This window comes from Xanthomonas hortorum, from assembly GCF_040279205.1.
GTDB lineage: Bacteria > Pseudomonadota > Gammaproteobacteria > Xanthomonadales > Xanthomonadaceae > Xanthomonas > Xanthomonas hortorum_F.
On record NZ_JBEOLS010000012.1, the window covers coordinates 57,672 to 104,303 of the forward strand.

The 46,632-nt window shown below is 63.1% G+C and carries 39 protein-coding genes, 1 other RNA gene and 3 pseudogenes (1 of these 43 cut by a window edge); 28 read left to right on the plus strand and 15 right to left on the minus strand.

Going from position 1 to position 46,632, the window contains the following annotated elements; genetic code table 11:
• Both ABS769_RS07460 and ABS769_RS07465 read left to right on the plus strand, forming a co-directional pair.
• Positions 1 to 305, plus strand: partial view of a TerC family protein gene (locus ABS769_RS07460; protein WP_074056205.1) — the final stretch only. Its footprint begins 652 nt before the window's first position; only the last 305 of its 957 coding nucleotides appear in the window; the start codon falls outside the window, past its left edge; its stop codon occupies positions 303 to 305.
• Positions 306 to 644: 339 nt separating this feature from the next.
• Entirely contained in the window at positions 645 to 1,433 is a 789-nt protein-coding gene (locus ABS769_RS07465) for a rhomboid family intramembrane serine protease (RefSeq protein ID WP_317060465.1), read from the plus strand.
• A gap of 89 nt (positions 1,434 to 1,522) precedes the next feature.
• Here the strand turns inward: ABS769_RS07465 and ABS769_RS07470 are convergent, their stop codons facing one another.
• Positions 1,523 to 2,617 carry a glycerophosphodiester phosphodiesterase gene (locus ABS769_RS07470; RefSeq protein ID WP_317060466.1) on the minus strand — a complete coding sequence of 365 codons (1,095 nt, stop codon included), beginning with the start codon at positions 2,615 to 2,617 and terminating at the stop codon, positions 1,523 to 1,525.
• 77 nt (positions 2,618 to 2,694) lie between these two features.
• Between ABS769_RS07470 and ABS769_RS07475 the strand changes: the two genes are divergently transcribed.
• Positions 2,695 to 2,770, plus strand: a non-coding RNA gene (locus ABS769_RS07475) — sX9 sRNA.
• A gap of 97 nt (positions 2,771 to 2,867) precedes the next feature.
• Here the strand turns inward: ABS769_RS07475 and ABS769_RS07480 are convergent.
• Positions 2,868 to 5,168 (minus strand): TonB-dependent receptor, encoded by a 2,301-nt coding sequence (locus ABS769_RS07480; protein ID WP_317060515.1) that lies wholly within the window; start codon positions 5,166 to 5,168, stop codon positions 2,868 to 2,870.
• Between the two features lie 194 nt (positions 5,169 to 5,362).
• On the opposite strand from ABS769_RS07480, the gene ABS769_RS07485 reads away from it, so the two are divergent.
• The gene (locus tag ABS769_RS07485) at positions 5,363 to 6,223 is read left to right on the plus strand and encodes an acid phosphatase (protein WP_317060467.1); all 861 of its coding nucleotides are present in this window, start codon (positions 5,363 to 5,365) and stop codon (positions 6,221 to 6,223) included.
• A gap of 1,081 nt (positions 6,224 to 7,304) precedes the next feature.
• On the opposite strand, the gene ABS769_RS07490 is transcribed toward ABS769_RS07485, so the two are convergent.
• Positions 7,305 to 7,670, minus strand: a complete 366-nt coding sequence (locus ABS769_RS07490; RefSeq protein WP_317060468.1) for a hypothetical protein — start codon at positions 7,668 to 7,670, stop codon at positions 7,305 to 7,307.
• A gap of 656 nt (positions 7,671 to 8,326) precedes the next feature.
• On the opposite strand from ABS769_RS07490, the gene ABS769_RS07495 reads away from it, so the two are divergent.
• From ABS769_RS07495 to ABS769_RS07515, 5 genes are read left to right on the plus strand one after another with little or no spacing between them, the layout of a single operon-like run.
• Entirely contained in the window at positions 8,327 to 9,013 is a 687-nt protein-coding gene (locus tag ABS769_RS07495) for an ABC transporter ATP-binding protein (RefSeq protein ID WP_317060469.1), read from the plus strand.
• Positions 9,000 to 9,962, plus strand: a complete 963-nt coding sequence (locus tag ABS769_RS07500; RefSeq protein WP_166766715.1) for an HlyD family secretion protein — start codon at positions 9,000 to 9,002, stop codon at positions 9,960 to 9,962. The genes ABS769_RS07495 and ABS769_RS07500 overlap by 14 nt, the downstream gene beginning before the upstream one ends.
• Positions 9,959 to 10,924: an HlyD family secretion protein gene (locus tag ABS769_RS07505; RefSeq protein ID WP_317060471.1), complete on the plus strand. Its 966-nt coding sequence runs from the start codon at positions 9,959 to 9,961 to the stop codon at positions 10,922 to 10,924. The genes ABS769_RS07500 and ABS769_RS07505 overlap by 4 nt, the downstream gene beginning before the upstream one ends.
• The gene (locus ABS769_RS07510; RefSeq protein ID WP_317060472.1) at positions 10,921 to 12,150 is read left to right on the plus strand and encodes an efflux RND transporter periplasmic adaptor subunit; all 1,230 of its coding nucleotides are present in this window, start codon (positions 10,921 to 10,923) and stop codon (positions 12,148 to 12,150) included. Before ABS769_RS07505 ends, ABS769_RS07510 begins: the two co-directional genes overlap by 4 nt.
• Positions 12,147 to 13,385, plus strand: coding sequence for an ABC transporter permease (locus ABS769_RS07515; protein WP_317060473.1), 1,239 nt, complete (start codon positions 12,147 to 12,149; stop codon positions 13,383 to 13,385). The genes ABS769_RS07510 and ABS769_RS07515 overlap by 4 nt, the downstream gene beginning before the upstream one ends.
• 577 nt (positions 13,386 to 13,962) lie before the next feature.
• Here the strand turns inward: ABS769_RS07515 and mnmE are convergent.
• The 4 genes from mnmE to rpmH all read right to left on the minus strand — a co-directional run bounded on the left by mnmE (position 13,963) and on the right by rpmH (position 17,750).
• Positions 13,963 to 15,303: a tRNA uridine-5-carboxymethylaminomethyl(34) synthesis GTPase MnmE gene (mnmE, locus tag ABS769_RS07520; protein ID WP_317060474.1), complete on the minus strand. Its 1,341-nt coding sequence runs from the start codon at positions 15,301 to 15,303 to the stop codon at positions 13,963 to 13,965.
• 84 nt (positions 15,304 to 15,387) lie between these two features.
• Positions 15,388 to 17,109: a membrane protein insertase YidC gene (gene yidC, locus ABS769_RS07525; protein ID WP_317060475.1), complete on the minus strand. Its 1,722-nt coding sequence runs from the start codon at positions 17,107 to 17,109 to the stop codon at positions 15,388 to 15,390.
• A gap of 15 nt (positions 17,110 to 17,124) precedes the next feature.
• Entirely contained in the window at positions 17,125 to 17,571 is a 447-nt protein-coding gene (gene rnpA / locus ABS769_RS07530) for a ribonuclease P protein component (protein WP_039512801.1), read from the minus strand.
• Positions 17,572 to 17,609: 38 nt separating this feature from the next.
• A complete protein-coding gene (rpmH, locus tag ABS769_RS07535; RefSeq protein ID WP_002805908.1) occupies positions 17,610 to 17,750 on the minus strand; it encodes a 50S ribosomal protein L34 in 141 nt (46 codons plus the stop codon).
• A gap of 242 nt (positions 17,751 to 17,992) precedes the next feature.
• Here rpmH and dnaA point away from each other — a divergent pair, with 242 nt between their 5' ends.
• The 12 genes and pseudogenes from dnaA to ABS769_RS07595 form a co-directional block, all read left to right on the plus strand.
• Entirely contained in the window at positions 17,993 to 19,321 is a 1,329-nt protein-coding gene (gene dnaA / locus ABS769_RS07540; RefSeq protein WP_006451790.1) for a chromosomal replication initiator protein DnaA, read from the plus strand.
• 277 nt (positions 19,322 to 19,598) lie between these two features.
• The gene (dnaN, locus tag ABS769_RS07545) at positions 19,599 to 20,699 is read left to right on the plus strand and encodes a DNA polymerase III subunit beta (RefSeq protein ID WP_317060476.1); all 1,101 of its coding nucleotides are present in this window, start codon (positions 19,599 to 19,601) and stop codon (positions 20,697 to 20,699) included.
• A 725-nt stretch (positions 20,700 to 21,424) separates the two neighbouring features.
• Complete coding sequence (gene recF, locus ABS769_RS07550; RefSeq protein WP_317060477.1) at positions 21,425 to 22,531, plus strand: DNA replication/repair protein RecF; 1,107 nt, start codon at positions 21,425 to 21,427, stop codon at positions 22,529 to 22,531.
• A 114-nt stretch (positions 22,532 to 22,645) separates the two neighbouring features.
• Positions 22,646 to 25,090: a DNA topoisomerase (ATP-hydrolyzing) subunit B gene (gene gyrB / locus ABS769_RS07555; RefSeq protein WP_006451793.1), complete on the plus strand. Its 2,445-nt coding sequence runs from the start codon at positions 22,646 to 22,648 to the stop codon at positions 25,088 to 25,090.
• 68 nt (positions 25,091 to 25,158) lie between these two features.
• Positions 25,159 to 25,995, plus strand: coding sequence for a CPBP family intramembrane glutamic endopeptidase (locus ABS769_RS07560; RefSeq protein WP_317060480.1), 837 nt, complete (start codon positions 25,159 to 25,161; stop codon positions 25,993 to 25,995).
• Between the two features lie 62 nt (positions 25,996 to 26,057).
• A complete protein-coding gene (locus tag ABS769_RS07565) occupies positions 26,058 to 26,864 on the plus strand; it encodes a M48 family metallopeptidase (protein ID WP_006451795.1) in 807 nt (268 codons plus the stop codon).
• A 152-nt stretch (positions 26,865 to 27,016) separates the two neighbouring features.
• Entirely contained in the window at positions 27,017 to 28,213 is a 1,197-nt protein-coding gene (locus ABS769_RS07570; protein ID WP_023901931.1) for a tetratricopeptide repeat protein, read from the plus strand.
• Between the two features lie 153 nt (positions 28,214 to 28,366).
• Positions 28,367 to 29,038, plus strand: a complete 672-nt coding sequence (locus ABS769_RS07575) for an energy transducer TonB (RefSeq protein ID WP_006451797.1) — start codon at positions 28,367 to 28,369, stop codon at positions 29,036 to 29,038.
• Between the two features lie 84 nt (positions 29,039 to 29,122).
• A complete protein-coding gene (gene exbB / locus ABS769_RS07580; RefSeq protein WP_006451798.1) occupies positions 29,123 to 29,887 on the plus strand; it encodes a TonB-system energizer ExbB in 765 nt (254 codons plus the stop codon).
• 45 nt (positions 29,888 to 29,932) lie between these two features.
• Complete coding sequence (locus ABS769_RS07585) at positions 29,933 to 30,355, plus strand: ExbD/TolR family protein (protein WP_023901932.1); 423 nt, start codon at positions 29,933 to 29,935, stop codon at positions 30,353 to 30,355.
• Positions 30,356 to 30,358: 3 nt separating this feature from the next.
• Entirely contained in the window at positions 30,359 to 30,769 is a 411-nt protein-coding gene (locus tag ABS769_RS07590; RefSeq protein ID WP_023901933.1) for an ExbD/TolR family protein, read from the plus strand.
• A 134-nt stretch (positions 30,770 to 30,903) separates the two neighbouring features.
• Positions 30,904 to 30,993 (plus strand): annotated as a pseudogene (locus ABS769_RS07595) (biopolymer transporter ExbD); the annotation flags it as partial.
• Between the two features lie 272 nt (positions 30,994 to 31,265).
• On the opposite strand, the gene ABS769_RS07600 reads toward ABS769_RS07595, so the two are convergent.
• The 3 genes from ABS769_RS07600 to cls all read right to left on the minus strand — a co-directional run bounded on the left by ABS769_RS07600 (position 31,266) and on the right by cls (position 33,849).
• Positions 31,266 to 32,033 (minus strand): pyridoxine 5'-phosphate synthase, encoded by a 768-nt coding sequence (locus ABS769_RS07600; protein ID WP_317060481.1) that lies wholly within the window; start codon positions 32,031 to 32,033, stop codon positions 31,266 to 31,268.
• Positions 32,034 to 32,043: 10 nt separating this feature from the next.
• Positions 32,044 to 32,313 carry a hypothetical protein gene (locus ABS769_RS07605; protein WP_043888791.1) on the minus strand — a complete coding sequence of 90 codons (270 nt, stop codon included), beginning with the start codon at positions 32,311 to 32,313 and terminating at the stop codon, positions 32,044 to 32,046.
• A gap of 75 nt (positions 32,314 to 32,388) precedes the next feature.
• Positions 32,389 to 33,849, minus strand: coding sequence for a cardiolipin synthase (gene cls / locus ABS769_RS07610; protein WP_317060482.1), 1,461 nt, complete (start codon positions 33,847 to 33,849; stop codon positions 32,389 to 32,391).
• Positions 33,850 to 33,985: 136 nt separating this feature from the next.
• On the opposite strand from cls, the gene ABS769_RS07615 reads away from it, so the two are divergent.
• Positions 33,986 to 35,080 carry a PA0069 family radical SAM protein gene (locus ABS769_RS07615; protein WP_317060483.1) on the plus strand — a complete coding sequence of 365 codons (1,095 nt, stop codon included), beginning with the start codon at positions 33,986 to 33,988 and terminating at the stop codon, positions 35,078 to 35,080.
• A gap of 124 nt (positions 35,081 to 35,204) precedes the next feature.
• On the opposite strand, the pseudogene ABS769_RS07620 reads toward ABS769_RS07615, so the two are convergent.
• Together ABS769_RS07620 and ABS769_RS07625 are read right to left on the minus strand one after the other, a co-directional pair.
• Positions 35,205 to 35,903, minus strand: a pseudogene (locus ABS769_RS07620) (2OG-Fe(II) oxygenase); the annotation flags it as partial.
• 328 nt (positions 35,904 to 36,231) lie between these two features.
• Positions 36,232 to 37,572: an outer membrane protein transport protein gene (locus ABS769_RS07625; protein WP_317060484.1), complete on the minus strand. Its 1,341-nt coding sequence runs from the start codon at positions 37,570 to 37,572 to the stop codon at positions 36,232 to 36,234.
• Between the two features lie 217 nt (positions 37,573 to 37,789).
• Here ABS769_RS07625 and ABS769_RS07630 point away from each other — a divergent pair, with 217 nt between their 5' ends.
• The 3 genes from ABS769_RS07630 (at position 37,790) to ABS769_RS07640 (ending at position 39,900) form a co-directional block, all read left to right on the plus strand.
• On the plus strand, positions 37,790 to 38,482 hold the full coding sequence (locus tag ABS769_RS07630) for a rhomboid family intramembrane serine protease (protein WP_003482177.1): 693 nt from the start codon (positions 37,790 to 37,792) through the stop codon (positions 38,480 to 38,482).
• 111 nt (positions 38,483 to 38,593) lie between these two features.
• Positions 38,594 to 38,914, plus strand: coding sequence for a DUF1820 family protein (locus tag ABS769_RS07635; RefSeq protein WP_180315508.1), 321 nt, complete (start codon positions 38,594 to 38,596; stop codon positions 38,912 to 38,914).
• Positions 38,914 to 39,900, plus strand: a complete 987-nt coding sequence (locus tag ABS769_RS07640) for a D-2-hydroxyacid dehydrogenase family protein (RefSeq protein WP_317060487.1) — start codon at positions 38,914 to 38,916, stop codon at positions 39,898 to 39,900. Before ABS769_RS07635 ends, ABS769_RS07640 begins: the two co-directional genes overlap by 1 nt.
• A gap of 225 nt (positions 39,901 to 40,125) precedes the next feature.
• Here ABS769_RS07640 and ABS769_RS07645 read toward each other — a convergent pair whose 3' ends face one another.
• A complete protein-coding gene (locus ABS769_RS07645) occupies positions 40,126 to 41,640 on the minus strand; it encodes a S41 family peptidase (RefSeq protein ID WP_317060489.1) in 1,515 nt (504 codons plus the stop codon).
• A gap of 328 nt (positions 41,641 to 41,968) precedes the next feature.
• Positions 41,969 to 43,291, minus strand: coding sequence for a murein hydrolase activator EnvC family protein (locus ABS769_RS07650; protein ID WP_317060491.1), 1,323 nt, complete (start codon positions 43,289 to 43,291; stop codon positions 41,969 to 41,971).
• 97 nt (positions 43,292 to 43,388) lie between these two features.
• Between ABS769_RS07650 and ABS769_RS07655 the strand changes: the two genes are divergently transcribed.
• On the plus strand, positions 43,389 to 44,045 hold the full coding sequence (locus ABS769_RS07655; protein WP_317060493.1) for a hypothetical protein: 657 nt from the start codon (positions 43,389 to 43,391) through the stop codon (positions 44,043 to 44,045).
• 58 nt (positions 44,046 to 44,103) lie between these two features.
• A complete protein-coding gene (locus ABS769_RS07660; protein ID WP_430544130.1) occupies positions 44,104 to 45,906 on the plus strand; it encodes a M28 family metallopeptidase in 1,803 nt (600 codons plus the stop codon).
• Positions 45,907 to 46,113: 207 nt separating this feature from the next.
• On the opposite strand, the pseudogene ABS769_RS07665 reads toward ABS769_RS07660, so the two are convergent.
• Positions 46,114 to 46,431: pseudogene (locus tag ABS769_RS07665) on the minus strand (PepSY domain-containing protein); the annotation flags it as partial.
• Between the two features lie 44 nt (positions 46,432 to 46,475).
• On the opposite strand from ABS769_RS07665, the gene ABS769_RS07670 reads away from it, so the two are divergent.
• On the plus strand, positions 46,476 to 46,632 hold a 157-nt coding region (locus ABS769_RS07670; protein WP_233368074.1), incomplete at its 3' end, for a transposase.

Genomic DNA, 46,632 nt, shown 5'->3' on the forward strand with positions numbered 1-46,632 from the left:
TCTTTGCGGTGGACAGCATTCCGGCGATCTTCGCCATCACCACCGACCCGTTCATCGTGCTGACCTCCAACGTGTTCGCAGTGCTGGGCCTGCGCGCGATGTTCTTCCTGCTGGCCGGCATGGCCGACCGCTTCCACCTGCTGCCGTACGGCCTGGCGGTGATCCTGGTGTTCATCGGCACCAAGATGATGATCATCGATCTGTACAAGATCCCGGTGCTGGTCTCGCTGGCCGCGGTAGTGCTGATCCTGATCTTCACCATCGTGCTGAGCCTGCTGCGTCCGCCCAAGCCGGCCCGGCACTGACGGGCCGGGATTGGGGATTGGGGATTCGTGAATGGCAGCGCCGCGTGCACTGCTCCCAACCATACGCACCGACCATCTCCACTGGTCCTTGCCCGCCCACCGTCGCGGGACCTTACGCGGCATGGATGCCGCGTAAGAGCCTACACGGACGTACTTGCGGCGTGTCCCGCGATGGTGGGCGGGCAAGGACCCTGCAGCCAAGCCGCAGATCGTCCGTGATAAGGCGCAGGCCGATCCGCCAACGATCGGCGCCAGGAGTGGATTATCCCGTCGCCGGGCCTGCTTATCCCGCGCCGGATAGGCTTGTAAAAAAACCCGCGCGACGCCATCCGTGAAGGCATGACACAGCATCCTGTTGCCGCCGCCGACGCCACCGCCCAAGACCGCCTGGATCGCTCCCGGGTCTTGCGTGCCTTCAACTTCAGCCTGGCCGCCGTGCTGCTGCTGGTGGCAGTGTTCACCGCCCAGGGCATGTTCGACTGGCGCGCCTGGGCCGTGGCACCGCTACAGGCCGACGGCCTGCTCGGCATTCTCACCGCACCGCTGCTGCATGGCTCGCTCGCGCATCTGGGCGCCAACGCGGCCGCCCTGCTGATCCTGGGCACGCTGGCCGGCAGCGTGTATCCGCGCGCCACCGCCATGGCGCTGCCGTTGTTGTGGCTGGGCTCGGGCCTGGGCGCCTGGCTGCTGGGCGAACCCGGCAGCCGCCACCTGGGCGCCAGCGGCGTCACCCACGGGCTGATGTTTCTGGTGTTCGTGCTCGGCCTGCTGCGCCGCGACCGCCCGGCAATCGCCACCAGCATGATCGCCTTCCTGTTTTACGGCGGCATGCTGCTGACCATCCTGCCGCACGAAGCCGGCGTGTCCTGGCAATCACACCTGGGCGGCGCCGTGGCCGGCCTGATCGCCGCACTGCTGCTGCGCCTGCGCGACCCGCAACAGGCCAAGCCGCGCTATAGCTGGGACGACGAGGACGAAGACGCCGCCTGGGAAGTCAGCACCGCCGAGCGCGACGTGCTGGAACCGCCGCCGCCGCGCCAGGTGCCGGTGCTATGGCAACGCCAGGACGACGGCTCGCACAACGTGGTGCTGCATTTCCCCCCGCGCGAACGACCGCCGGGGACGTAGGAGCGCGCTTGCGCGCGATGGGGCGTTATCGGTAACGCCTCATCGCGCGCAGGCACGCTCCTACAACGGCTGATTGCGAGGACGCGCCGTTACTGACGCGCGTTCAACGCACGCCGCGCCAATCCCGGATCGTCGGCAAAGAACGCATCGATACCGGCATCCAGATACGCCTTCAGCTCGGCCAAAGCGCCCGCCTCGTTACGCTCGGTCACCGCGCCAGCACTGCGATTGTTGATCGCCAGAAAATAATTCTCCGGGCGGAACGTATACGGCTGCACCTGCAATCCGGCCGCATGCGCATCGTGCACCAGGCTGGTCGGCGTGCCCAGCCGTTGCTGCGCATCCAACGGAATGATGCTGCGGATGTCCGGGCCGATCGCATCGGCATAGCTGGCGATCTGCTTCAGCCCTTCGGGCGTGATCATCTGCCCGTAGGTGCGTGGCGCGTTGCCCACACCCGCATCGGGCAGCGCCATCTGCGCGCCACCCAGCAACTGCAATAGACGGATGTTGCTGGTGCGTCCGATCTTGCCGCGCAGGTAGCGCAAATTGCCGGTCTCGAATGACTGGATCACCACCGGCGCCGTCTGCGTGTAGGCATGCGCACGCAAGCTCGCCAGCACCTTGTCTTCCATCGCCAGATGCAGCGCACTGAAATAGCTCGGGTGCTTGATCTCCGGAATCAGCCCGATGGTGCGCCCGGTCGCTGCCGATTCGGCTGCGACAAAATCGATGATCTCGTCGAAGGTCACGACCTGAAACTGCCCATCCCAACGCGTGCCACGCAATTGCGGCAGCCGCTCGCGCGCGCGCAACGTCTTCAATTCGACAAGACTGAAGTCTTCGGTGAACCAGCCTTCCATCGGCTGGCCATCGATGGTCTTGCGGGTCTTGCGCGCGGCGAACTCAGGATGGCTGGCCACATCGGTGGTGCCGCCAATCTCGTTCTCATGGCGTGCCACCAGCACGCCATCCTTGGTCGACACCAGATCCGGCTCGACGAAATCGGCGCCATCGACAATGGCCTTGGCGTAGGAGGCCAACGTGTGTTCCGGGCGCAACGCGCTGGCACCACGGTGCGCAAAGATCTGCACCGTTTTCGCCAACGGCGCTTCTGCCACTGCGGGGCCGCTCATGCCGACCATCATCGCTCCCAACACTAGAACACGGTGGAACTGCATCATGCATTTCTCCAACGAAAAAGCAGCCATCAAAACCAAGGCGTGATCGCCAGGCGAACGCGGCCGATTGGCGGTGCGGCATGTACGACACATACACCCCGCTTTCTCCGCATCGTCCGCACCCGCCTGACAACCACGCGCTACGTCTTGTCAGCCACTCTAAAACTAACAGCGTCCATCAGCATCGGAAATCCGTAAGCAGCAGCAAGACCCGCCGTTACGAATCCCCAATCCCGATTCCCCAATCCCTAACTCAGAACTTCGCATCCAACGTCAAAAACACCTGCCGCGGCGCGCTCGCATGGAACGCCAGCTGACGCCCATTCGGATCGCTGTTGGCGAACGCGGTGAGGTTGGACGCGTAACGCTTGTCGGTGAGGTTGGTGACGTTGAGCGAGAGCTTGAGGCCCTGCAGCACGCCGGCCTGGCCGAAGTCGTAGCCGGCGCCCGCATCGAACGAGGTGTAACCGCCAAAGCCCTGGTCGTTGGTGTAGGTGTAATACCGCTGGCCGGTGTACTTGCCGCGCAGATTGACGTTCCAGTTGGCGTAGTTGAAGGCGATTTCGCTGGCGAACATGCGCTTGGGCGTATCCACCGTGGTCTTGCCGGCAGTGGCAATGGTCACCCCGTTCTGCACGTAGTTGTCGTCGTAGGTCGAACGGTTGATCGAGGCCGAGTTGTACCACTGCAGGTAGCTCGTAGGCTTCCAGATCACGGTCAGTTCGCCGCCGCGGCTGCTCACCGAGCCCACGTTGAAGAAGCGCGTGGTGCACGCCGGCGTGGTGCCCTGCTGGATGCTGGCGCAGGGATTGAGCGAGAGCAAGCGGTTGTCGAAGGTCACGTCGTAACCGACCAGCGAGGCTTCGAAGTGATCGCGTACAAAGCGATAACCGGCTTCCATGGTGCGCGACTTTTCCGGCTCCAGCGCACCAACGCTGGCATCGAACGAGGCCTGCGTCACCAGCAACGGACCGCCGGCGCCGCCGCCCTGGAACGCGGCGATGTTTTCCGCATACGAGGCGAACACTTCCTGCCCTTCGGCCAGGCGATAGCCCAGACCGATCTGCGGCAGCACCGACTCGCTGGCCTTGATCGAGCCGGTCGCCACCGGCGCTTCCACTGCGATGCCCGGTGTCTCGCGTGCGGTCATTTCGGTGCTCGGGCTCTTGATGCCCAGATCCACGCTCAGGCGCTCATCGAAGAACTTGAAATTGCCCTGCACGTAGAACTGCCGGGTGGTGATGACGTAGTTCTGCGAGAACAACCGGCGGTCCGGATCCTGCAGGAACTTGTCGTCGCTGACCGGCCCATCGATCCAGTAGAAATTGCGCTCCACATCGTGGTGGTTGCGCTCGTACCACAGCCCGGCTTCGAGGTGATGCGGGCCCAGGTTCCAACCGAGCGAGGCGATGCCGCCGGTGCGGTTGATCCAGTAATTGGTGCTACGAATCGAAATCGGCAATGCCTGCGGCGTACCTGGATTGGATGCCTGACCCGGCGACCACCAGTGGCCCTGACCCTTGTTTTCGTGGTGATAGACCTGGGTGTGCAGGCTGATCGCATCGTTGGGCTGGAAGTCGCCGGCCACGTAGAACAGATCGTCGTCGCGCAACGCGCGGCTCTGGTAATAGGCATCGTCAACGTTGTCCACGCCGCCACTGAAACCGCAGCGTGCCGCATTCCGCGTGGCCGGTGCGCAATACGCCGCGGCCAATGCGCGGTTCCAGTCCGGCGCGTACAGATTCCAGTCCCAACCCAGGCCACGCGCCATGCCGCTCTTGGACAGATAGGAATAATCCGCCTGCGAGGTGCGCGAGGTATCGGCGAACGCGGTCAACTTGCCGCCGTCGAACTGGTACACACCCTTGGCATTGAACTGCCGCGTGGTGGTCGGCGAATCCGGACGTGCCCACATGTCGGCTTCGGCGTTGATGCCCGACACATATGCCGAAAAGCCGTTGTAGTCACCGGTGTCCACACGCAGGAAGGTGCGGCGGTTGGCATCCGACCCCAGCGTCTGCGACAGCTGCCCGCCGAACACGCTGGACGGATCGGCCGAGTAGTACTGGATGGTGCCGCCGAGGTTGCTGGTGGAGGCGGTGCCCAGCGCACCGATGCCCGAGGCCAGCTCCACGCCGCCGAAGTTCTCGGCGATCAGCGCGCGGCTGATATTGAGGCCGTTGTAGTTACCGTAGGCGTTGTCGCCCAGTGGCAGGCCGTCGAGCGTATAGCCCAGGCGCGTGCCGTTGAAGCCGCGCAGGCTGATCGTCTGCGACTCTTCGTTGGCACCGAAGGCATCGTTGGATTGCACGTTGACGCCCGGCATGCGGTTGAGCAGCTTCTGGATGCTGGTGCCCGGCGGCAACACCGGAATGTCCTGCTGGGTGATGCGCTGCACCTGACGCGTTTCGCCCTGGCCGATCACCGAGACCGCATCGAGCTGCTGCACGGTCGTGCCGGTGTCGGCAGTCACCTCGGAATCGGCGGCATGGGCAGCCGGCGACAACACGAGCGCGGTAAGAACGGCGGCACTTAACAGATGGGTCTTGGGCATGAGCGGCATAGGGGACGAGTCAAAAGATGACGGCAAGCGTGCGACAGCTGTCTTGCGCCGATGCGACCGGGACATGACAGTGCTGCGACAGTCGCTGCGCATCCCGCGCCAGTGCTGCGTTGCGCTGGCATGCACATGTCATCTGCGCGTCGTAATCTGCAAGCTCTTCCATGCGCGTTGTTGAGGGTTGGTCCATGTCGCATCGCAGTGCTCGCTCTTATCCTCGGACGCTGACCGGCATCGCCATCGCCGCGCTGGTCGTCGGCAGCGGCATGCTGAGCGCGCGGGAAAAACCAGCATCGACAGGCCCGGTGATCGCCACCGATGCGCGTGGATATCTTGAAAAAGAACAGTTGCCCGACAGCCTGCGCCTGGTGCCGCCACCGCCGCAGGACGGCAGCGCCGCGCTGGCCAACGACGAAGCCATCGCCAAGGCGATGCTCGCGTTGCGTGGCACACCGCGTTGGAACCTGGCCACACAGGACGCCGCACTGACTTTCCCCGCTGCCGCCAGTCACTTCAGCTGCGCGCTTGGCGTGCAGATCGACCAGACCAGCACCCCACACCTGCTGCGCCTGCTCGAACGCAGCATGCGCGACGCCAGTAGCAGCACCAGCGCGGCCAAGGCACGCTACCAACGCCCGCGACCATTTATGCGCAATGACCAACCGATGTGCACGCCCGCCGACGACGCCGCGCTGCGCAAGAACGGCTCCTACCCCTCCGGGCACACCGCCATCGGCTGGAGCTGGGGCCTGATCCTGGCCGAACTCGCCCCTGCACAACGCGACGCCCTGCTCGCCCGCGGCCGTGCCTTCGGCGACAGCCGCCTGGTCTGCAACGTGCACTGGCAGAGCGATGTCATCCAGGGCCGCATGATGGCCGCCGCCACCGTCGCCGCGTTGCACGACAACCCTGAGTTCCAGAAAGACCTGGCTGGGGCACGCCGCGAAATCGCGCAGGCGCGTGCGAAGCAGTCGGGAGCGCTCGTGGAATCGCCAGCCTGTGCGGCAGAGAACGCTGCACTGCAAACCGTGCTGCCTGGTGTGATGTAGGAAGTAGTGCGGAGATTGCTGCACGCGACACATGACGCAACAACTGATTGTCATCGCATAGGCTAATGTCGCCTAGCGTTGAACCGTTGGCGCTCGCTGGCTGACCCATTCCTAGCGAGCCGGCCCATCGTAAAGCAGAAACTTCCTTGGCACGGACCGTAGCAACTACGGTCAAACAATAAAAATTCACGCTTTACCAAAGAGCAGTTGGCTATGCGCTCAAGCAGTCAAAGTTGGGATGGCTGTCGAAGGAGGGCTACTAGAAAAGGGGCCTCAATGAAGCTGCGTTCTACATATGGCGAAAGAAGTGCAGCAGCCAGAAGCCGTCTGAGTTCAATCGCCTTCCGCTGTTGAAGGAGAAAGCCGCTAGCTCAAATAGCTGGTGGCGTACTGCTTCCGGACAAGGCGATGCTGAAAGAGGTGATCATAAAGAAACTCTGAAGCCTGCCCAGCGTCACCCAGGTAGGACAGCTATGCAAACGCTCTGGCATCAGCCTATGCCGCAGTTGCAGACAGTGTCGATATATTGAAGTCCAGCTGAAGATAAAACATAGAGAAATATAATTGCAGCGTAATGAGCATGCGAGCAAGTGCTCGCCGTTGTGCACGGGAAGACCATCTAAAAATAGTAAAATTCACCACACTTATAAATTTGAAGACCTATATTTAAATGTTCAGTTTTCGTTGCAATCGCAGCACACGGCGACGCCTGCCAATTACGGGCACTAGGCGGACTATTGGCGATCGGCTTGTGTGTGATGCACTGCTTGATGGTTGCGGTTTTCGATCACTGACCGTGGTTGACGTCACCTCATGAGTAGTACCTGGACATTTTCGTAGACAAGCCTTCGAAAATGACGGCGGCGCGAAGGGGGCTAGAGACTCAGCGAAATCGAAGGGTGGCGGCGCTTTTATAACGAGAAGCTACAGCACCATACACTAATGTGAAGAAACCATGAAGATCGAAATGACGAAATAAAAAAGCAAATTCCAGGCATCTTAGAAAGGGCACCGCAGCCGTGGTTGGGGCACGCGAAACAGGCAGGCCTCGTGGACGAAGATCCCGGCTGATATTAGTGTCTCAATGACCGCTGATCGGAGGGCAAGCGGCATCGGCCCAGCAGGGTGTTGGTACCACAGCGCCAGTCTGGCATTTAGGTCCTACAATCTCGGTGAAATAAGGTGCCTCCACTCCATCAAGTACTACCCACCCCTGATCATTATTTGCGTAGATCGGACAGCTGAGCATCCCATGTCCGGCCCATTGTGTTTTAGCGGAATCGTGATAATAAATTCGCGTAAGCTGATTAGGTTGGTGGCGAATAGCATGCGCGGTGAAGGCAGCCACCAGCAGCACCAAGAAAGCATATCTAATTTTCATTTCACATTTCCCTATTGAATATTGATGGATATCGCTATCATCCAAAATAGCTATAACTTCAGCCAAACTTGTTGCCGATGGACCACAGGGATAAGCGTTAGAAGCAGCTCAACCTAACTCATAGCTTTAAACCTTGCATTTCTTAAGAGAACTACTTCCACACATGGAATTCGGAACTCCTGGCTAAGTCCACTTACATTTGAATCGCGCCGCACCCACTTTTGTATACGCTTTGTCAGAAACGGGGTATGTAGGGAAATTCCGTAATTTTTTTAGGGAAATTACTATACGGCAGCTTCGTCGAGAAATTCTTAAGAGAATTTTTTCTAGGACGCGACGCGCTAGAGGCTGCATTTTCCTGATTGCTAAATTTGCTTCTATTTGGTTGTCTCAAGAAAGCGTGTACAAGAGTAGCGATTAGGCATCGACTCATGCTTCAATAGCTATGAGCAAAGGGAACCGCGATTGAAAATGGCCGTGCGAGTTCCTGTCTAGCAGGCGTTGCTAGATGCAAAATTTCCACATTGAAATTAGGAGTTCTCCTCGCAAAATCAGACGAAGCCTTGGATTGCCTAATAGTCGCCAGCACTGCTAACTGGCTCCCCTCATCGTTCATAGCTTTTCTGTGGGAGATTGGTTTGATCCATCTAATACTCGATGTGGAAAATTCTGACAGCGCAAGTTAATTTTCTTCTGGCTTCGAATCCTATGGACATAACAACGTGATTGAGTTGCAGGGCGTTAGTCGCCGTTACGCGATGAATGGACAGACCGTCCATGCGTTGGCCGGGATCGACCTGACAGTCGCAACCGGTGAATTCGTTGCCGTCACAGGCCGGTCCGGTTCCGGCAAGTCGAGTCTGCTCAACATTCTCGGGTGCTTGGATCATCCTAGTAGTGGTTGTTATTTGATTGACGGCTGTGACGTGGCGAATCTGAACGACGCAGATGCCAGCGACATCCGCAATCGGCGCATTGGCTTCGTATTCCAGAGTTTCCATCTCTTACCGCGGCTAACCGTCCGCGAGAACGTACTCTTGCCGCTGCGTTTCCATCGCGATCCGCCAACTGGTGCCGAAGCGCGGGCGGACACCCTGCTCTATCGGGTGGGTTTGTCGCAGCGTCGCGACCATCTCCCCGGTGAACTGTCGGGCGGACAAATACAACGCGCTGCAATCGCACGCGCGTTGTTGCTGGAGCCTGCGCTGCTGCTAGCCGACGAGCCCACCGGCAATCTGGATTCGAAGAGCGCCGCAGATGTGCTGGCGCTTATCGACGAGGTCCATCGCGGCGGACAGACCGTGGTGATGGTGACCCACGATGCGGAGATCGCCGCCCACGCACCGCGTCAGGTGCGTTTACGTGATGGCCGCATCGAACACGACGGGGCGGTCCATGTCGCGTCTTGAAGGTGTGGCCTTGATGCTCATGCTGTTGGCGACAGCGTCTGCACAGGCGGTCGTTCTAACAGGTGAGGTGCGCTCAGTCGGCGCACAGCAACTGATCACACCTCAATCAAACATGTCGCCGGTGACAATCCGCTTCTTCGCGCCCGAGGGTCAGGCGGTTAAGGCAGGCGATCCGGTGCTTCGAATTGATCCCGGCCAATCGGCGGCGCAGGTGCCCGATCTCGAAGCGCAGATCGAACAGTCGCGCGCGAAGATCGCGCGCGACGTTGCTGGGCTGGAGGTCAAAGCTGTCGATGCCGAACTCGCACTGGTTGATGCCGAGGCGGAACTGGCAGCGGCGAAACTCAATGCGTCAATTCCAGCCAATCTGATTGCCGCGCTCGACCACGATCGCTATCGGGGGGAACTGGACTCCGCTATGCGCGAGACGGCGCTCAAGCGCCGCGAACTTGGCAGCGCTAAGGGTGCCGTCGTGCGTCGCACCAAGGACGGCCAGCTGGAAATCAACAAGTTGGTCGTGCAGCGCGACTACCACGCCGCGCTGGTCCGCACCTCGGAAATCCGCGCAGACCGCGACGGTATCGTCGTCCATGGCTTTAACAACAACTGGATCGGCGGCCGCATCGACGAAGGCTCAACGACGATGCCGGGCAGCCGAGCTGGCGAAGTGGTCGGCGATGGCCGCATGGAAGTCCGCGCCTGGGTGCTGGAATCAGATCGTAGGGCGATCTGGGTGGAACAGCTTGTGCGGCTGCGTTTCGACGCCGTGCCCGGTCAGGATGTCGGGGGTCGCGTCACCGCGATCGCAGGCGCGCCCGAACGCAAAGCCGAATGGGGTGAAGGGCGATACTTTGCCGTAGACATCGCGCTCGACCAGACCGAGCTGCCGTTGCTGCCGGGCATGAGCGTGCGTGTCGTAGCCACACAGTCCGTTGGTGCGGTGCGATGAGCCGCACGTCTTGGACGACCGCGCTTGTGCTGATATGGGTCGCAGGCCTCGCGACGGCGCAGGCCCCATTGCGCGTGGATGGCGAAGTCTATGCCCCTAATACCGCAGCATTGATTACGCCTGCGGTGGATCGCCTATCGCAGTTCAACATTACCCAGCTCGCGCCCGATGGTGCACAGGTCAGAGAGGGTGATGTTGTTGTGGCTTTTGACAGCAACGAGATCATCCGCCAACTTGGCGAAAAACAGAGCCAGCGTGAAGCCAAGCGGCGTGAGCTCAGGAAGCTTGACCTCGATCTCGCCGAACGCGCTCGTAGCGAAGGACTGTCAACCGCGCTTGCCGCCGCCGAACTCGACAAAGCGCAACGCAAGACCGAACAGCCACAGGAACTGGTCGCCGCACTCCAGTACGCCAAGCTTATGGCAGAACGCCGGCGTGCCGAACGCCGCGCGAAACTGGCAGTACAACGCGAACGTCTGTTGTCGGTGCAGCGCACACAGGAGCGCCGTGTCACCACAGCCGAACTCGCGCAGTTAGAAGCCGATGTAACGCGACTGGGGACCGCGCTGGCAGCGATGAATGTCACAGCCCCGCGCAGTGGCGTAGTGATTCACAAGAGCAGCTGGAACAATGAGAAGTTCGATGTCGGTTCTCAGGTTTGGCGTGGACAGACGGTTGCACAGATTCCTGACACGACCACGCTGGCCGTTCGTGCCGCGCTGCCAGAGCGCGAACTGGCGCGCGTATCAGAAGGCATGCCAGCGAGAATCATTGTCGAAGGGGGCGGTGGCAGCATACATCGCGGCACAGTCAAAGTGATCGGTCGCGCCGTGCACAGCAAATCTCAGGTGCAGCCAATTCCCATGCTCGATCTGGAAATCACGCTCGACGCCCCTGCGACGCAATTGCGCCCCGGTCAGTCGGTCCGTGTCGAGCTCGGTAATCCCGATGGGGTGTCATGATGATCCAGCGTGCAGTGCTCATTGCGTCCGTGCTCTTATTAGCCGCATGCGGCCCTATGCCATTGCCAGTTGCGACAGAAACGCTTGCAGAAACCGATCTCATACTGAGCGTGCGCGGCGAAGGAGAGCTGCGTTCGACCAAGCCTACACTGCTCAATGTACCCGGCAGCAATTGGTCGTCGCGACGCGTGGAGTGGATGCTGCCCGAAGGGAGCGTGGTTGCCGAAGGGGATCTACTCGCCCGTTTCGCTTCACCCAGCGGCGAACTGCAACTGGCGCAGGCGATGATCGAACTGCAGCGCAACGCGCTGTCGCGCGCGGCTAAGGAGAGCGAGCTGGAAGCCGCGATCGGCCGCGTCGAAGTTGATCTGTCGGAGGTCGCGGTGCAGCTGGGCATCGCGCGTCGCTACTCCGGTGCCGATCTGTCGACGCTCGCGCGCGCTCAGATACTCGATGCGCTTGAGGATGCACGTTATTTGGAAACCCGCCAGAACGTACTCGCGTGGCAACGCGACCAATCCGGAGTCCGCAGCGGTGCAGAATTGGCAGTGCTCGAGGCGCAGCGTGCTACATATGATCTCAACGCGCAGCAGCGACAAGGCGATCTCGATGCACTGGAGCTGCGCGCGCCTAACGCCGGTATTCTGCTGCTGACATCGAACTGGTCTGGCGACAAGCCGATGGTCGGCACAACTCTATATGCCGGTACCGAGTTCGGCAGCCTACCGGATACCTCGTCGATGGAGGTCGAGATAGACCTGCCGCAGATGGAAGCACAGGCCCTGCAGACCGGCATGACGGTGTCGCTGCATCCGCTGGGCAGGCCCAAGCAAACGATCGCGACCGAATTGTCGTGGGTAGCCGGCGCAGCGACGGTAAAGGGACGCTACGACCCGGTGCGCTATCTCTCTATACGCGCACCAGTGTCGGCGGACGCGATCACTCGGCTTGGTCTCGTACCTGGGCAAAGAATGGCGGCACGGATTGAATTGCTGCGCGCAAGGTGTCTCAGCGTCGCTAACGTAGCCGTGCGGCAGCGAGATGGCCGCAACTACGTGCAAGTTCGACGCGGCCCTGGCTTTGAGGATCGCGAACTCGAGCTTGGGACGCGCGGGACCGCACGCGCGCAGGTGCTCTCCGGATTGTCTGCAGGCGACGAGGTGATGCTGTCGCCGGGCGGAGACCTGCCTGCGCTTGTGCGCGACACACCGGAGGCTGGACGGTGAGCAGGCTACCGCCAATCTGGCGCGAGGCAGTCGAGGAATTGTGGCGTCACCGCCTGCGTACGCTACTGACACTGCTGGGGATGATCTTCGGTGTGGGTGCGATTGTAGCGATGCAGGCGGTCGGTGAAGGCAGTCGTCGCGAGGCCTTGCGCCTGATTGAAGGCCTGGGCCTGCACAACCTGATCTCCGAAACACGGCAGCAGGACGACGCCACCCGCAAGGAAAGCCGTGTGCGCAGCCTCGGCCTGAGTACGGCCGATGCGGAGGCTGCGTTGGTCGTGGTGCCGGGCGCGCAGCAATGGGCTGCGGAAAAACGCGTACGCACGTATTCCATGTTCAGCGACTATGGCAGGAGTGATGCGCAGGCTAGCGGCGTCAGCGCTGACTGGTTTGCGCTCTCGTCGTTGGATATTGCCGACGGCCGTGCTTTCGATGCGGATGACGAGGCGGCATTGGCTGCGGTCGCGGTGCTCGGACACCAGGCAGCAGCCGATCTATTCCCAGGCGCCACCGCGGTCGGCGGGCTGGTCAAAGTCAATCATCTCTGGCTTGAAGTCGTAGGCGTGCTCGCCGATCGCGATCTGGGCAAGGACAGCTTCGAGGGTGTGCAACTGGGCGGCGAAAGCAATCGTGTTTATCTGCCATTAGCGAGTGCGCGCGCGCGACTGCGCTTCCAGCCACAGGAAGACGAAATCGACCGCTTCGCACTCCGGGTTGATGATCCCGCTCGCCTTGCAGCAGGTGCCGGCGTGCTCGCCGCTGTACTGGATCAACGACACGCCGGCGTATCCGATTACCAGCTGGTGGTGCCGCAACAGCTATTCCAGCAGCACCGGCGCACGCAGCGCATCTTCCAGGTGGTAATGAGTGCGATTGCTGGCATCAGCTTGCTGATCGGCGGCATCGGCATCATGAACATAATGTTAGCTAACGTGCTCGAGCGGCGTCGCGAGATCGGCCTGCTACGTGCGTTAGGCGCGCGACGCAGCGACGTGGTCGCACAGTTTTTGCGGGAAGCCAGCATGATCTGTGCGGCCGGTGCTCTGCTAGGTCTTGTATTTGGTACCGTGCTGGCCTATCTGATTGCCGCATTCGCCGACTGGGACGTGGCTTGGGCACCGTTGCCTGTGCTGCTCTCAACCAGCTTCTGCACGCTGGTCGGTCTGGCATTTGGTGTATATCCCGCACGTCAGGCAGCGCGGATGGATCCGATCGCTGCGCTTCGACACGAGTGAACCCCGTTAAATGTTGATGTCGACGATGGCCTCTTCCGGGATATCTTTCTGACTGCCGTCCATGACTTGGTCTGCTTGAACGTATAAGCAATCGTGCTACTCGGTAAAACATAACTTCTTCATTTCTTGACTCATCCTTGCTATGAGAGCAATGCGTCGAAGCTTCGACTTTAAGATTGCACAGATTTATTTGCGGTGGATCATCCATTATTGCAAATGGCGCAATAGCCATCGACCTCAGTTCCATAGAATGCGAAGAGCTAGGATATAGACGGTCCAGTTTGGAGTTGTACGGCACTGATATTCCTCTCCAACCTCCTTAGATTAATGGGAAAGCACCATCGGTCTTAAGACCGGGCAATCCTAGGATTCACTGGTTATCGGTTAAGGCTTATCAGGTAACTGGTTAGACGATCAGAATTATCGGATGCCGCGCTCGTTCCGTTTGACCGCACGCTACGATTTCTGATTGTTCGCTGGTTAAATGATTGCATTACCAAATCCGGCCTCGAAAGAGGCCGGATTTTTTTGGCCTAGGCAGTACCGGATTCATCTCTGCACGTTGTGCCGTGCCGCATCACTTACCAATACAAAAACTCGAAAAGATCTTGCCTAGCAACTCGTCGGCACTCAGCTTGCCGGTGATGTCGCCGAGCGCTTCGTGCGCCAGGCGCAGTTCTTCTGCGGCCAGTTCGAGTTGTTCGAATCCCAGCTCCAGATCCGCCGCATCCGCGTGTTGTTCGGCGCGACGCAGTGCTTCGACATGCCGCGTGCGTGCGGAGAATTCGCCTTCCACGCTTTCTACGCCATCGCCCAGTGCGAGTTCGCGCAGACGCACGTGCAACTGCTCCAAACCCTGCCCGGTCACTGCAGAGACCGCGATTGCATCGCTATCGAGTTTCAGAGCATCTACCAGCAGATCGCACTTGTTGTGGATCCACAACTGCCGCGGCACCGCATCGATGGCATCGCCGATCGCAGCGCGTGCAGCTTGCGGGTCGCGTGCATCCAGCACGACCAGCGCCAGGTCGGCGCGCTGCAGTTCGGCGCGGGCGCGGCGCATGCCTTCGCGTTCGATCGTATCGCCGCCATCGCGCAAGCCCGCAGTGTCGACCAGGGTCAGTTCGAAGCCATCGAGCTGGATGGTTTCCTGCAAGGTATCGCGGGTGGTGCCGGCGACATCGGTGACGATGGCGCGCTCGCTGCCGGCCAGTGCATTGAGCAAGGAACTCTTGCCGGCGTTAGGCGGACCGATCAACACCGCATGCAGGCCGTCGCGCAATTTGCGTCCACGTTCGGCATCGCGCAGTAGCTGCGCGAGCAAGCTGCGTGCCTGCGTCAGTCCATCGCGCACCTGCGTGCCGCTCAGCGTATCCAGCGGCTCATCGGCAAAATCGATCGCCGCCTCCACGTGGATGCGCAGACGCGTGAGGCTGTCGCTGACTGCATCGACGCGGCGCGAGAACACACCATCCAGCGAGCGCCGCGCGGCACGCGCAGCGCGCAGATCGCCGGCGGCAATCAGGTCGGCGATGGCCTCTGCCTGCGCAAGATCGAGTTTGCCGTTGAGAAACGCACGCTCGCTGAATTCGCCCGCGCGTGCCTGCCGTGCGCCCAGTGCGATACAGCGCGCCACTACCTGCCGCAGCAACACCGGGCTGCCATGACCTTGCAACTCCACCACGTCTTCGCCGGTAAAACTGTGCGGCGCCGGAAACCACAGCGCGATACCGTCGTCGATCACCTCGCCCTGTGCGTCGCGAAAGCGTGCGTAGTGCGCGTGCCGTGGCTGCAACGTGGCAATGCCCAGCGCGGCGGCAATCTGCGCAGCCTGCGGGCCGGACAGCCGCACGATGCCGATGCCTCCGGTTCCGGCGGCACTGGCGATGGCAACAATGGTCGATGGCGAAGAAGACATAGGCTGTTGGTACGGCGTGTGGTCAGAGACGTGGCTTGCAGGCGCGCATGCAGAAAGCCCGCCTTGCGGCGGGCCTTCTTCAGATCACTTGGCGTTGGCCTGGATGATCTTGCTCGGCTTCTCGCCGTGCTGGCGGATCATCCACCACTGGATCAGCAGACCCAGGCCGCCGTTGACCACCCAGTACAGCACCAGGCCGGCCGGCATGAAGGCCATCATGACGCCGAACACCAGCGGCATGAACTGCATCATCTTGGCCTGCATCGGGTCCATGCCCGGGGTCGGGGTCAGCTTCTGCGTGGCCCACATGATGGCGATGTTGAGCACCGGCAGGATGAAGTACGGATCGCGCGCGGTCAGATCCTGGATCCAGCCCAGCCACGGTGCCTGACGCAGTTCCACCGATTCCACCAGCACCCAGTACAGCGCGAAGAAGATCGGCATCTGGATCAGCAGCGGCAGGCAGCCGCCCATCGGGTTGATCTTTTCCTTCTTGAACAGCTCCATCGTCGCCTGCTGATACTTGACGCGATCGTCGCCATAACGCTCCTTCAACTGCGCCAGGCGCGGCTGGAAGCGGCGCATCTTGGCACCGGACTTGTACTGCGCGGCCGACAACGGATACAGCGCCAGGCGCAGCAGCACCACCAGGCCGATGATGGCCCAGCCCCAGTTGTGCAGGAAGCTGTGCAGATGGCTCAGCACCCAGAACAGGCCCTGGCCGATAATGGCCATGATCGAGAAGCGGCTGTAATCGACCACACGGTCCAGGCCCTTCACGTCTTCCTTGGCGATCAGGCTGACCAGCTTCGGGCCCACCCACAGGCGCGCCTCGGTGCTGGCGGTCTGTCCCGGCGCCACGGTGAAGGCCGGGCCGCGCAGCTCGGCCACATCACGCGGGCCGTCCTGGTTCAGCACATACAACGAGGCCTGGTCCTTCTGCGGAATCCACGCGGTGAAGAAGTGGTGCTGCAGCAGCGCCACCCAACCGCCGGTGATCTGGCGATTGAGGCCGCCGTCGTCCATGTAGTCCTTGAACGCGCGACGCTCGTAGCCTTCCTGCGGGCTGTACCAGGTCGCCCCGTTGAAGCTGAAGGAATCCGGGTTGGTCATGCCGCGGCTTAGGATGGTCGGCACCCGGCTCAGCTTGCGGAACACGTAGCCGTTCCACGGCGCGCCGCTCTTGTTGATCACCTCGTCCTTGATCGAGATCGCATAGCGACCACGTTCCAGGGTGAAGGTGCGGCGGATCGACACGCCGTTGGGACCATTCCACACGAACGGCACCACCAGGGTGTTCTGGCCCTTGGCCAGTTCGAACGCGGTGCCCGGCTGTTCGGCGCGGAAGCCGCCCACGCCCGGTACCGGCGAATGCTCGCTGGCCCAGCCGCTGGTGGCGTTGTATGGGTGCGCGGCGTCTTCGGTCAGCAGGCTGACCGGCGCGGTGCCGTCCTTGGTCTGCGGAAACTGCAGCAGTTCGGCATCGAGCACGCTGCGGCCGTCCAGCTTCAGACGCAGCACGTCCGAGGTTAGGGTGACCACCGGCGCAGCCCCGACAGCGACCGGAGTTGCCGCAGTAGTGCTGGTCGCCGGCACCGTGCCTGGCACGCCCGCCTGCGGGATGGCCTGGGCCGCCGGCACATTGGCCGGCGTCGCAGCCGCATCCAGATCGCGCGCAGCCGGCACCGACTGGGTCGTTGCCACAGCCGGCGCATTGGCAGCCGTCTTCTCCTTGCCCCACTCCATCCACAGCAACGCCGCGACCATCAGCCAGGCAAAAATCAGGAAAACACGGGTCTGGTTCATCGGGCAGCAACTCGCTCAGTCGGAACTGGGTTCCGGCTCTGTCGGGGAAAGGGAGGATGGGTGCATCGTCCTGGCGGGCGGCATTGTGCCGGGCGCAGCAGGCAGGGGCAATGCGCCGGCACGGCGCAGCAGACGCAAGAAGGCGTCGCGAATCTGTGGATTGGTCGCTTTTGCGGCGGCCGAGCGCGCCACAATGACGTAATCGCCACCGGCCAGCTCGGGCAACAAGTGCCGCATGGCATCGCGCAACACGCGTTTGATGCGGTTACGTCCAACCGCACGCGTATCGACCTTGCGCGACACCGCCATGCCCAGGCGCGGCGGCGTATCGCCGGTCCGCCAGTGCAGGCTGAGCAACGGGTCCGAGGTGCGACGTGCAGTATCGAAAACGACCGTATATTGCGCACGCGTACGAACCCGCGCAGAGCGAGGAAATCGCCTGCACGGGTTCGATGCGTTCACGGTAGGGACTGCCTCGGCCGCGGGGAGCGGCGCGGCAATCAAGCGCTCAGGCGCTTGCGGCCCTTGGCGCGGCGGCGAGCCAGGATCTTGCGGCCGTCGGCAGTTGCCATACGTGCGCGGAAGCCATGGTCGCGTGCTCGCTTGAGGTTGCTGGGTTGGAAAGTACGCTTGGTGGCCATGGGGCCCTCTGCATGGATGGAGACGAATAGAACCGGAAATTCTATAGGACCTCTACAGCGCCGGTCAACTCCCCAAACGCTTTACCGCAGGTGAGGATGGCAGCAGCCTGTGGATGGACCTGTGAATAAGTCTGGGAAAACCCTGCCCTCGGTGCTAGTCTGGCCCATCCTCTTTTCACTACCGGGCTGCGAGCACGGCGCTTTTCTGCGCGCCGCAGCCAGCAACAGATGATCATACTTTGATGGATGCTTGGCCCCGCTGTCTGGAACGTCTCGAAGCTGAATTCCCGCCCGAAGACGTCCACACCTGGTTGAAACCCCTGCAAGCCGAAGACCGCGGCGACAGCATCGTGCTGTACGCGCCGAATGCCTTCATCGTCGACCAGGTCCGTGAGCGCTATCTGCCGCGCATCCGCGAACTGGTGGCGTACTTCGTCGGCAATGGCGAAGTGGCGCTGGCGGTCGGCTCGCGTCCCCGTGCGCCGGACCCGTTGCCGGCGCCGATGGCCGCGCCCAGTGCGCCAGCTGCCGCACCGATCGTGCCGTTTGCCGGCAACCTGGATTCGCACTACACCTTCGCTAATTTCGTCGAAGGCCGCAGCAATCAGCTGGGGCTGGCCGCGGCCATCCAGGCCGCGCAGAAGCCAGGCGACCGTGCGCACAACCCGCTGTTGCTGTACGGCAGCACCGGCCTGGGCAAGACCCACCTGATGTTCGCTGCCGGCAATGCGCTGCGCCAGGCCAATCCGGCCGCCAAGGTGATGTATCTGCGCTCGGAACAGTTCTTCAGCGCGATGATCCGGGCGCTGCAGGACAAGGCGATGGACCAGTTCAAGCGCCAGTTCCAGCAGATCGATGCGCTGTTGATCGACGACATCCAGTTTTTCGCCGGCAAGGACCGCACGCAGGAGGAGTTTTTCCACACCTTCAACGCGCTGTTCGACGGGCGCCAGCAGATCATCCTCACCTGCGATCGCTATCCGCGCGAAGTCGAGGGCCTGGAGCCGCGTCTGAAGTCGCGCCTGGCCTGGGGCTTGTCGGTGGCGATCGATCCGCCCGATTTCGAGACCCGCGCGGCCATCGTGCTGGCCAAGGCGCGCGAGCGCGGCGCCGACATTCCGGACGACGTGGCGTTTTTGATCGCCAAGAAGATGCGCTCCAACGTGCGCGATCTGGAAGGCGCGCTCAACACCCTGGTGGCGCGTGCCAACTTCACCGGGCGCTCGATCACCGTGGAATTCGCCCAGGAGACGCTGCGCGACCTGCTGCGCGCCCAGCAGCAGGCGATCGGCATCCCCAACATCCAGAAGACCGTGGCGGACTACTACGGCCTGCAGATGAAGGATCTGCTCTCCAAGCGGCGCACCCGTTCGCTGGCGCGTCCGCGCCAGGTGGCGATGGCGTTGGCCAAGGAGCTCACCGAACACAGCCTGCCGGAGATCGGCGACGCCTTTGCTGGCCGCGACCACACCACCGTGCTGCATGCCTGCCGGCAGATCCGCACGCTGATGGAAGCCGACGGCAAGCTGCGCGAGGACTGGGAAAAGCTGATTCGCAAGCTCAGCGAGTGAGCCGTTGCGCCCCTTGACGGCCCGCTTGGAGAAAAGCGTGGAAACGTTGGGGTCAAATGCGGGAGAATCTGTGGATAACGTTGCGTCGCGGTTCGAGCGAAAAACTATCCACAGGTTTTACCGCTAGACCAGGGGCACTAGTCCAACGACTTTCAAGCGCTGAAATGTCTTTGGAAACAAATAGTTATGGTGGTTATCCGCTGAAAACGGCCCTACCATCACCACCAAGCTTTTGATTTATTCCATTATCTTTTAAAGCATAGGGGCACGGAACCACATGCGTTTTACACTGCAGCGCGAAGCCTTCCTCAAACCGTTGGCCCAAGTGGTCAATGTGGTCGAACGCCGTCAAACCCTGCCTGTTCTGGCCAACCTGCTAGTGCAGGTCAAGGACGGGCAGGTCTCGTTGACCGGCACGGACCTGGAAGTGGAAATGATCTCGCGCACGATGGTGGAAGACGCGCAGGACGGCGAAACCACCATCCCGGCCCGCAAGTTGTTCGACATCCTGCGCGCCCTGCCCGACGGCAGCCGCGTCACCATCTCGCAGACTGGCGAAAAGGTCACCGTGCAGGCTGGGCGTAGCCGCTTCACGCTGGCTACGCTGCCTGCCAACGACTTCCCGTCGGTGGATGAAGTCGAGGCGACCGAGCGTGTGGTGGTGCCGGAAGCCGGGTTGAAGGAACTGATCGAACGCACCGCGTTCGCCATGGCCCAGCAGGACGTGCGCTATTACCTCAACGGCTTGCTGTTCGATCTGCGCGACGGGCTGCTGCGTTGTGTGGCCACCGATGGCCACCGTCTGGCGCTGTGCGAAATGGAGCTGGAGAAGGCCGGCGGCGCCAAGCGCCAGATCATCGTGCCGCGCAAGGGCGTCACCGAATTGCTGCGTCTGCTGGAAGCGGCGGACCGCGAAGTCGAGCTGGAAGTTGGCCGCAGCCATATCCGCGTCAAGCGCGGCGATGTGACCTTCACCTCCAAGCTGATCGATGGCCGCTTTCCGGATTACGAGGCAGTGATCCCGATCGGCGCCGATCGTGAGGTCAAGGTTGACCGTGAAGCGTTGCGCGCCTCGTTGCAGCGTGCTGCGATTCTGTCGAACGAGAAGTACCGCGGCGTGCGCGTGGAAGTCTCTCCCGGTCAGCTCAAGATCAGTGCGCATAACCCGGAGCAGGAAGAAGCGCAGGAAGAGATCGAGGCCGATACCAAGGTCGACGACCTGGCGATTGGCTTCAACGTCAATTACCTGCTCGATGCCCTCTCCGCGTTGCGCGACGAGCATGTGGTGATCCAGCTACGCGATGCGAACTCGTCTGCATTGGTGCGCGAAGCCAGCAGCGAGAAGTCGCGTCATGTGGTGATGCCGCTGCGTCTTTGACGCTGCGTTCCACGTGGAACACGAAAGGCCCGGCATTGCCGGGCTTTTTTGTTTTGAGGACAGCATGCCTGAAGCCGGTGCTGTATCGGACTATCGAAAACAAAGGGATCCTGGTCTGCAGCGACTCTCGTTTCATTGCCGCGTCGCAGTTGGGTGCCTGTCCGATGTCGGTGGTGCGCCGCTTTCTGAGGCGAGCCTGCCAACGGTGAGGGTTAGGTCGTGCTTACGGAGTTAGTGCTCGGCATATAACAGCGCGCCGTCAGCCAATCGCAGTAATAGCAAGATGACATTCGTGGTGTGAATATGAACAAATTCACTTTCGAGCTGTCAGGAACATCGGCGGCTGAGGCGAACCGGTATCTTCCATCGTCCGATTTTGTGGACATTTCAAGTGCGTTTTTGACTTATGCACATCTAACTTTGCTTTTAAATCTAGAAATAACTTAAGAGCTTGGTGGTGATGGTAGGGCCAGATTTCGCCGAAAACCACCTTAAGTTGTTGTTTCAATGAGCTTTTTAGGTCTCGAAACCCTGTGTTTTCAGCCTTGTTTACCGGTCTGTAACCTGTGGATAAGCAAAAGGGCGCTCCTGAGCATCGAACTTATCCACACGTTATCCCCTGCCTGTCCCTACCCGGCTTTCACAGGCATTTGCACGGAATCGGCAACGATCACGTATCCTGCGCCCCGACCGGGACGCCGGATTAGCTCAGAGCAAACCGATCGATGCACGTTGTGCAGTTGTCCATCCATCGACTTCGTCGTTTCCAGACCGTCGAGCTTCACCCCGCCAGTTCCTTGAACTTGTTCACCGGCGATAACGGCGCGGGCAAGACGAGTGTGCTCGAGGCGCTGCATCTGATGGCCTATGGCCGCAGTTTCCGTGGGCGGGTGCGCGATGGGCTGATCCAGCAAGGCGCCGACGATCTGGAAGTGTTCGTGGAATGGCGCGAGCGCAGCGGCGACACCAGCGAACGCTCGCGTCGCGCAGGTCTACGCCATAGCGGCCAGGAATGGACTGGCCGGCTGGATGGGGAAGATGTCGCGCAGTTGGGATCGTTATGTGCCGCGCTGGCGGTGGTGACGTTCGAGCCGGGCAGCCATGTCTTGATCAGTGGCGGTGGCGAACCACGCCGGCGCTTCCTGGACTGGGGCTTGTTCCACGTGGAACCTGACTTCCTGGCGCTATGGCGGCGTTATGCGCGTGCGCTCAAGCAGCGCAACGCCCTACTCAAGCAGGGCGCGCAGCCGCGCATGCTCGATGCTTGGGATCACGAGCTTGCCGAATCCGGTGAAACCCTGACGTCGCGGCGCCTTCGCTACCTGGATCGCCTGCAGGAACGTCTGATTCCCGTTGCAACCGCGATCGCCCCCTCGCTAGGGCTGTCTGCGCTGACGTTCGCGCCGGGGTGGAAGCGCCATGAGGTCTCGCTCGCCGACGCGTTGCTGTTGGCACGCGAACGCGACCGCCAGAATGGCTATACCTCGCAGGGACCGCACCGCGCCGACTGGACGCCTGCCTTTGACGCGCTGCCGGGGAAGGATGCGCTCTCGCGTGGCCAGGCCAAGCTGACTGCCCTCGCCTGTCTGCTGGCTCAGGCGGAAGATTTCGCCCACGAACGGGGCGAATGGCCGGTGATTGCATTGGACGATCTGGGTTCTGAGCTGGATCGACACCACCAGGCGCGCGTTTTGCAGCGGCTCGCCTCGGCGCCTGCGCAGGTACTCATCACCGCGACCGAAATACCGCCGGGGCTTGCAGACGCAGGCGTACTGCTCCATCGGTTCCACGTGGAACACGGGCAAATCGCCGTTCAAGCCGCGTCGGAGTAAGCAACCACGGCACACCTGGGCCGACTGGTATAATTTGTGCGCTATCCCCCTTTTCCCACGGCGCGATGCGGCTCCTGCCGCCCTCGCCCGTGTTGTGGAGCTAACGGCACGCGCATGACCGAAGATCAAAACACCCCGACCACACCCAACAGCACCTACGATTCCAGCAAGATCACCGTGCTGCGTGGCCTGGAAGCCGTCCGCAAGCGCCCCGGCATGTACATCGGCGATGTCCATGACGGCACCGGCCTGCATCACATGGTGTTTGAGGTGGTCGACAACTCGGTCGACGAGGCCCTGGCCGGCCATGCCGACGACATCGTGGTCAAGATCCTGGTCGATGGCTCGGTCGCCGTCTCGGACAACGGCCGCGGCGTGCCGGTCGACATCCACAAGGAAGAAGGCGTGTCGGCGGCGGAGGTGATCCTCACCGTGCTGCATGCCGGCGGCAAGTTCGACGACAACAGCTACAAGGTTTCCGGCGGCCTGCACGGCGTGGGCGTCTCGGTGGTCAATGCGCTGTCCGAGCACCTGTGGCTGGACATCTGGCGCGACGGCTTCCACTACCAGCAGGAATACGCGCTGGGTGAGCCGCAGTACCCGCTCAAGCAGCTGGAAGCCTCGACCAAGCGCGGCACCACGCTGCGCTTCAAGCCTGCCGTAGCGATCTTCAGCGATGTCGAGTTCCATTACGACATCCTGGCGCGGCGTCTGCGCGAGCTGTCGTTCCTCAATTCCGGCGTCAAGATCGCGCTGATCGACGAACGTGGCGAAGGCCGTCGCGACGATTTTCATTACGAAGGCGGCATCCGCAGCTTCGTGGAGCATCTGGCCCAGCTGAAGTCGCCGCTGCACCCCAACGTGATCTCGGTGACCGGCGAGCACAACGGCATCGTGGTGGACGTGGCCCTGCAGTGGACCGACGCCTACCAGGAAACGATGTATTGCTTTACCAACAACATCCCGCAGAAGGACGGCGGCACCCATCTGGCCGGTTTCCGCGCGGCGCTGACGCGCGTGCTCAGTAATTACATCGAGCAGAACGGCATCGCCAAGCAGGCCAAGGTCGCGCTGACCGGCGACGACATGCGCGAAGGCATGATCGCGGTGCTGTCGGTGAAGGTGCCCGACCCCAGCTTCTCCTCGCAGACCAAGGAAAAGCTGGTCAGCTCGGACGTGCGCCCGGCGGTGGAAAACGCCTTCGGTGCGCGCCTGCAGGAGTTCTTGCAGGAAAACCCGAACGAAGCCAAGGCCATCACCGGCAAGATCGTCGACGCCGCGCGTGCGCGCGAAGCCGCGCGCAAGGCGCGCGACCTGACCCGCCGCAAGGGTGCGCTGGACATTGCCGGCCTGCCGGGCAAGCTGGCCGACTGCCAGGAAAAGGACCCGGCGCTGTCAGAATTGTTCATCGTCGAGGGTGACTCGGCAGGTGGCTCGGCCAAGCAGGGCCGTAACCGCAAGAACCAGGCGGTGCTACCGCTGCGCGGCAAGATCCTCAACGTCGAGCGCGCCCGTTTCGACCGCATGCTGGCCTCTGACCAGGTTGGCACGCTGATCACCGCGCTGGGCACTGGTATCGGTCGCGACGAGTACAACCCGGACAAGCTGCGCTACCACCGCATCATCCTGATGACCGACGCCGACGTCGACGGCTCGCACATCCGTACCCTGCTGCTCACGTTCTTCTACCGGCAGATGCCGGAGCTGATCGAGCGTGGCTACATCTACATCGGCCTGCCGCCGCTGTACAAACTCAAGCAGGGCAAGAGCGAGCTGTATCTCAAGGACGATGCGGCGCTCAACGCTTACCTGGCCAGCAACGCGGTCGAGGGCGCGGCGCTGATCCCCGCCACCGACGAGCCGCCGATCACCGGCGAGGCGCTGGAGAAGCTGCTGATGCTGTTCACCGGTGCCAACGAAGCGATCGCGCGCAATGCGCACCGCTACGACCCGGCGCTGATGACCGCCTTGATCGATCTGCCGCCGCTGGACGTGGCAAAGCTGCAGGCCGAAGGCGACCAGCATCCCACCCTGGACAAGCTGCAGGCGGTGCTCAACCGCGGCACCCTGGGCACGGCGCGCTACCAGCTGCGCTTCGACCCGGCCACCGATAGCACCTCTGCCACGCTGGTGGCGGTGCGCAAGCACATGGGCGAGGAATTCACCCAGGTGCTGCCGATGGGCGCATTCGAAAGCGGCGAACTGCGTCCGTTGCGCGAGGTGGCGCTGGCGCTGGATGGTCTGGTGCGCGAAGGCGCGCAGATCGTGCGGGGCAACAAGACCCATCCGATCACCAGCTTCGCGCAGGCGCATGCCTGGTTGCTGGAAGAGGCCAAGAAGGGCCGCCAGGTGCAGCGCTTCAAGGGCCTGGGCGAAATGAACGCCGAGCAGCTGTGGGAAACCACGGTCAACCCGGATACGCGTCGCTTGCTGCAGGTACGCATCGAAGACGCGGTGGCCGCCGATCAGATCTTCAGCACCTTGATGGGCGATGTGGTCGAACCACGCCGCGATTTCATCGAGGACAACGCGCTGAAGGTGTCCAACCTGGATATCTGAGCCTTCCGTCGTACGCGCGCGCGTCGCCTCGGCGATGCCCGCGCGGGCGCGGTTTTCGCAGGACGACGATGAGCGCAGATTCTCCAACGATCCCGGCTCCGGCCTCCGCTGCCGGCAAGTCCCGGTTGTTTCCCATACTGCTCGGCTTCTGGATCGACGTACTGATCGCCACCGGCCTGCTGCTGACGCTCAGCGTGGCCGGCTTTGCGCTGTGGGGAGCGGTACGCGGCTTCAGCCATGTGCAGGCGGCCAAAGCGCAGGGCCTGACGCCCTCCTCTGCGCAGATCATGGCCGCGATCGGTCAACCCGGAGTGCTGGTGCAGTTGCTCACTGCGCTGGTCAGCACCGCCACGCCAGCGGTGCTGCTGTACTACTGGCGTCGCCGGGCCACCGCTGGCGAACAGGCCGCCTCGCGTGCCGCCACGCGGCGTGCCTCGACCTGGGGCTGGACCGGCCTGATCGCCGTCTCCGTGTTCGTGCTGAGCAATCTGGTCAGCGTCGCGGCATCGGCGCTGGGCATCAAACCGGTGCCGACCAACCTGCCGCTGATGGAAGAAGCGATCAAGCAATGGCCGCTGGCGCTGGTGGTGTTCGCGGTGGTCATCGCCCCGGCGTACGAGGAATTGCTGTTCCGGCGCGTGCTGTTCGGCCGCCTGCTGGCCGCCGGGCGCCCGTGGCTGGGCATTGCGCTGAGCAGCGCGATCTTCGCGCTGGTGCATGAAGTGCCCGGCATCAGCGGCAACGGCCCGGCCGCCATCGCCCAGTTGTGGCTGATCTACGGCAGCATGGGTGCGGCATTTGCATGGCTGTATTGGCGCACCGGCACCCTGTGGGCACCCATCGCCGCGCACGGCATCAACAACGCCACGGCCCTGGCTGCGCTGTACTTTTTCGGGGTCGGCTGACCCGTTTGACGAAAAGTTAAGACGAGCCTGCCAAAATGCCCCCAGGGTTCCAGGGGGATTGAATGAAAGCCAGGCTGTTGATCGTTGTTGCCGTCCTTACGTTGACGGCATGTGCCACCACAACTTCGCCGACCGGCCGCCGACAGGTGGTGGGAGGCGTCACGCAAGACCAACTCGACAAGCTTGGCGCGGAGTCGTTTGCGCAGACCAAGGCGAAGGAAAAGGTCAGCACCGACGGCAAGCAGAACGCCTACGTGCAGTGCGTGGTCAATGCGCTGGTGGCGCAATTGCCGCCGCAATGGCGCGAAACCCGTTGGGAAACCGCGCTGTTCGTCGACGATGAAGCCAATGCGTTCGCGCTGCCTGGCGGCAAGGTCGGCGTGAACACCGGTATCTTCACCGTCGCCAAGACCCAGGATCAGCTGGCCGCCGTGCTCGGTCATGAAATCGGGCATGTGATCTCGCGCCACCATGAAGAGCGCATCACCCGCCAGCTCGGCGCGCAGACCGGCCTGGGCATCATCGGCGCACTGGCTGGCGCGGCCTACGGCGATGGCGCGGCCAGCGCGGTGAACCAGGTCGGCGGGATGACCGCGCAGACAGTGTTCCTGCTGCCCGGCTCGCGCACCCAGGAGAGCGAGGCCGACGTGGTCGGACAACGCCTGATGGCGCAGGCCGGCTTCGACCCAGCCCAGGCGGTGACGCTGTGGCAGAACATGATGGCCGCCAGTGGCAACCGCCAGCCGCAATGGCTGTCAACTCACCCCGATCCGGCCAATCGCATCCGCGAACTGCAGGCCGACGTCAATCAGCTCGAGCCGGTCTACAAGCAGGCGCGACAAGACGGCCGGGCGCCACGCTGTGGCTGAAACCGCCCCTGATACGTACCGAATATCGCAACACAGCATGGAAACCGTTTTCGGGAACTGAGACTTTCTGCTAAGTTTGCCGGCTCAGATTTTTCGTACAGCTTCCATTCCGCTTTTCGTACCGCCCGACGGCGGCTCGTCCGAGGTGAATCATGAAACTGCTCAAGCGCAAGCAAGCCCTGTTGTCCCTGTTCATCGCCGCGTCGCTGGGCGGGGCTGTCGTCGCCGATGCGGTCGCGCAGTCGGACCGCTCGTCCGAGCGTGCCAGCCGCAAGTCCAAGAGCAGCGGTAAGGCCGAAGAGCTGTACCCGCAGTCCACCCGCGCCGCGCCGACGATCAAGCCCTCGTCCAAGCTGGGCAGCAAGCTGCAGAAGCTGATCGAAACCTTCAACAAGGGCGAGGACTACCCTGGCGTGCGCACCCAGGCCGATGAAATCCTGGCGAATTCCGCCGCCAATGAAGCCGACAAGGCGCTGGCCGCGCAGCTTGCTGCACAGGCCGCGTACAACACCGACGACACCGCCGCTGCCAAGAAATACCTGCAGCAAGCGATCGGTCTGAATGCGCTGGACAACAACGGCCAGTTCCAGTCGATGCTGATGCTGGCGCAGTTGCAGATGCAGGACGACCAGCAGGCCGAGGGTCTGGCCACGCTGGACAAGTACCTGGACGAAAGCAAGTCGCAGCGCCCGGAAGATCTGATCCTCAAGGGCCAGGCGCTGTATCAGGCCGAGCGGTACAAGGAGGCGATTCCGGTGCTGAAGCAGGCCATCGCCGCCTCGCCCGAGCCGAAGGACACGTGGAACCAGTTGTTGATGGCTGCCTACGCCGAGGCCGGCCAGACCGGCGAGGCCGTCGCCACCGCCGAGGCGATCGCCGCCAAGACGCCGAACGACAAAAAAGCCCAGCTCAATCTGGCCAGCATGTATATGCAGGCCGACCAGATGGACAAGGCCGCAGCCGTCATGGACAAGCTGCGCGCTGCGGGGCAGTTGACCGAGGAGAAGGAGTACAAGCAGCTGTACTCGATCTACGCCAACACCGAGAACAAGGAAAAGGACGTCATCGCTGTCATCAATGAAGGTATGCAAAAAGGCATCCTCAAGCCTGATTATCAGACATACCTCGCGTTGGCGCAGTCGTATTACTACAGCGAGGACGTGCCCAAAGCAGTCGAGAATTGGCAGAAAGCCGCACCACTTTCCAAGGACGGCGAGACCTATCTGAATCTGGCCAAGGTGCTGCATTCGGAAGGGCGTATCCCCGAAGCCAAGCAGGCTGCCCAGCAGGCGATCGCCAAAGGCGTCAAAAAACCTGAAGACGCAAAGAAGATCATCAACCTGAAGTAAAAAAGAAAATAAACCCCCGAAATCCCTGTGTTTTTAGTGGTTACAGGACTCGGGATTGGTATAAGCTTGGGAGTTCCTGCGGTGTCAAAGCCGTCCGAAAACCTGGGGATCATCACCGTGATCCGGGGCCCCCACTGAAAGAGCCATTGGCGCATGACGGAACAACTCGTTATCCACAGGCATGACTATGATGCCGGGAACCAGGGTCTGAGCTGGGCCCGCATTATCGGCATCGCGTTTGTAATTGCTTTGCACCTCACTGCACTGATGATGTTGCTGATCCCTGCAGTGGCGCCGAAGGCTCCGGCTGAGAAGGAGCGCACCACCATGGTCACCTTGGTGGATGCACCGCCTCCTCCCCCGCCGCCGCCGCCGCCGCCGCCGCCGGAAGACAAGCCGCCGCCGCCGGTCAAGAATCTGTCGCCGCCGAAGCCGTCACCGGTTCCGCCGCCGCCGGAAGCTCCGGTAGTCGACGTTCCCGAACCCCGTCCCAGCGATATCGTCACGCCGCCGAGCCCACCGTCTCCGCCGCAACCGCCGAATGACATCGGCGCCAGTGTCGATATCTCGTCCAAGAACATGAACCCGCCGAAGTATCCGCCGGCTGCATTCCGTGCCGGTGTACAAGGTGAGGTCATCCTGATCGTGGATGTGGATGCAAGCGGCAACGTGACCAATGTGTCGGTCGAAAAGTCCAGCCGCAACCGCGACCTTGACCGTGCCGCGATGGACGCAGCACGCAAGTGGAAGTTCAATGCTTCCACTGTCAACGGGCAGAAAGCCGCCGGACGTGTCCGCGTCCCGGTCAACTTTGCTCTGAACTGATCCACGGGCCGGCTACGGCCGGCCCAGGATCCTGTCTTCCTTTCGCTCCACCCTTCATCACCACACACAACAAAGGTAAGCGTCATGCTGCAGGAATTCTTTATCGCCGCCGCTGCAGGGGGCTCCAATCCATCGGCCGCTCTTTCGCAGATGGGCTTCGAGCATCTGATCACCGAAATGACTTCTCAGCCCGGCGACTTCGCCGTGTCCTGGGTCGTTCTGATCACCCTGATCGCCATGTCCGCTGCCTCCTGGTACTGGACCGTCATCAACATTTTCCGCGCCACCCGTCTGAAGAGCGCGGCTGACCGCGTCACCACCGCGTTCTGGGATGCCCCGAATGCACAGGACGCTATCCGCGCCATGGAAGAGCAGCCCGCTTCCGAGCCGTTTTCCAAGATCGCGCTGGACGCAGCCCAGGCTGCCGCTCACCACCAGCGTGCCGAAGGCACCAGCGCCGGCGGTCTGGGCGAGAGCCTGAGCCGTTCCGAGTTCGTCGATCGCGCCCTGCGTCAGGCCGTGACCCGCGAAAGCACCCGTCTGCAGTCCGGCATGACCCTGCTCGCCACCGTCGGTGCGACCGCACCGTTCGTCGGTCTGCTTGGTACCGTGTGGGGCATCTACGGCGCGCTGATCAAGATCGGTGCAACCGGTTCGGCTTCCATCGACGCCGTTGCCGGCCCGGTGGGTGAAGCGCTGATCATGACCGCGATCGGTCTGTTCGTCGCCATCCCGGCGGTGTTCGCGTTCAACTTCTTCTCCAAGGTCAACAGCTCGGTGATCGCCAAGTTCGACACCTTCGCTCACGACCTGCACGACTTCTTCGCCACTGGTTCGCGCGTTCGCTAATCCGTAGTAAAGAACGACTTCGCAACGATTTAGACGGAGCCCGTTATGGCCTTCAGTAGTGGAAACAGCGGTGGCCCGATGGCCGACATCAATGTGACGCCCCTCGTGGACGTGATGTTGGTGCTGCTGATCATCTTCATCATTACGGCACCGCTGATGTCCCATAAGGTCAAGGTGGAGCTGCCCGAGGCCAACCTGGTCCAGAAGGAAGAGCCGGAGAAACGTGCCGCGCCGATCACTCTGGCCGTCAAGGAAGACGGGTCGCTGTACTGGAACGACGAGCCGGTCTCCAAGGAAGCCTTGGAGTCGCGCCTGTCCACCGCCGCACAGCAGACACCGCAACCGCCGCTCAACCTGCGTGGCGACCGCACGACCAAGATGCGTACGATCAACGAGATCACCAAGATCGCGCAGGGTCAGGGCATGTTGGACATCGGCTTCGTCGCGACCAAAGAGAAGGGGCAGTAAGCCATGGCATTCAGTACCGGTGGAAACCGTGGCCCGATGGCCGATATCAACGTCACGCCCCTGGTGGACGTGATGTTGGTGCTGCTGATCATCTTCATCGTGACCGCGCCGATCATGACCTACCCGATCGCCGTGGATCTGCCGCAGCGGGTGCTCAACCCGCCACCGCAGACGACCGAACCGCCGCCGCCGATCGAGTTGCGGATCGACGCCAGCAACCAGGTGTTCTGGAACAACAGCCCAGTGCCGGTGGCTCAGTTGCAGCAGAAGATGGAAGAAGTGATCGCTAGCGATCCGACCAACCAGCCGGAACTGCGCATCGATGCGAACCAGGACGCGGAGTACGAGGTGATGGCCAAAGTCCTGGCTGCGGCAAAGAACTCGCAGATGAAGAAAATCGGCTTCATGCAGTAAGACATCGCAAGACCGCAACACAACAGTCATGACGCGACTGCAAACGCCACCGGAAACGGTGGCGTTTTTTTATGCGTGATCGATTCGCAGCCCGACGCTTCGGCTCGGTGGTCGAGCGTTGTTTTTGCACTGAGGCCAGTGCAGGTGCGGAATATGCAGTGATGGCCAAGGTATTGGCTGCGGCAAAGAACGCGCAGGCTGCTCGCATCAGTTTTGTGCAGTAGATAATGCAGTTAATAATGAAGTAAATGATGAAGTAAATGATGCAGTAAATAGCGCAACGGGGCAGAAAAACTCTGCTCCGTTGTGAGTAATGGGATGCATAACGTGCAGCTGCCTTAAAGCAACCGAGAAAAACGACAAAACGCAGCGGCCGACCATCAGGCGTGTGGACCGCACGCGAGAATTCGGTGTTATCTATGACCTCCAGATCGCCGAGTTCCGTGTTTCGGTAAGTGCCGTCGTTTCGATAGACGCGCTTAGACGATTGAAGCTCTCAAACGCTAGCCGACGCGCTGTGCAGTATCTCCAGATACGTACGCACAGTCGCATCCAGACCTCGATACAAGGCTTCGCTGATCAGCGCGTGGCCGATCGAGACTTCGAGCACGCCGGGGACGGCGTTGAGAAAATCGCCAAGGTTGTCCTGCGACAGATCATGCCCGGCATTGATGCCCAGACCTGCGGCGCTGGCACGTTGCGCGGCGCCGGCAAACAGCGCGAATGCAGCGTCTGGCTGCCCGCTCAGATGCGCCTGCGCATACGGGCCGGTGTACAACTCGATGCGGTCTGCACCGAGCACCGCCGCCTGCGCGATCTCGGCATTACCGGCATCGACAAACAAACTGACGCGCGCACCAATCGCCTTGAACGAGGCAATCAGTGCGGCGAGCTGTGCGGGGTCCTGTGAAAAGTCGAAACCGTGGTCGGAGGTCAGTTGCCCGTCGCCATCGGGCACCAGGGTGACCTGCTCGGGGCGCGTGAGGCGACACAGCTCCAGCAGCCCCGGATAGCCATCGCGCGGTGGCGCGGACGGATTGCCTTCGATATTGAATTCGACGCCGTGCTCGCGCGTCAGCGCGCTCAGCGCCAGCACGTCGTCGGCGCGGATATGCCGCTGGTCCGGGCGCGGGTGCACGGTGATGCCGTGCGCACCGGCTGCGATGCAGGTGCGCGCAGCCTGCACCACATCCGGATCGTGCCCGCCGCGCGAATTGCGCAGCACCGCGATCTTGTTGACGTTGACGCTGAGCTGGGTGGTCACAACGTCGCTCTCAGGCCTGCGGCTCGCCATCGCGCGTGGCTGCGAGTGCGGCGGCCTTGCGGGCCTCGGCGATCTCGCGCAGGCGGCGCAGTTCTGCCGGGTCGATCATGCTGCTGGTATCGCGCTGGGTGTCGTCCATGCGCGAGGCGAACCAGCCGCGCGTCCACAGCAGCAACAGCAGCAATGCCACCAGCAGCGAGACCACCAGCAACCACACGTGCGGCGTGCTGAAAGCCAGCACCAGCGCACCCAGTGCCATAAGCAGAAACAGCCAGTGCATGACGAGCTCCCCAATCAGTGGCGGCAGTGTAGCGCCGCGCCCGGTGCGGTTCCACGTGGGCGCGGCGGGTGCGGTTCAGAGCAGCGGCGACAGCAGCCGTGCGAAGGCTTCGGGAAGGCGCGAGCGCCACAGGGGGCGGCGGCGTACGAAGCGCACTTCCTGGGCTTTTTCCAGGTCGCTGCCGATCAGCCCCGCCAGTTCTGCCGCCACCGCCTGGTCGCGAAACAGCATCGACAACTCGAAATTCAGCCGGAAGCTGCGGCTGTCGAAATTGGCGCTGCCGACGATACTGATCTCATCGTCGACCAGCAGCGCCTTGGTGTGCAGCATGCGCGGACCGTATTCGTAGATGCGCACGCCGGCTTCGAGCAGTTCGTCGAAATACGAGCGCGCCGCGTAGGTGACCAGGCGCGAATCGCTGACGCGCGGCACCAGCAGGCGCACGTCCAGGCCGCCCAATGCGGCCGAGGTCAGTGCCATGCGCGCGGCCTCGCCTGGGACGAAGTACGGCGTGACCAGCCAGACCCGATGCCTGGCTTCGTGGATCGCAGCGACCATCAGCCGATGGATCGCCTCCCACGAGGAGTCCGGCCCCGACACCAGCACCTGCGCATCGACATCGCCTTGCGCGCGGGTTGGCACATCCTCCGGCCACAGCTGTTGACCGTGGAAGGCCGGGCGGCCCTGCCGGGTGGCGTAGAGCCAGTCTTCCAGGAACACCAGCTGCAGGCTGCGCACCACGTGGCCTTGCAGACGCACGTGCAGATCGCGGTAGGCGTCGCTGCGCACTTGCTCGTTCTCGTCGTCGGTGACGTTGATGCCGCCGGTGAAACCGATCCGCCCATCGATGACGATCACCTTGCGGTGGGTGCGCAGGTTCAGCCACGGCCGCTTGAACGGCTTGAGCAGCTGCGAGGGATGGAACCAGGCGGTCTCCACCCCGGCCTCGCGCAGCGTGCGCAGGCTGCGCCGTGTCATCGCCGAAGAACCCACCGCATCCAGCAACAAGCGCACCTTGACGCCGACGCGCGCGCGTTCCATCAGAGCCTCGCAGATCGCGGTGCCGCTGCGGTCCGGCTGGAAGATGTAGTACTCCAGATGGATGTGGTCGCGCGCGTGACCGATCGCCTCGATGATGGCGGCGTAGGTGGCCGCGCCGTCGACCAGCCAATGCACTTCGGTGGCGCTGCTGGGCGCCAGGCCGGTGGTGGACTGGGCGATCTTGGCCAGCTCGGTGCAGTCGGCATCGGGTGGGCAGACGCTGTCGTAGCTTTCCATGCCCGAGCGCGAACGGCCGCGACGCAGGCGCTGGCGTTTGACCTTCTGCGGGCCGAGCCAGTAATAGATCAGCAGGCCCAGGTACGGCAGCGCGGCCAGCGACAGCACCCAGCTCAGCGTGGCCACCGGCTCGCGCTTCTGCAGCACGATCCAGCTGGCGATCCACAGCAGGTACAGCACGTAGGCGGCGAGGAGAAGCGCTTCGAGGTGGGGAATGGTGGCCAGCCAGTCCCACGCGCCCTGTGCAGATGCGAGCATGCGCGGATTCTACGGCCCGCACCCTTTACTGCGATGACCACGCGGCCAACGCAATGGCGGAGCACGGGTCTGAACGCCGCATCGTGTCGCTTGCGTCGTCGCGGCGTGTGAGATCTGCCGGCCGTACGATGGCGCGATGGCAACTGCAATCAAGGGCCGGGGTGCGACCGGCCATCTGCCCGGACGCTTCGAAACAACCACCCAGCAGGCGGTGGACGATGGCTGGTACGCGGACGACAGCGAGGAGTTCGCCGCGCCGGCATTGCGTACGCAGATCACCGAGGAAACCGCGCGCAGCATCATCAGCCGCAATCAATCGCCGGATATCGGGTTCTCGCAATCGGTGAATCCGTATCGAGGCTGCGAGCATGGGTGCAGTTACTGCTTTGCGCGGCCCTCGCATGCGTATCTCAATCTCTCGCCCGGACTGGATTTCGAAACAAAGTTGTTCGCCAAGACCAATGCGCCGGAGGTGTTGCGGCGCGAATTGTCGCGGCCTGGCTATGTGCCCAGCCCGATCGCATTGGGCATCAACACCGATGCGTATCAGCCGATCGAACGTAAGCACGCGCTGACGCGGCAATTGATCGAAGTGCTATGGGAAACGCGGCATCCGTTCACGCTGATTACCAAGAACGCGTTGGTGACGCGCGATCTGGATCTGCTTGCGCCGCTGGCGCGCGAGGGGCTGGTCAACGTGTATTTTTCGGTGACCACGCTCGACCCGCACGTGTCGGCCAAGCTCGAACCGCGCGCGTCCGCGCCGCATGCACGCCTGCGCGCGATGCGTGCATTGCACGAGGCCGGTGTGCCGGTCGGGGTGATGGCCGCGCCGGTGATTCCGTGGATCAACGATCACGAACTGGAAGCGATCCTGCAGGCCGCCGCCGATGCTGGCGCCGACAGTGCCGGCTACGTATTGCTGCGGCTACCGCACGAAGTGGCGCCGCTGTTCCGCGACTGGTTGCAGACCCATCATCCACAACGCGCCGAGCATGTGATGAGCACGATCCAGCAGCTACGCGGCGGCAAGGATTACGACAGTGCTTTCGGCACGCGCATGCGCGGACAAGGCGTGTATGCGGATCTGCTGGCGAGACGCTTCGCGCTGGCCCACCGCCGCGCCGGTTTCGATGCACGCCAGATGCCGCCGTTGGATACCGGCAAGTTTCGGCGCCCTGCTCTGCCGGCCAAGCCGGTCAAGGAGTCGCCGCAGGGGCAGTTGTTTTAGGGGCAGGGATTTGTGATTCGGGATTGGGGATTTGTAAGAGCCATCGTGATTCGGCAGTTGGGATTAGGGATTCGTAACAGCAGCAGCACTGCAGTACCCCGCTCTTGCGAATCCCCAATCCCGAATCCCCGCCATACAAAGCCTGCGCCGACTGAAACAAAATCCAGCTCGTCGCAATGAACTTGTCGCCGCCGACCGGGCGGTTGCCGCGGTGGGTGTGGGTGAACGCAGTGGGAGCGATCAGCAGGCTGCCGGTGCGTGGGCGGGTCTTGCGCTGCTGGAACAGGAATTCGGTTTCGCCCTGCTCGAACTCCTCGTTGAGGTAGAGCGTCCACAGCAGATGGCGGTGCAGTGTTTCGGCGTTGGCATCGCGCGGATACAGCTCGCAATGCCAATACGGATAACCGCCCTGGTCGGCGGCGTACCACTGCAGATTGATCGCTGCCGGGCGCAGGCAGGTGCGCGCCAGATCGCCCAGTGCCTGATCGCTCATCTGCACGATGTCTTCGGCGACCAAACGATGCGGGCTGCCGTCGGCGGTGGTGACCTGCAGCATCAGCGGCGAAATCAACGCTTGCGGATAGCGCCGCAGATAGCTGAGCACACCTTCGAACACGGCTTGTTGCAGGCGGTTTTCCACCTCCGCCCACTCGGCCACGCCGCTGATGCGCAGGTCGCGGCTGTGCTTGAGTTCGGGAAACACGCCGCTGCCGACGCGCCCCGGTTGCAGCTGCTGGCTGGCGCGCATGCGCTGCACGATGGCAGCGCAATCCTGCCGCGATACCGCGTGGTCGGTGATCTGGATAAAGTCGGGTTGGTCCATGCCGTGACGATAACAACCTCCACAGCGCCCTGCACATTCGCTGCCGCGCTTGCACCGGCAGGTAGATCGCTCCGCCGCGCCATATCACGCACGCAAGAGCGTTGGTCGGTGCACGCTTCTGGCCTTGCGTGTTTCGCTCGCAAGCCGCACAAGTGGATGCCAGGACCGAGCGCGAAAACGCCGCGTTGCGCGGTGTCTGTCGATGAGCAATGCCGCTGACATGCTGCGCGCCGGCAATGCGCTGTATGCGGCTGCTACGTGTGCACGATCGCCAAAGAAAAACCCCGCCGAGGCGGGGTTTTTCATCACGCGTGCCCTGAGGCGTCGATCAGAACTTGTAGTTGATCGAGGCAGCCAGGATGTTGCCCTGTACCTCGTAACTACCGGCCAGACGGTCGCCGGTGGCGCTGCGGGTGTCGCTGGTCGGGTCGCTGGTGAACAGGTGGGTGTAACCGAAGTTGTACTCGGCCTGCTGCGACGGACGCCAGCTCAGACCCAGCGAGACCCACTTGCGGCTCGCATCCGGCACGCGCACGTCGCGGTGCTCGGCGGTGGTCGGGGTCTGGTCGTAGGCCAGGCCGCCACGCAGGGTCAGGCTCTCGCTCATGCGGTAGTCGGCACCGATCGAGGCGAAGGTGGTGTCGCGGTAGGAGAAGTCCAGCACGCTGTCGGGCTGATTGGAGGCAAAGTCCACCGTCACCTGGTCGAACTTGCTCCAGGCGGTGCGGGTGACGTCGGCCATGATCGACCACTGCTCGTTCACGTTATGGGTGAAGCTGGCGGTGGCACTGGCCGGCAACGTGACGGTGGCGCGGCCCTTGGTGTCGACGAAGGTACCCGGTGCAGCGAAAGCCAGTACGCTGGCGGCATTGCCCGGCGTGGTGAAGTCCGCATCGCCGTCGGTGATCTTGTGCTCCACTTCCGAGCGGTAGCTGAAGCCGATGTGGGTGTTCTCATCGATGCTGAACAAGCCACCCAGGGTGAAGCCCACTTCGGTGCTGTCGCCCTTGATGCGCGAGTAACCGTCGGCGCTACCCGGGGCGAAGCCCGGCACGCGACGCGCAGCCAGCACGCTGCCGAAATCCACCGCGTTGGCCAGGTCGATATCCAGACGCTCGGCGAACACCGAGGCGCCGAAGGACACGTACGGGTTCACGTCGTAGGAGAAGGCGACGTTGAAGTCGATCGCCTGCAACTCGGTCTTGGTGCCGTGGTAACGGCCGACCCAGTCGCGGTCGTATTCGGTCTTGAAGCCGAACGGCACGGTCAGCGAGGTACCCAGGTGCATGTTGTCGTTCTCGCCGAACGGCACATGGAAGTACATCGCCGGGACCGGCGCGATCATGCCGGCGTCGCCGCCATTGCCGCCGGAGACCGGGGCGCCGTTGGCGTAGTTGCCGCTTTCAGGCTGGAACTTGGCCGAGAAGCTGATGGCGCTGACGTCGGCCTGGAACAGGCGACCGTCGAGCTGACGCATGCCGGCCGGGTTGTTGGCGATGATCGAGGCGTCATCGGGGGCGCTGCCGGAACCGGCGAAGGCGCGGCCAAGACCCTTGGCGCTGTTTTCCTTCAGCTGGAACGCGGCGCCGTGGGCCTGGCCAACGGCCAGCACACCGGCGATACCAACGGCCAACAGGGTGGCGCGGCTGAGAGTGGAAGCGGTAGACATAAGTTGTTGCTCTCCGGATAAAGACTGCAGTGGTCGGTACAGCGCCCGCGCCCAGCGCCAAACAGCAGCTGGAGCGCGCCGGAGACCCCCCCCCGACATACGACGCCGTACGCAGTATAACCACGACGATTAACCGAACAATAACGAAGTGCGTTTTGGCTGGCTGGACAGGTTGGGGATGGGTTCAGGAGCGTGAACCCGCTAGAGTGCCACTCCGATGTTCGTCTCTCTCCCCTCCCGCAAGAAACCTACCCCCCGCTGGGCGGTGCCGTTGCTGTTCGCCACCGTCTGGCTGGCCTACCTGTGGTCGATCAGCCGGCCGGGCGAGGCGCGCAACACGCTATGGCTGGACTGGGGCGCGCTGTCCAGCGGCGTCTCCAACCTGGGCGACTGGTGGGCGACCCTGCGCGACGGCAGCGTGCTGCGGCTGTTCACGGCCCTGTTCCTGCACGCGGACTGGTCGCACCTGCTCGGCAACCTGGTGTTCCTGCTGATCTTCGGGCTGCCGGCCGAGCGCATTCTGGGGCCGTGGCGGTTGCTGCTGCTGTTTCTGGTCGGCGGCGCGGCCTCCAACCTGGCGGCGATCTTTGCGATCGGCACGCCGGACCGGGTGATCATCGGCGCCTCGGGCGCGGTGTCGGCATTGATCGGCACCTATCTGGCGCTGTTTCCCGGCGCCAAGCTGGGCGTGGTGCTGCCGCTGGGAGTGTTTCTGGAATTCATCCGGGTACCGGCGCCGTTGCTGATCGGCGCCTGGGCGCTGCTGCAGGTGGTGTTCGCCTATATCGGCCCGGCCTTCGGCATGGTGGCGTGGTCGGCGCATATCGCCGGGTTCGTCTTCGGCATCGTCTATGGCCTGTACGTGCGTGCGGCGATCGCGCGGCGGCTGCGCAAGCGCCACGGGTTCTAACGCGGCGAGCGACGCGTGGTGGACAGCCCGACGACGCTGACGCAGGCGTTGCGTTCTGGCAGTGACCGGTTGCGCTGCCTCGGCCGTGCTGGCACGCCTATAATCGCCGGCATGTCCAAGCCTTTGTACAAAGTCACCTTCCTCAATCATGGCAAGGTGTACGAGCTTTACGCGCGTGAGGTCACCAGCAGCCATCTGTGGGGCTTCAACCAGATCGGCGAGCTGGTGTTCGACGTGCACGACGGGTTGGTGGTGGATCCCACCGAAGAACGGTTGCGCGAAGAGTTCGGCAATACCAAGACGCTGCACCTGCCGATGCAGAGCATCGTGCGCATCGAAGAAGTCGAGAAGAAAGGCCAGTCGGTGATCCGCGATGCCACCACCGGCGACAAGGTGGTCACGCCGTTCCCGCTGCCGACCAAACCGCGCTGATGCGCATCCTGGTGCCCGACGATTACCAGGGCGCAGTACGCCAGCTGCCCTGTTTGCAGCGGTTGCAAGGGCACGATGTACAGGTGCTGGGTGCGCTGGCTACCGATCCCAACGAATGGGCCGAGCGACTGGTGGAAGCCGATGCGCTGGTGCTGATTCGCGAGCGTACCCGCGTGGACGCCACGCTGCTGCGGCGTTTGCCGCGGCTCAAGTTGATCAGCCAGACCGGGCGGGTGGGCGCACATGTGGATGTGGCCGCGTGCACCGAGTTCGGGGTGGCAGTGGCCGAAGGCGTCGGCTCGCCGGTGGCGCCGGCCGAGCTGACCTGGGCCTTGATCCTGTCGGCCAGCCGGCGGCTGACCGAGTACCAGCGCGCGCTGCATCAGGGCCGCTGGCAGGCGCTGGGTGATCCCGGGTTGGGACGCGTGCTGCACGGGCGCACCTTGGGCATCTGGAGTTACGGGCGGATCGGCCAGCGCGTGGCCGGCTTCGGGCGTGCGTTCGGCATGCAGGTGCTGGTGTGGGGCGGCGAAGCCTCTTGCGCGCAGGCCGCGCGCGATGGGTTCGAGATCGCCGATAGCCGCGAGGACCTGTTCGAACGCAGCGATGTGCTGTCGCTGCATCGGCGCCTGAGCGCGCAGACACGCCATCAGGTGACCGTGGACGATCTGGCGCGCATGCGCCGCGATGCCTTGCTGGTGAACACCAGCCGCGCCGAATTGATTGCGCCAGGTGCGCTGTTGGCCGCGTTGGACGCCGGCCGTCCAGCGCAGGCGGCGGTGGATGTGTTCGAACGTGAGCCGGTGCTGGATGCGCGCGATGCGTTGCTGCAGCACCCGCGCATGTTGGCGACGCCGCATCTGGGCTATGTGGAACGCGACAGCTACGCGCTGTACTTCGAAGCGGCATTCGACAATGTGCTGGCGTTTGCCGCAGGCACGCCGCGCAATTTGGTCAATCCCGAGGCGTTGGCGATTGCGCGATAGCGGTTGTTTGAATAGCGCTTGTTTTTCGGGAAGGCTTCTCGCGACCAGGGTCGCTCCTACAAAAGCACTCGCTGCGGCACGGCTTGTTGCGTGACGTTACATCCGGGGCAGCCCTACGGTTGCCGGGTGATCGGGGTGTGCGGGTAGATGGCGTTGCAGTGCCAGCGCACATCGATCGCGCCGAGTGCGCAGCGGGCATGATGCACCCGCCGCGCTGTAGCCGGATTACTTGACCGGTTCGGCCGCTTTGGGCTTGTCTGCAGGCGCAGCCGGTTGGGTTGGTTCGGCCGGCGTGGCCGACTTGGCTTTCTCGGCCGGTTCTGCGGCCTTGGGCTTGTCGGTCGCCGGACGCGCTGCTGCCGGCTTGGGTTCGGCCGCTGTCTTGGCGGCCTTGGCCTTCTGCGCTGCCTGTGCCTTGGCTTTGAGCGCGGCTTGCGCCTTGGCCGCCGAGCCGGGTTGCTTGAGCTCGGCCAGCGCGGAGGCGATCGGGCCATCGCCCGGCAGCACGTCGCCGGCGCTGTAGCCCTCCTCGCCTTCGGCATCGCCACGCAGATGGCCCGGCAGCGTGGCTTCGCTGAAGTCGGCCAGGCTGGCCGGCACGTCGGCATCGCCCGGTTGCGGTTCCGGGGTGAGCAGCACTTCCGGCACGATGCCGCTGGCCTGGATCGACTTGCCGCTGGGGGTGTAATAGCGCGCGGTGGTCAGCTTGACCGAGTCGCCGTTATCCAGCGGCAGTACGGTTTGCACCGAGCCCTTGCCGAAGGTGCGGCTGCCGATGATGCGCGCGCGCTGGTTGTCGCGCAGCGCACCGGCCAGCACTTCCGAGGCGCTGGCGGAGCCGGCGTCCACCAACACGATGACCGGCACCCCGCCGAGCAGGTCGCCTGGGGTGGCGTCGAACTTGGCATCGCTGATGGAGATGCGTCCACGGGTGCTGACGATGTTGCCCTTGTCGAGCAGATCGTCGGCGACCTGCACCGCGGCGGTCAGCAGGCCGCCAGGATTGCTGCGCAGATCCAGCACCAGGCCGCGCAACTTGCCACCGGCCTGCAGTTGCTTGAGGTTCTTCTGGAAGTCGGCACCGGTGTCGGCCTGGAAGGTGCTGATGCGGATGTAGCCGTAGCCCGGTTCCAGCAGCTTGCTGCGCACGCTGGCCACGCGGATGGTCTCGCGCTGCAGGGTGACGTCGAACGGCTTGGGCGTCTTGTCGCGCACGATGGTCAGCACGACCTTGCTGCCGGATTCGCCGCGCAGCGGCTCCATCGCCTTGCTGGCGTCGATCGGCTTGCCGTCGATGGCCACGATCACATCGCCGGCGCGGATGCCGGCGCGCGCGGCCGGAGTGTCGTCGATCGGCGCGATCACCTTGAGCGTGTTGTCCTGCTGCTGCAGCAATTCCACGCCAATGCCGTCGTAGGCGCCAGTGGCCTGTTCGTCGAAGGCCTCGGCGTCTTCCTTGTCGAAATAGGTGCTGTGCGGGTCCAGATCCGAGAGCAGGCCACGCACCGCCGCGTGCATCAGCTTCTTGTCTTCGACCGGATCCACATACGCCTGCTTGACCGCGTTGTAGACCGCCACGAAACGGCGGATCTCTTCCAGCGGCACCTTGGACACGGCGGCTTCATTGGCTTCCGGATCGTCCGCAGTGGCCTGGGCGGCGGCGGTGCCGGCCTTCTGTGCCCAACCGGGCGACGCGAACAAGGCCAGCGACAGGGCAACGGACAGGACAGCTACGCGCATGAAGCACTCCGGAAGAGAGAAGACGCCCCACAACCTGGCGCCGCCTGGATTATGCGCGAAGCAGCGATAAATCCGCGTTGAATTGCCGTTGCCTGCTGCAAATGCGCAGATGCATGCGCGGTGGCGTCGCTGTGCGGTGCGCATCGTGCTGGCGATGACGCGGCCAGACGCGCTGCCGGGCATGGGCGACACCGCACCGGGAGCGCGCGCCCGATGGCTGCGCAAGCAGCTTGTCCCGGTTCCCTGAGTGGTCGCCTCAATGGTGGCTTCGACGCGCTGCACGTCTGGTCACCGGGACGCGGCAGCGCGCGGCTCACCGTACCTGCACTCAGCGCCGCTGCAACCAGCTCGACGGATCCACCGGCTGCCCATTGCGACGCAGTTCGAAGTACAACGCAGGCACGCCCTGCCCGCCCGAGCTGCCGACCTTGGCTACCGCTTCGCCGCGCTTGATCGAGGCGCCGGCATCGCGCAACAGCGTGTCATTGTGCGCGTACAGGCTCATGTAGCCGTTGCCATGGTCCACGATCAGGATCATGCCGTAGCCGGTCATCCAGTCGGAGAACACCACCGTGCCATCGGCCACGGCGCTGACGGTGCTGCCCTTGGGCGCGCCGATCAGCACGCCCTTGCTGGTGTGGCCGTCCGGCAAGGTGGCGTTGAAGCGGGCCAGCAGGTTGCCCGACACCGGCCAGCTCAGCCCACCGACCTTGGGGGCCGGCGCGCTGGCGATGACCTTGGGCGGCGTCTTGCCCGGCCGGTCGGAGCGATCGGGACGATCGGTTTTGGCGCGCTTTGCCTGCGCGGCGGCCTCGGCTGCGGCGCGCTTGGCGGCCGCGCGGCGTTCGGCTTCGGCCTTGGCGGCGGCTGCGCGCAGATTGGCGAGCAACTGTTCAAGCGACTTGGCGTCCTGGCCCAGGGCTTTTTCGCGTTCGGCGCGCTGTTTGTAGCGGTCGTCCAGCTGCGCGACGGTGACCGCCTGCTGCGAGCGATCCTTCTGCAGCGAAGAGGCCTGCGCTTTTTGCTGCGCACGCGCGCTATCCAGTGCCTGGCGCCGGCTGGCGATGTCCTGTTCTACCTTCGCCAAGGCCTCCAGCTGCGTGGTCAGCGCCTGGATGCGCTGCGCACGCGCGTTCTGCACGTAGCGATGGTCGGCCAGCCGGCGCGTGGCATCGCCCACCGTGTCTTGCGACAACAACACCTTCAACGGCGCGTTGCGGCCGAGCTGATCGGCGGCGCGCAACAGCGCTGCCAGCTGCGCGCGCTGGGTCTGCAGGCCGCGCTGCAACTGCGCGCGATCCTGCTGCAGTTTGCTCAGATGCTGCTCCTGCTCGCGCATGGCCGATTCGGTTTCGCTCAATGCACGTGCCGTCTTGGCCACCTTTTCATCAGCCTGGCGCAGCTGCTGGGCGGCGGTGCCGCGCTTGCCTTCCAGTTCGCGCCGGTCGGCAGTGATGGTCTTCAATTCATCGCGTAACTGCTGCAGCTTGCGCTCGGCCTCGCGCTGGCTTTGCGCGCTTGCACCGGCGCTGCCGAGCACTGTGCAAGCCAGCAGCGCGCAAGCCAGCATGGCCGCCGCCAGCCACGCGCGTGAGCGGCCGGTGGCGGGGGCAAGCGGCAGGCGCGAGCGCGGTGCGGGCGAAGGAGGCAACGAACGGTCCAGTGACTTCAGGCAGGTGCGCGATTGTAGCCAAGCATGGTGTGATCGCCGCCACGCCCCAGATAGCCGCCGCCGCGCGAGGTTCAGCATGAAGTCCCAGCATCTTCTCCTGATGGTGTCCCTGGTCTGCACGAGCGCCTGGGCCAACGAGGACATCAGCAAGGTCAACGGCCGCATCAGCGCCGAGGCCGGCCAATCTTATGGCGCCCTGGACACCGTCAACGGCTCCATCGAAATCGGTGCCGGTGCGCAAACCAAGAGCGTGGAAACCGTCAACGGCAGCATCCAGATCGGCGAGCGCGCGCGCACCGGTGGCGTCTCTACCGTCAATGGCGCGATCACGCTGGGCCAGAAAGTGGTGGTGTCCGGCGGGCTGGAAACGGTCAACGGCAGCATTCTGGTGGAGCGCGGCAGCCAGATCAGCAGCGGCGTGGAAACCGTCAACGGCAGCATCGGTCTGGTGGAAACCGAGCTCGGCAAGGGCATCGAGACCGTCAATGGCGATATCACCGTGGGGGTGGGCTCGCATGTCCATGGCGGGATCGAGGTCACCAAGCCCAATTTCAGTCTTTCGTTCAAGCCATCGCGCAAGCCGCGGGTGGTGATCGGCCCCAATGCGGTGGTGGATGGGCAGCTGCAGTTCGAGCGCGAGGTCAGCCTGTATGTGCATCGCACCGCCAGGATCGGCGCGGTTACCGGCGCCACTGCGCGCAGTTTCGACAGCGACGTGGCGCCCAAGGACTGACGCGCTCACCACAGTCAACGCCTAGAATCGGGGGACCTTCGCCGCACGAGGAGTCCCGATGCCCCGCAAGATCCTGTTGTGCCTGGCCGCGACGCTGGCCCTGGCCGGCTGCAAACGTGAGCCCGCCGACGCACCTGCCGCGCCCAGCGCGCAGACCCCGGCCGATACCGCACCCAGCGCACCGGTCAGCCGGCACGCGTTCTCGCCGGAGATGACGACCGGCGACTTCGCCGAGTTGGTCAAGACACTGGCCTCGGACGATTTCGAAGGGCGCGGCCCGGGCACCGCGGGCGAAGAGAAGACCGTCACCTATATCCGCGACCAGATGCAGCGCATCGGGCTGCAGCCGGGCAATGGCGATAGCTGGTTCCAGGACGTGCCGATGGTGGAAACCACCGCCGATGCAGCCACCGCACCCAGCCTGCGCAGCGGCGATCAAACCCGCGCACTGGCCTTCGGCACCGACATCGTGGTGGGCACGCGTACCGGCCAGGCCGAGGTCAAGCTGGACAACAGCGAGCTGGTGTTCGTTGGCTACGGCGTGGATGCGCCCGAGCAGCAGTGGAACGACTACGCCGGCCAGGACTGGAAGGGCAAGACGGTGGTGATGTTCGTCAACGACCCCGGCTTCCATACCAATGATGCCAAGTTGTTCGACGGCAAGCGCATGACGTACTACGGGCGCTGGACCTACAAGTTCGAAGAAGCCGCGCGCAAGGGTGCGGCTGCCGCGTTGATCGTGCACGACACGCCCGGCGCCAGCTACGGCTGGGATGTGGTGAAGAATTCCTGGGCCGGCCCGCAATACGACCTGCCGGCCAAGGACGACACCGACCCGCGCCTGCCGGTGCAGGGCTGGATCAGCGCCGAGACCGCCAAGCAGTTGTTTGCCAACGCCGGGCTGGACCTGGCGCAGGCCTACAAGGACGCCAGCAAGCGCGGCTTCAAGCCGGTGCCGTTGAAGGCCAGCTGGTCGGTGGACCTGAAGAGCACCATCGCCGAAAAGACCTCACGCAATGTGGTCGGCGTGCTGCCGGGCAGCAGCCACGCCGATGAAGCGGTGCTGTACATGGCGCATTGGGATCACCTGGGCAAGCATCCGGGCGAGAGTGGCGACAACATCTACAACGGCGCGGTGGACAACGCGACCGGCGTGGCCGGCATTCTGGAAATCGCCGATGCCTTCGCGCATCAGGATCCCAAGCCGGCGCGCTCGGTGGTGTTTGTGGCGGTGACGCTGGAAGAATCCGGTTTGCTCGGGTCCAAGTATTACGTGGCCAATCCGAGTTTCCCGCTGGACAAGATCGCTGCGGTGATCAACCTGGATGCGATGTCGGTGGCCGGGCGCGCGCGCGATGTCACCGTGGTGGGCATGGGCAGCTCGGAGCTGGAAGACATTCTCAAGCCGATCGCCGCGATGCAGGGCCGCACGCTGCACGCCGAGGCGACGCCGCAGAGCGGCTCGTATTTCCGCTCGGATCATTTCAACTTCGCCAAGGCGGGGGTGCCGGCGCTGTACGCCGATGGCGGCGAAGACCTGCGCGAGGGTGGCACCGCTGCCGGACGTGCAGCCGCCGAAGACTATGGGCGCAATCGCTACCATGCCCCTGGCGATGAGTACGATGCGGCTACCTGGAAACTCGATGGCACCCTCGAAGATCTGCAGGCCGTGTATGGCGTGGGCAAGGAAGTCGCCGCTGGCGAGCGTTGGCCCAACTGGTATGCCGGCAACCCATTCAAGGCCGCGCGCGACCGCATGATGGTCGGCAAGCCAGGTGCGAGTGCAGTAGCGGATCCGCAGTCACCTGCCTCTGCTGATGGCAAACAGGCCGATGGCAAGCAGGTAGCGCCGGCGCGTTGAGTACACCGAGTGCGCGCATGGCCTCAAGCACGCATGTGTGCAGTCGTGTTGCGATCGATCGGATTGCGGCATTGTGTGTGACAACAAGGCCCGCGCGCAGCCTGCGGTGTCAATAAACAGGGCCTCCAGTTGGAGGCCCTGTTCAGTGTTGCAGTGCTGCCCGGCAAACGTGCTCAAACACCACCACGCGATTGCGTCAGTGATGGATCAGTCGTTGTCCGCGCTGACCACGTGCCCATCTTCCGGATCGATGTGCAGGTCGACCTTCTGTCCGCCACTTTGCTCGGCGTCGGCCTTCCACAGGCCGTCCTTGAACTTGAGGTCGTGCACGTTGGAATAGCCGTTGGTCGACAACGCCGCGCGGATATCGGCCTCGCTTAACTTGGAGGTGGTCTGGTCGCCGTACACGCGCCCGGTCACCGGGTCGATACGCACATCCACATCCTTGCCATCGCCGCTGCGCGCATCGGCGGTCCACACTCCGTGCTCGAACTTGACGTCGTGCACCTTGGTGTAACCTTTGCTAGGGCCTGTTAACACTAATGGCCCGAGCGATTAAACTATCGTGCATGGAGATCACGCCAGCACAATTTTCTCTAATCGAACACTGCCTGCCGGCGCAGCGCGGCAATGTCAGCATGACCAACCTGCAAGTGGTCAACGCCATCCTTTACGTTGCCGAGCATGGCTGCAAATGGCGCGGCCTACCCAAGCGCTTTGGCAACT

Excerpts from the sequence above, each read along its gene's own strand:
- ABS769_RS07465 (WP_317060465.1), top strand. The coding sequence starts at position 645 with ATGACACAGCATCCTGTTGCCGCCGCCGACGCCACCGCCCAAGACCGC.
- ABS769_RS07470 (WP_317060466.1), bottom strand. The coding sequence starts at position 2,617 with ATGATGCAGTTCCACCGTGTTCTAGTGTTGGGAGCGATGATGGTCGGC.
- ABS769_RS07480 (WP_317060515.1), bottom strand. The coding sequence starts at position 5,168 with ATGCCCAAGACCCATCTGTTAAGTGCCGCCGTTCTTACCGCGCTCGTG.
- ABS769_RS07485 (WP_317060467.1), top strand. The coding sequence starts at position 5,363 with ATGTCGCATCGCAGTGCTCGCTCTTATCCTCGGACGCTGACCGGCATC.
- ABS769_RS07500 (WP_166766715.1), top strand. The coding sequence starts at position 9,000 with ATGTCGCGTCTTGAAGGTGTGGCCTTGATGCTCATGCTGTTGGCGACA.
- ABS769_RS07505 (WP_317060471.1), top strand. The coding sequence starts at position 9,959 with ATGAGCCGCACGTCTTGGACGACCGCGCTTGTGCTGATATGGGTCGCA.
- ABS769_RS07510 (WP_317060472.1), top strand. The coding sequence starts at position 10,921 with ATGATGATCCAGCGTGCAGTGCTCATTGCGTCCGTGCTCTTATTAGCC.
- mnmE (WP_317060474.1), bottom strand. The coding sequence starts at position 15,303 with ATGTCTTCTTCGCCATCGACCATTGTTGCCATCGCCAGTGCCGCCGGA.
- yidC (WP_317060475.1), bottom strand. The coding sequence starts at position 17,109 with ATGAACCAGACCCGTGTTTTCCTGATTTTTGCCTGGCTGATGGTCGCG.
- rpmH (WP_002805908.1), bottom strand. The coding sequence starts at position 17,750 with ATGGCCACCAAGCGTACTTTCCAACCCAGCAACCTCAAGCGAGCACGC.
- dnaA (WP_006451790.1), top strand. The coding sequence starts at position 17,993 with ATGGATGCTTGGCCCCGCTGTCTGGAACGTCTCGAAGCTGAATTCCCG.
- dnaN (WP_317060476.1), top strand. The coding sequence starts at position 19,599 with ATGCGTTTTACACTGCAGCGCGAAGCCTTCCTCAAACCGTTGGCCCAA.
- recF (WP_317060477.1), top strand. The coding sequence starts at position 21,425 with ATGCACGTTGTGCAGTTGTCCATCCATCGACTTCGTCGTTTCCAGACC.
- gyrB (WP_006451793.1), top strand. The coding sequence starts at position 22,646 with ATGACCGAAGATCAAAACACCCCGACCACACCCAACAGCACCTACGAT.
- ABS769_RS07560 (WP_317060480.1), top strand. The coding sequence starts at position 25,159 with ATGAGCGCAGATTCTCCAACGATCCCGGCTCCGGCCTCCGCTGCCGGC.
- ABS769_RS07565 (WP_006451795.1), top strand. The coding sequence starts at position 26,058 with ATGAAAGCCAGGCTGTTGATCGTTGTTGCCGTCCTTACGTTGACGGCA.
- ABS769_RS07570 (WP_023901931.1), top strand. The coding sequence starts at position 27,017 with ATGAAACTGCTCAAGCGCAAGCAAGCCCTGTTGTCCCTGTTCATCGCC.
- ABS769_RS07575 (WP_006451797.1), top strand. The coding sequence starts at position 28,367 with ATGACGGAACAACTCGTTATCCACAGGCATGACTATGATGCCGGGAAC.
- exbB (WP_006451798.1), top strand. The coding sequence starts at position 29,123 with ATGCTGCAGGAATTCTTTATCGCCGCCGCTGCAGGGGGCTCCAATCCA.
- ABS769_RS07585 (WP_023901932.1), top strand. The coding sequence starts at position 29,933 with ATGGCCTTCAGTAGTGGAAACAGCGGTGGCCCGATGGCCGACATCAAT.
- ABS769_RS07590 (WP_023901933.1), top strand. The coding sequence starts at position 30,359 with ATGGCATTCAGTACCGGTGGAAACCGTGGCCCGATGGCCGATATCAAC.
- ABS769_RS07605 (WP_043888791.1), bottom strand. The coding sequence starts at position 32,313 with ATGCACTGGCTGTTTCTGCTTATGGCACTGGGTGCGCTGGTGCTGGCT.
- cls (WP_317060482.1), bottom strand. The coding sequence starts at position 33,849 with ATGCTCGCATCTGCACAGGGCGCGTGGGACTGGCTGGCCACCATTCCC.
- ABS769_RS07615 (WP_317060483.1), top strand. The coding sequence starts at position 33,986 with ATGGCAACTGCAATCAAGGGCCGGGGTGCGACCGGCCATCTGCCCGGA.
- ABS769_RS07625 (WP_317060484.1), bottom strand. The coding sequence starts at position 37,572 with ATGTCTACCGCTTCCACTCTCAGCCGCGCCACCCTGTTGGCCGTTGGT.
- ABS769_RS07630 (WP_003482177.1), top strand. The coding sequence starts at position 37,790 with ATGTTCGTCTCTCTCCCCTCCCGCAAGAAACCTACCCCCCGCTGGGCG.
- ABS769_RS07635 (WP_180315508.1), top strand. The coding sequence starts at position 38,594 with ATGTCCAAGCCTTTGTACAAAGTCACCTTCCTCAATCATGGCAAGGTG.
- ABS769_RS07640 (WP_317060487.1), top strand. The coding sequence starts at position 38,914 with ATGCGCATCCTGGTGCCCGACGATTACCAGGGCGCAGTACGCCAGCTG.
- ABS769_RS07645 (WP_317060489.1), bottom strand. The coding sequence starts at position 41,640 with ATGCGCGTAGCTGTCCTGTCCGTTGCCCTGTCGCTGGCCTTGTTCGCG.
- ABS769_RS07655 (WP_317060493.1), top strand. The coding sequence starts at position 43,389 with ATGAAGTCCCAGCATCTTCTCCTGATGGTGTCCCTGGTCTGCACGAGC.
- ABS769_RS07660 (WP_430544130.1), top strand. The coding sequence starts at position 44,104 with ATGCCCCGCAAGATCCTGTTGTGCCTGGCCGCGACGCTGGCCCTGGCC.